The organism is Rhizobium sp. KNZ2-6A (assembly GCF_056755475.1).
Genome location: NZ_JBNDIC010000032.1, coordinates 1 through 55,854, shown reverse-complemented (window position 1 = coordinate 55,854; position 55,854 = coordinate 1). Strand labels below are relative to the sequence as shown.

Annotated in this window: 53 protein-coding genes and 16 pseudogenes (1 of these 69 only partly in view); 33 read left to right on the top strand and 36 right to left on the bottom strand. The window is 58.4% G+C overall.

Annotated elements, in window-relative coordinates; translation table 11 throughout:
- From ACPYOP_RS21225 to ACPYOP_RS21200, 6 genes and pseudogenes are all read left to right on the top strand, one after another.
- A protein-coding gene (locus ACPYOP_RS21225; RefSeq protein ID WP_481412287.1) for an ABC transporter permease crosses the window boundary here: on the top strand, window positions 1-122 show its final stretch. The gene continues 1,096 nt to the left of window position 1, outside the view; only the last 122 of its 1,218 coding nucleotides appear in the window; its start codon lies off the left edge, out of view; its stop codon occupies window positions 120-122.
- Window positions 119-1,276, top strand: a complete 1,158-nt coding sequence (locus tag ACPYOP_RS21220; RefSeq protein WP_481412286.1) for an ABC transporter permease — start codon at window positions 119-121, stop codon at window positions 1,274-1,276. The genes ACPYOP_RS21225 and ACPYOP_RS21220 overlap by 4 nt, the downstream gene beginning before the upstream one ends.
- 696 nt (window positions 1,277-1,972) lie before the next feature.
- Window positions 1,973-2,309: pseudogene (locus tag ACPYOP_RS21215) on the top strand (IS30 family transposase); the annotation flags it as partial.
- Window positions 2,310-2,749: 440 nt separating this feature from the next.
- Window positions 2,750-3,340 (top strand): hypothetical protein, encoded by a 591-nt coding sequence (locus tag ACPYOP_RS21210; protein ID WP_481412285.1) that lies wholly within the window; start codon window positions 2,750-2,752, stop codon window positions 3,338-3,340.
- Between the two features lie 33 nt (window positions 3,341-3,373).
- Window positions 3,374-3,844 carry a (2Fe-2S)-binding protein gene (locus ACPYOP_RS21205; RefSeq protein WP_481412284.1) on the top strand — a complete coding sequence of 157 codons (471 nt, stop codon included), beginning with the start codon at window positions 3,374-3,376 and terminating at the stop codon, window positions 3,842-3,844.
- Entirely contained in the window at window positions 3,841-5,991 is a 2,151-nt protein-coding gene (locus tag ACPYOP_RS21200; protein ID WP_481412283.1) for a xanthine dehydrogenase family protein molybdopterin-binding subunit, read from the top strand. The genes ACPYOP_RS21205 and ACPYOP_RS21200 overlap by 4 nt, the downstream gene beginning before the upstream one ends.
- Window positions 5,992-6,088: 97 nt before the next feature.
- Here ACPYOP_RS21200 and ACPYOP_RS21195 read toward each other — a convergent pair.
- The 5 genes and pseudogenes from ACPYOP_RS21195 to ACPYOP_RS21175 form a co-directional block, all read right to left on the bottom strand.
- A pseudogene (locus ACPYOP_RS21195) lies at window positions 6,089-6,969 on the bottom strand (DUF924 family protein).
- A 49-nt stretch (window positions 6,970-7,018) separates the two neighbouring features.
- Window positions 7,019-7,291: a hypothetical protein gene (locus ACPYOP_RS21190; RefSeq protein ID WP_481412282.1), complete on the bottom strand. Its 273-nt coding sequence runs from the start codon at window positions 7,289-7,291 to the stop codon at window positions 7,019-7,021.
- 85 nt (window positions 7,292-7,376) lie between these two features.
- Window positions 7,377-7,928, bottom strand: a pseudogene (locus ACPYOP_RS21185) (low temperature requirement protein A); the annotation flags it as partial.
- 200 nt (window positions 7,929-8,128) lie between these two features.
- Window positions 8,129-8,930 (bottom strand): annotated as a pseudogene (locus tag ACPYOP_RS21180) (aminotransferase class V-fold PLP-dependent enzyme).
- Window positions 8,881-9,312 (bottom strand): aminotransferase class V-fold PLP-dependent enzyme, encoded by a 432-nt coding sequence (locus tag ACPYOP_RS21175; protein ID WP_481412281.1) that lies wholly within the window; start codon window positions 9,310-9,312, stop codon window positions 8,881-8,883. The pseudogene ACPYOP_RS21180 and the gene ACPYOP_RS21175 overlap by 50 nt, the downstream one beginning before the upstream one ends.
- A gap of 149 nt (window positions 9,313-9,461) precedes the next feature.
- On the opposite strand from ACPYOP_RS21175, the gene ACPYOP_RS21170 reads away from it, so the two are divergent.
- The 5 genes from ACPYOP_RS21170 to ACPYOP_RS21150 all read left to right on the top strand — a co-directional run bounded on the left by ACPYOP_RS21170 (window position 9,462) and on the right by ACPYOP_RS21150 (window position 12,212).
- The gene (locus ACPYOP_RS21170; protein WP_481412280.1) at window positions 9,462-10,100 is read left to right on the top strand and encodes a glutathione S-transferase family protein; all 639 of its coding nucleotides are present in this window, start codon (window positions 9,462-9,464) and stop codon (window positions 10,098-10,100) included.
- Between the two features lie 407 nt (window positions 10,101-10,507).
- Window positions 10,508-10,849: a hypothetical protein gene (locus tag ACPYOP_RS21165; RefSeq protein ID WP_481412279.1), complete on the top strand. Its 342-nt coding sequence runs from the start codon at window positions 10,508-10,510 to the stop codon at window positions 10,847-10,849.
- Window positions 10,850-10,955: 106 nt separating this feature from the next.
- Window positions 10,956-11,531, top strand: a complete 576-nt coding sequence (locus ACPYOP_RS21160; RefSeq protein WP_481412278.1) for a recombinase family protein — start codon at window positions 10,956-10,958, stop codon at window positions 11,529-11,531.
- The gene (locus ACPYOP_RS21155; protein ID WP_481412277.1) at window positions 11,524-11,967 is read left to right on the top strand and encodes a hypothetical protein; all 444 of its coding nucleotides are present in this window, start codon (window positions 11,524-11,526) and stop codon (window positions 11,965-11,967) included. The genes ACPYOP_RS21160 and ACPYOP_RS21155 overlap by 8 nt, the downstream gene beginning before the upstream one ends.
- A gap of 20 nt (window positions 11,968-11,987) precedes the next feature.
- Complete coding sequence (locus ACPYOP_RS21150; RefSeq protein WP_481412276.1) at window positions 11,988-12,212, top strand: hypothetical protein; 225 nt, start codon at window positions 11,988-11,990, stop codon at window positions 12,210-12,212.
- Between the two features lie 58 nt (window positions 12,213-12,270).
- On the opposite strand, the pseudogene ACPYOP_RS21145 reads toward ACPYOP_RS21150, so the two are convergent.
- Window positions 12,271-12,773: pseudogene (locus ACPYOP_RS21145) on the bottom strand (Lrp/AsnC family transcriptional regulator).
- 119 nt (window positions 12,774-12,892) lie between these two features.
- On the opposite strand from ACPYOP_RS21145, the gene ACPYOP_RS21140 reads away from it, so the two are divergent.
- Window positions 12,893-13,336, top strand: coding sequence for a LysE family transporter (locus ACPYOP_RS21140; protein ID WP_481412275.1), 444 nt, complete (start codon window positions 12,893-12,895; stop codon window positions 13,334-13,336).
- A 22-nt stretch (window positions 13,337-13,358) separates the two neighbouring features.
- Window positions 13,359-14,135: a PhzF family phenazine biosynthesis protein gene (locus tag ACPYOP_RS21135; RefSeq protein WP_481412274.1), complete on the top strand. Its 777-nt coding sequence runs from the start codon at window positions 13,359-13,361 to the stop codon at window positions 14,133-14,135.
- Between the two features lie 52 nt (window positions 14,136-14,187).
- On the opposite strand, the gene ACPYOP_RS21130 is transcribed toward ACPYOP_RS21135, so the two are convergent.
- Both ACPYOP_RS21130 and ACPYOP_RS21125 read right to left on the bottom strand, forming a co-directional pair.
- Complete coding sequence (locus ACPYOP_RS21130) at window positions 14,188-14,460, bottom strand: YunG family protein (protein WP_481412273.1); 273 nt, start codon at window positions 14,458-14,460, stop codon at window positions 14,188-14,190.
- 424 nt (window positions 14,461-14,884) lie between these two features.
- Window positions 14,885-15,223 (bottom strand): recombinase family protein, encoded by a 339-nt coding sequence (locus ACPYOP_RS21125; RefSeq protein ID WP_481412272.1) that lies wholly within the window; start codon window positions 15,221-15,223, stop codon window positions 14,885-14,887.
- 128 nt (window positions 15,224-15,351) lie between these two features.
- Between ACPYOP_RS21125 and ACPYOP_RS21120 the strand changes: the two genes are divergently transcribed.
- Together ACPYOP_RS21120 and ACPYOP_RS21115 are read left to right on the top strand one after the other, a co-directional pair.
- The gene (locus ACPYOP_RS21120) at window positions 15,352-15,981 is read left to right on the top strand and encodes a DUF4158 domain-containing protein (RefSeq protein ID WP_481412271.1); all 630 of its coding nucleotides are present in this window, start codon (window positions 15,352-15,354) and stop codon (window positions 15,979-15,981) included.
- A 12-nt stretch (window positions 15,982-15,993) separates the two neighbouring features.
- Window positions 15,994-18,204 (top strand): annotated as a pseudogene (locus ACPYOP_RS21115) (Tn3 family transposase); the annotation flags it as partial.
- Window positions 18,205-18,338: 134 nt separating this feature from the next.
- Here ACPYOP_RS21115 and ACPYOP_RS21110 read toward each other — a convergent pair.
- From ACPYOP_RS21110 to ACPYOP_RS21095, 4 genes and pseudogenes are all read right to left on the bottom strand, one after another.
- Window positions 18,339-18,590 (bottom strand): annotated as a pseudogene (locus ACPYOP_RS21110) (low temperature requirement protein A); the annotation flags it as partial.
- An 8-nt stretch (window positions 18,591-18,598) separates the two neighbouring features.
- Window positions 18,599-18,865 carry a hypothetical protein gene (locus tag ACPYOP_RS21105; RefSeq protein ID WP_481412270.1) on the bottom strand — a complete coding sequence of 89 codons (267 nt, stop codon included), beginning with the start codon at window positions 18,863-18,865 and terminating at the stop codon, window positions 18,599-18,601.
- Window positions 18,866-18,878: 13 nt separating this feature from the next.
- Complete coding sequence (locus tag ACPYOP_RS21100) at window positions 18,879-20,255, bottom strand: aldehyde dehydrogenase family protein (protein ID WP_481412269.1); 1,377 nt, start codon at window positions 20,253-20,255, stop codon at window positions 18,879-18,881.
- Window positions 20,256-20,327: 72 nt separating this feature from the next.
- Window positions 20,328-21,101, bottom strand: coding sequence for an SDR family oxidoreductase (locus ACPYOP_RS21095; RefSeq protein WP_481412268.1), 774 nt, complete (start codon window positions 21,099-21,101; stop codon window positions 20,328-20,330).
- Between the two features lie 147 nt (window positions 21,102-21,248).
- Between ACPYOP_RS21095 and ACPYOP_RS21090 the strand changes: the two genes are divergently transcribed.
- Window positions 21,249-22,151, top strand: a complete 903-nt coding sequence (locus ACPYOP_RS21090; RefSeq protein ID WP_481412267.1) for a LysR family transcriptional regulator — start codon at window positions 21,249-21,251, stop codon at window positions 22,149-22,151.
- A gap of 114 nt (window positions 22,152-22,265) precedes the next feature.
- Here the strand turns inward: ACPYOP_RS21090 and ACPYOP_RS21085 are convergent.
- The 5 genes and pseudogenes from ACPYOP_RS21085 to traI all read right to left on the bottom strand — a co-directional run.
- Window positions 22,266-23,075: pseudogene (locus ACPYOP_RS21085) on the bottom strand (VirB4 family type IV secretion/conjugal transfer ATPase); the annotation flags it as partial.
- A gap of 9 nt (window positions 23,076-23,084) precedes the next feature.
- Entirely contained in the window at window positions 23,085-23,384 is a 300-nt protein-coding gene (locus ACPYOP_RS21080; protein WP_481412303.1) for a conjugal transfer protein TrbD, read from the bottom strand.
- Window positions 23,379-23,759 (bottom strand): annotated as a pseudogene (locus ACPYOP_RS21075) (TrbC/VirB2 family protein); the annotation flags it as partial. The gene ACPYOP_RS21080 and the pseudogene ACPYOP_RS21075, both read right to left, overlap by 6 nt.
- A pseudogene (gene trbB, locus ACPYOP_RS21070) lies at window positions 23,749-24,720 on the bottom strand (P-type conjugative transfer ATPase TrbB). The pseudogenes ACPYOP_RS21075 and trbB, both read right to left, overlap by 11 nt.
- A gap of 10 nt (window positions 24,721-24,730) precedes the next feature.
- A complete protein-coding gene (traI, locus tag ACPYOP_RS21065) occupies window positions 24,731-25,357 on the bottom strand; it encodes an acyl-homoserine-lactone synthase (protein WP_481412266.1) in 627 nt (208 codons plus the stop codon).
- Between the two features lie 696 nt (window positions 25,358-26,053).
- Between traI and repA the strand changes: the two genes are divergently transcribed.
- The 8 genes and pseudogenes from repA (at window position 26,054) to ACPYOP_RS21025 (ending at window position 31,929) form a co-directional block, all read left to right on the top strand.
- On the top strand, window positions 26,054-27,268 hold the full coding sequence (gene repA, locus ACPYOP_RS21060) for a plasmid partitioning protein RepA (protein WP_481412265.1): 1,215 nt from the start codon (window positions 26,054-26,056) through the stop codon (window positions 27,266-27,268).
- On the top strand, window positions 27,265-28,287 hold the full coding sequence (gene repB, locus ACPYOP_RS21055) for a plasmid partitioning protein RepB (RefSeq protein ID WP_481412264.1): 1,023 nt from the start codon (window positions 27,265-27,267) through the stop codon (window positions 28,285-28,287). The genes repA and repB overlap by 4 nt, the downstream gene beginning before the upstream one ends.
- Before the next feature lie 156 nt (window positions 28,288-28,443).
- Window positions 28,444-29,658, top strand: a complete 1,215-nt coding sequence (gene repC / locus ACPYOP_RS21050) for a plasmid replication protein RepC (RefSeq protein WP_481412263.1) — start codon at window positions 28,444-28,446, stop codon at window positions 29,656-29,658.
- Between the two features lie 94 nt (window positions 29,659-29,752).
- Window positions 29,753-29,947: a hypothetical protein gene (locus ACPYOP_RS21045; RefSeq protein WP_481412262.1), complete on the top strand. Its 195-nt coding sequence runs from the start codon at window positions 29,753-29,755 to the stop codon at window positions 29,945-29,947.
- 78 nt (window positions 29,948-30,025) lie between these two features.
- A pseudogene (locus tag ACPYOP_RS21040) lies at window positions 30,026-30,292 on the top strand (ArdC-like ssDNA-binding domain-containing protein); the annotation flags it as partial.
- 101 nt (window positions 30,293-30,393) lie between these two features.
- Window positions 30,394-30,600 (top strand): annotated as a pseudogene (locus tag ACPYOP_RS21035) (DUF1612 domain-containing protein); the annotation flags it as partial.
- A 157-nt stretch (window positions 30,601-30,757) separates the two neighbouring features.
- Window positions 30,758-31,060 (top strand): ArsR/SmtB family transcription factor, encoded by a 303-nt coding sequence (locus ACPYOP_RS21030; protein ID WP_481412261.1) that lies wholly within the window; start codon window positions 30,758-30,760, stop codon window positions 31,058-31,060.
- A gap of 521 nt (window positions 31,061-31,581) precedes the next feature.
- Entirely contained in the window at window positions 31,582-31,929 is a 348-nt protein-coding gene (locus ACPYOP_RS21025) for a DUF736 family protein (RefSeq protein ID WP_481412260.1), read from the top strand.
- Between the two features lie 42 nt (window positions 31,930-31,971).
- On the opposite strand, the gene ACPYOP_RS21020 is transcribed toward ACPYOP_RS21025, so the two are convergent.
- Window positions 31,972-32,502, bottom strand: a complete 531-nt coding sequence (locus ACPYOP_RS21020) for a recombinase family protein (protein ID WP_481412302.1) — start codon at window positions 32,500-32,502, stop codon at window positions 31,972-31,974.
- A gap of 684 nt (window positions 32,503-33,186) precedes the next feature.
- On the opposite strand from ACPYOP_RS21020, the gene ACPYOP_RS21015 reads away from it, so the two are divergent.
- Window positions 33,187-33,882: a DUF932 domain-containing protein gene (locus tag ACPYOP_RS21015; RefSeq protein WP_481412259.1), complete on the top strand. Its 696-nt coding sequence runs from the start codon at window positions 33,187-33,189 to the stop codon at window positions 33,880-33,882.
- Window positions 33,883-34,971: 1,089 nt separating this feature from the next.
- Here ACPYOP_RS21015 and ACPYOP_RS21010 read toward each other — a convergent pair.
- A complete protein-coding gene (locus ACPYOP_RS21010) occupies window positions 34,972-35,394 on the bottom strand; it encodes a DUF4168 domain-containing protein (RefSeq protein WP_481412258.1) in 423 nt (140 codons plus the stop codon).
- A 198-nt stretch (window positions 35,395-35,592) separates the two neighbouring features.
- On the opposite strand from ACPYOP_RS21010, the pseudogene ACPYOP_RS21005 reads away from it, so the two are divergent.
- A pseudogene (locus ACPYOP_RS21005) lies at window positions 35,593-35,897 on the top strand (site-specific integrase); the annotation flags it as partial.
- A 475-nt stretch (window positions 35,898-36,372) separates the two neighbouring features.
- A complete protein-coding gene (locus ACPYOP_RS21000; RefSeq protein WP_481412257.1) occupies window positions 36,373-37,539 on the top strand; it encodes an ATP-binding protein in 1,167 nt (388 codons plus the stop codon).
- 106 nt (window positions 37,540-37,645) lie between these two features.
- Here the strand turns inward: ACPYOP_RS21000 and ACPYOP_RS20995 are convergent, their stop codons facing one another.
- From ACPYOP_RS20995 to ACPYOP_RS20960, 8 genes are all read right to left on the bottom strand, one after another.
- A complete protein-coding gene (locus ACPYOP_RS20995; RefSeq protein ID WP_481412256.1) occupies window positions 37,646-38,620 on the bottom strand; it encodes a 3'-5' exonuclease in 975 nt (324 codons plus the stop codon).
- A gap of 215 nt (window positions 38,621-38,835) precedes the next feature.
- Window positions 38,836-39,042 (bottom strand): cold-shock protein, encoded by a 207-nt coding sequence (locus ACPYOP_RS20990; RefSeq protein ID WP_481412255.1) that lies wholly within the window; start codon window positions 39,040-39,042, stop codon window positions 38,836-38,838.
- A 119-nt stretch (window positions 39,043-39,161) separates the two neighbouring features.
- Window positions 39,162-39,419, bottom strand: a complete 258-nt coding sequence (locus ACPYOP_RS20985) for an OST-HTH/LOTUS domain-containing protein (RefSeq protein WP_481412254.1) — start codon at window positions 39,417-39,419, stop codon at window positions 39,162-39,164.
- Between the two features lie 528 nt (window positions 39,420-39,947).
- The gene (locus tag ACPYOP_RS20980) at window positions 39,948-41,123 is read right to left on the bottom strand and encodes a tyrosine-type recombinase/integrase (protein WP_481412253.1); all 1,176 of its coding nucleotides are present in this window, start codon (window positions 41,121-41,123) and stop codon (window positions 39,948-39,950) included.
- Window positions 41,120-41,524, bottom strand: a complete 405-nt coding sequence (locus ACPYOP_RS20975) for a type II toxin-antitoxin system VapC family toxin (protein ID WP_481412252.1) — start codon at window positions 41,522-41,524, stop codon at window positions 41,120-41,122. Before ACPYOP_RS20975 ends, ACPYOP_RS20980 begins: the two co-directional genes overlap by 4 nt.
- Complete coding sequence (locus tag ACPYOP_RS20970) at window positions 41,521-41,721, bottom strand: type II toxin-antitoxin system VapB family antitoxin (protein ID WP_481412251.1); 201 nt, start codon at window positions 41,719-41,721, stop codon at window positions 41,521-41,523. Before ACPYOP_RS20970 ends, ACPYOP_RS20975 begins: the two co-directional genes overlap by 4 nt.
- Window positions 41,722-41,729: 8 nt before the next feature.
- The gene (locus ACPYOP_RS20965; protein WP_481412250.1) at window positions 41,730-42,086 is read right to left on the bottom strand and encodes a hypothetical protein; all 357 of its coding nucleotides are present in this window, start codon (window positions 42,084-42,086) and stop codon (window positions 41,730-41,732) included.
- Between the two features lie 129 nt (window positions 42,087-42,215).
- Window positions 42,216-42,833, bottom strand: coding sequence for a LysE family translocator (locus ACPYOP_RS20960; RefSeq protein WP_481412249.1), 618 nt, complete (start codon window positions 42,831-42,833; stop codon window positions 42,216-42,218).
- Between the two features lie 82 nt (window positions 42,834-42,915).
- Between ACPYOP_RS20960 and ACPYOP_RS20955 the strand changes: the two are divergent.
- Window positions 42,916-44,039: pseudogene (locus ACPYOP_RS20955) on the top strand (IS1182 family transposase); the annotation flags it as partial.
- Here ACPYOP_RS20955 and ACPYOP_RS20950 read toward each other — a convergent pair.
- A complete protein-coding gene (locus ACPYOP_RS20950) occupies window positions 43,989-44,924 on the bottom strand; it encodes a recombinase family protein (RefSeq protein WP_481412248.1) in 936 nt (311 codons plus the stop codon). The pseudogene ACPYOP_RS20955 and the gene ACPYOP_RS20950 sit on opposite strands and share 51 nt — an antisense overlap.
- 1,193 nt (window positions 44,925-46,117) lie before the next feature.
- On the opposite strand from ACPYOP_RS20950, the gene ACPYOP_RS20945 reads away from it, so the two are divergent.
- From ACPYOP_RS20945 to ACPYOP_RS20930, 4 genes are all read left to right on the top strand, one after another.
- Entirely contained in the window at window positions 46,118-46,561 is a 444-nt protein-coding gene (locus ACPYOP_RS20945) for a helix-turn-helix domain-containing protein (RefSeq protein WP_481412247.1), read from the top strand.
- Between the two features lie 159 nt (window positions 46,562-46,720).
- The gene (locus ACPYOP_RS20940) at window positions 46,721-47,122 is read left to right on the top strand and encodes a hypothetical protein (RefSeq protein ID WP_481412246.1); all 402 of its coding nucleotides are present in this window, start codon (window positions 46,721-46,723) and stop codon (window positions 47,120-47,122) included.
- A gap of 97 nt (window positions 47,123-47,219) precedes the next feature.
- On the top strand, window positions 47,220-47,552 hold the full coding sequence (locus tag ACPYOP_RS20935) for a helix-turn-helix domain-containing protein (protein WP_481412245.1): 333 nt from the start codon (window positions 47,220-47,222) through the stop codon (window positions 47,550-47,552).
- 12 nt (window positions 47,553-47,564) lie between these two features.
- Window positions 47,565-47,900 (top strand): hypothetical protein, encoded by a 336-nt coding sequence (locus ACPYOP_RS20930; protein WP_481412244.1) that lies wholly within the window; start codon window positions 47,565-47,567, stop codon window positions 47,898-47,900.
- Window positions 47,901-47,939: 39 nt separating this feature from the next.
- On the opposite strand, the pseudogene ACPYOP_RS20925 reads toward ACPYOP_RS20930, so the two are convergent.
- Window positions 47,940-48,245 (bottom strand): annotated as a pseudogene (locus tag ACPYOP_RS20925) (transposase); the annotation flags it as partial.
- Here ACPYOP_RS20925 and ACPYOP_RS20920 point away from each other — a divergent pair.
- A pseudogene (locus tag ACPYOP_RS20920) lies at window positions 48,218-48,469 on the top strand (IS110 family RNA-guided transposase); the annotation flags it as partial. The pseudogenes ACPYOP_RS20925 and ACPYOP_RS20920 sit on opposite strands and share 28 nt — an antisense overlap.
- 271 nt (window positions 48,470-48,740) lie before the next feature.
- Here ACPYOP_RS20920 and ACPYOP_RS20915 read toward each other — a convergent pair.
- From ACPYOP_RS20915 to ACPYOP_RS20885, 7 genes are read right to left on the bottom strand one after another with little or no spacing between them, the layout of a single operon-like run.
- The gene (locus ACPYOP_RS20915) at window positions 48,741-49,646 is read right to left on the bottom strand and encodes an RDD family protein (RefSeq protein ID WP_481412243.1); all 906 of its coding nucleotides are present in this window, start codon (window positions 49,644-49,646) and stop codon (window positions 48,741-48,743) included.
- The gene (locus tag ACPYOP_RS20910) at window positions 49,643-50,722 is read right to left on the bottom strand and encodes a stage II sporulation protein M (RefSeq protein WP_481412242.1); all 1,080 of its coding nucleotides are present in this window, start codon (window positions 50,720-50,722) and stop codon (window positions 49,643-49,645) included. The genes ACPYOP_RS20915 and ACPYOP_RS20910 overlap by 4 nt, the downstream gene beginning before the upstream one ends.
- Window positions 50,719-52,038, bottom strand: a complete 1,320-nt coding sequence (locus ACPYOP_RS20905) for a DUF58 domain-containing protein (RefSeq protein WP_481412241.1) — start codon at window positions 52,036-52,038, stop codon at window positions 50,719-50,721. Before ACPYOP_RS20905 ends, ACPYOP_RS20910 begins: the two co-directional genes overlap by 4 nt.
- On the bottom strand, window positions 52,039-52,995 hold the full coding sequence (locus tag ACPYOP_RS20900; protein ID WP_481412240.1) for an AAA family ATPase: 957 nt from the start codon (window positions 52,993-52,995) through the stop codon (window positions 52,039-52,041). It abuts the gene before it with no gap.
- Entirely contained in the window at window positions 52,982-54,256 is a 1,275-nt protein-coding gene (locus tag ACPYOP_RS20895; RefSeq protein ID WP_481412239.1) for a DUF4350 domain-containing protein, read from the bottom strand. The genes ACPYOP_RS20900 and ACPYOP_RS20895 overlap by 14 nt, the downstream gene beginning before the upstream one ends.
- Complete coding sequence (locus ACPYOP_RS20890) at window positions 54,249-54,977, bottom strand: hypothetical protein (protein WP_481412238.1); 729 nt, start codon at window positions 54,975-54,977, stop codon at window positions 54,249-54,251. The genes ACPYOP_RS20895 and ACPYOP_RS20890 overlap by 8 nt, the downstream gene beginning before the upstream one ends.
- Before the next feature lie 4 nt (window positions 54,978-54,981).
- The gene (locus tag ACPYOP_RS20885) at window positions 54,982-55,431 is read right to left on the bottom strand and encodes a DUF805 domain-containing protein (protein ID WP_481412301.1); all 450 of its coding nucleotides are present in this window, start codon (window positions 55,429-55,431) and stop codon (window positions 54,982-54,984) included.
- Between the last annotated feature and the right edge of the window lie 423 nt (window positions 55,432-55,854).

The following is a 55,854-nucleotide window of genomic DNA, read 5'->3' as shown; positions in this document are numbered from 1 at the left end:
CCGTTTTGCTCTTCATGGTGCTTCTGCTTGCGGGCCTGACGGCATTGCGGCTGGAAGTGATCCGGGCACGGCGACAGCGCCAGATGGAGCAAACGATCGCAGGCGGGAGAGTCGCAGGATGAAGTCAGTTCTCACCATCTGCCGTATAGAGCTTGGCCGCATACTCACGCTGAAACCTGCCTTTTCGGTCCTGGTTGTTGCCAACATCATCTATGCCGCCTTCTATCCGCAGCCCTATCGCACGGAAGCCCTGCGCCATGTACCGATTGCCGTCGTTGATCTCGACGATACAGACAGCAGCCGCGAACTTGCGCGGCGGGTCGATGCATCGGCCGATATTGCTGTCGCCGCCGTGCTTCCGGATCAGGCGAGCGCCGAGCGCGAAGTCCATGCCCGCGATCTCTGCGGCATTCTTGTCATCCCCCAATATTTCGAGCGCGACCTGCTGCATAATCGACAGTCGCCTGTCGCGCTTTATGCCGATGCCAGCTATTTCCTGATCTATCAACGCATATTCGGCGGCGTCACCGCCGTAGCAAAAACCATGGGAGCAGAGGTCGAAACGGCAAGGCTAATTGCCGCCAAGGTTGATCCCAGAATTGCTGCCGCAGCCTCGGACCCCATGCCCTTGACAGCTATGCCGCTGTTCAATCCGCAAGGAGGATATGCGACCTATATACTGCCGGCCGCCTTCGTGCTCATCATGCAGCAGACGCTGCTTATCGGCGTCGGGCTGCTCGGCACCTACCGCAACGATGCACTCAGAACCGGGCCTGCATCTTCGATCGGATCGATTTCGGTCGTTGCCGGAAAGCTGCTTGCTTGTCTGATCCTTGAAGCCGCCGTCGTACCCTTCTACTTGATCGTGATCCCTTATCTTTATAATATTCCCCGCCTCGGCACGCCGCTTTCGATCTTCACTTTCGCGCTTCCCTTCGTGCTTTCCGTCAGCGCTCTGGGACTGGTTATCGCCAGCCTCTTCCGCAGCCCCCTGACGGTGCAGCTTGTGTCCGCGGCGCTTGGCATCCCCTTTCTCTTCCTCGCCGGCTTTTCATGGCCGACAGAGGCAATGCCGCCCTTCCTGCACGCCATTGCGATGGTTTTGCCGAGCACCTCGGCCATCAACGGAATCGTTGCCGTCTCCCAGCTCGGCGCTCCCCTCCCCTATGTTCGCCGCGCGTTTCTGACGCTGTGGATATTGGCGGCCGTCTATATCGTGATCGCCATTCTGCTCGAAAGTAGGAGCAGGCGGCGTTGGCCCCCTGACCAGAGTTAATGAAGCATTTGCCCTACCCTCCGCAACCCCAGCCAGCGCCGAGCAGGCCAAGGGCTGATCGCTTACAAGGAGATCAACATTGGGCGCCAGCAAATCGACGTGCATCCGAACTGTCAGGCCTGAAAAACTCACCTCAACGGAGCCGTGGACGTCTTCTCCCAAATGAAGCGGGCTGAAAAATAAACGAAGATCCTTTGTAACAGCTGCCTGCATTCCTACGAATCAGCAAACAGCAAGGTTGCAAATCTGATCCGATGCGGCGCTGACGGATTGTACGACGATCACAAAGGAACGCGCTCCATGTTTCAGTCAATTACTTGTCCAAACATCGGCCACGCTATCGTTCATCATTTCGGAGAGACGCAGCGGGAATTGGCAATGCATATGGATTTTTCCCAGATGCACCCCGGGATTGTGTCCGAAACAGTCTCGAGCGTTGCGATGCTTCCCCATGTCTTCGATGATTCCAAGTTTCGCGTTCACGTCGAAAGCATGGCGGTTCACCGCTCCGTTGGCGGGCGCGAAAGCCTTTGTTTGCCGCGATGCAGGCGCCGAATGCACTCTCAAACTTTGGGGACGCGTCGCGACAGAAAATCCATCGCGCCAATCAGGGCAACTGGGAACAATCGAGGTTAAAGCTGTAGTCTATGGTGAGATCGTCCAGGCCGTTGCCGACATCCAGAGCAATCGCGCGCCATCGCAGAAACGATCATGGATCTGCCCGCACATCTTCGTAGATCTTGACCTGGGATCAGGGTGCCGAGATGGCTCAGCATGCATAGCTTCGGATCGAAACTGGCCTCGATATCTACTTCTGCGACCCTCAAAGCCCTTGGCAGCGTGGAAGCAACGAAAGCACCAATGGCTTGCTGCGCCAGTACTTTCCGAAAGGCACGGGACTGATGAACTCAGCACTATCGCGCATGCTCTGAACACCGGGCCCCGCAAAACGCTGGGCTGGCGCGCACCTGCGGAGCCTCTCGACCAATTATCCAATCAGGATATAATCGAGCGTGTTGCGACGACCGGTTGAATCTGCCATCATCTCTCTCAGCGGACGCGGCCTCTTTCATGCCATCTCCTTCAAGACTGCCTAAAGAATCTCATGAATGATGCTGGATCACGAGGATTTCACTGTCTTTGGTTGATAAAGGCCACGTGCCCGCGGGAACAGTTTTTGTTCCAACCCCTGTGAAGCCGCAGTGCTACCGAATGGTAGCTGCCACAGTTGGTCGGCTCGCTCTAGTGTCACTGACCGGTCCGTTGCCCTTCTCCAACTCGAAGGCGATGGGTCTGCGTGGAGTGCGACATATCTTTCATGGAGGGAAAATGATCACGAGTCTGTCGCGAGCCTCCTACAGGCTTCAGCTATTTCCTGACCGTTCAAATAGCCGCTTGATGTGCATGCTTTGTGCCAGCTTAGCGCAGGATTTTGAACTGCTCTTGTCCCAAACCCCCTAGTAGGAGGCTTGCATGAATCGTACCGGGCTGGTCATTCTCAGCTCCGTTATCACGGTTAGCACTGTTCTCTTGAACGTGGTAGGTGGAGCGCAATCCAACAATAACACTCAGATTGTTTCGACCGATACGCAACTGTTCGAGCCGATTGCAAGCGTACTGATGGGGCCACGCTGCAGCAACTGTCATCAGATCAACTTTCCACGTCAGAAGGATACTGCGATCCGCCATATTCAGCACGTGCTGCGTGGATCGGACGGGCGCGGTGTTCCGTCATTGCAATGTTCGGCTTGTCATCAGGTCGCAAACTCCATTGACGGCAAGGTGCCAGGCGCTCCAAACTGGCATCTGGCGCCGATAAGTATGTCCTGGGAGGGACTGACCAAGGCTCAGATTTGCGAAGCGATCAAGGATCCCGCCCGAAACGGCGGCCGAGAGACGCTGGAAAAGATCATAGAGCATATGAGCTCCGATCCATTGGTACTTTGGGCCTGGAACCCAGGAGCGGAGCGGAGCACCCCGGCTATTTCGCACGGTCAATTTGTTAGCGATCTCCAAAAGTGGGTCGAGGCTAGAGGTCCCTGCCCAAAAGTACCAACTCCATAGCATTTTTTTAAACCAGCCACCCGCGAGGCAGCCATGACGTTTACTCTCAAGATCAACGGTACCGCTCATTATGTCGATGTTGACGGCGACACGTCACTGCTGTGGGTCCTGCGTGACTTGCTTGGATTAACAGGTACCAAGTTCGGCTGCGGTGCGGCGCTATGTGGTGCGTGCACCGTTCATGTCAATGGTGCAGCAATGCGATCCTGTGTCGCCACGGTGGACAGCCTCCCCGGGTCCGAGATTACCACCATTGAGTCAATCCACCAGACGCCACAGGGAAAAGCACTGCAGCGAGCCTGGCTCGATCTCGAGGTGGTACAATGTGGTTACTGTCAATCCGGGCAAATCATGCAGGCTGCGGCGCTCTTGGCAACGACGCCTGTTCCTGACGACAAGGATATTGATGCCGCAATGTCTGGCAATATTTGCCGTTGCGGTACTTATCAACGCATTCGTGCTGCAATCCACCTTGCTGCACAGGCCGGAAGGGGAGAGAGATGATGATATGTGAATTGTCTTTGCCGCGCATTGACCGACGCACTTTCCTCAGGGCAAGCGCGAGCGCGGGATTTCTGCTGGGCTTCCGGTTGCCCTTGGGAGGGCAGGAAGCTGCAGGGCCAGCCGGTTTTTCTCCAAATGCCTTTATCCGGATTGATCCTCAAGGGATGACTACCTTGGTGATGCCGATGGTCGAGATGGGGCAAGGTATTTACACGGGTCAGGCCATGCTGCTGGCTGAAGAATTGGAGATCGGGCTGGATCAGGTCAAGCTGGAACCAGCACCACCAGCCGAGAGCTATATCAATCCGATGATCCAAGAACAGATCACTGCAGGTTCGACATCGATCCGGGCCTGGGCGCCAATATTGCGTCAGGCTGGTGCAGCGACACGCACGATGCTGGTTGCGGCGGCGGCCCAGGAATGGGGCGTGGACGCGAGTGCCTGCCGGGCCGAACGTGGCATGGTGCATCATGCCGCTTCCGGGCGTAGTCTCGAATATGGTGTTCTCGCTGGCAAGGCTGCAACGAATACTGTGCCTTTGCCAGAAACCGTCAAACTAAAGGATCCGAAAGACTTCATCCTGATTGGCACGAAAGCCAAACGTATTGATACGCCAGATAAGATCAACGGCCGCGCTCAATTTGGCCTGGACGTCCAATTGCCAGGTCTGAAAATCGCTGCCGTTGCCATGTCTCCGGTCTCAGGAGGCAAGCCCAATGCGTTCAATGAAAAGGCGGCATTGGCGGTCAATGGAGTGCGGCAGGTGATCAAGCTCGACGACGCAATTGTGGTCATTGCTGATCACACGGGCGCTGCCCGTAAAGGCGTAATGGCGTTGGACGTTCAATGGGACGATGGGCCGAATGCTAAAATCGACAGTGCAACCCTTATTCAGGAGATTGTCGACGCGTCGCTGCAGTCGGGAGCTGTCGCACGCCATGAAGGCGATGTAGAGAAGGCTCTCGCCGGTGCAGCACATCGGATCGAAGCAGTTTACCACCAGCCGTTCCTCGCCCACGCGACGATGGAGCCGATGAATTGTACAGTCCATGTGAGGCAAGATGCCTGCGACGTCTGGATTGGCACCCAGGCACCAGGCCGTGTCCAGGCGGTGGCGGCTAAATTGACTGGTCTGCCGATCGCAGCGGTGACGGTACACGGTTACTATCTCGGCGGCGGCTTCGGCAGGCGCAGCGAGGTCGACTATGTTGCGCAGGCTGTTTCCATTGCGCGCCATGTTGACGGTCCTGTTAAATTGGTCTGGAGCCGGGAGGACGATATCCGACACGATATGTACCGCCCACACTATGTTGATCGGATCGAAGCTGGGCTGGATAGTACAGGCAAGCCCATCGCTTGGACACACCGGATAACAGGTTCATCGTTTCTCGCCCGTCTTGTCCCAACGCTTCTGGAGCAGACGAAAGGAGTAGATCCCGATGCGGTCGAAGGAGCAACGGAACTGCTTTACGCACCTGCTGCCATACGAGTCGAGTTTAAGCGCCACGAGTCGCCCGGTGTTTCAACAACCTGGTGGCGCGGAGTTGGCCCGGCACGCAATGCATTCGTAGTTGAAAGTTTTATCGATGAGCTAGCTGCCGCTGTACAGCAGGATCCTGTTGTGTATCGCAGGAGTCTAATAGCTCATGAGCCTCGAGCTCTAGCGGTACTCAATCTGGCTGCCGAGCGGGCTGGATGGGGGGGCGCAATGACGGCCGGTCGTGGACGCGGTGTTGCCGTCATGCCCAGTTGGGGTGGGTATATGGCCCAGATAGCAGAAGTGGAGGTTACTCCTGAAGGTGTGGTCCGCGTGTTGCGTGTAATTTGTGCGGTTGATTGCGGCCTGATTATTAATCCCGACACCGTCGTCGCCCAGGTTGAAGGCGGCATTGTTTTTGGCATTAGTGCTGCTCTTTACGGCGTTATCAATTTCAAGAACGGCAGTGTCGAACAGGGTAACTTTGACGATTATCCAGTTTTGCGGATGGATGAAATGCCGAGGATTGATGTACATTTGGTGCAAAGCATGGAAGTCTCCGGGGGTATTGGTGAAGCTGGAACCGCCTGCATTGTCCCTGCAATCACGAATGCGGTGTTCGCAGCCACAGGGAGGCCTATCCGAAATTTACCTATCAGAGTCAGCTAATATCAGCCTTTGCCTTGTCAAAAGCCCCTGGAGTGAACCCTTGGGGCTGGACCAGCGAGGCGCTTCAAACTAAGCCGCCTGTTGGGCAAGTTGGGTTTCAAATTCTGTTGGCGATCTGTAGCCAAGGACCGAGTGCAGCCGCTTGGCATTGTAGCCCTTCAATATGGCGATTTTGTTTTTGGCTGATGGTTGTACCGACTTCCGGAAAATCAGCTTTTGTCAGCACTCCCTTTGTAGCATCACCCACGCCGCCGCCTGCCGATCCTCCCTTGCTACCCGTGGGCGTTTCAGGTTTCCCCGGAGATTTTATGCCAACGGCAAACGGTCCGCCAGCTCCGGCGAAGATTCCGTTGAAGATGTCCCAGGGCAGCATGCCCTGATCGACTGGAGACAACTTGATTGACCCCGATGATGGTCGGGGCGTTCTGGTACAGGTTTCCGCCGATATCGACCTGATTGAGGTGCTCCTTGTTATAGATCTGCGAGGCGATGTGATGCGGCCGAGCATCGGATTGCGGTGCAGAAACCGCCCGAAACGGCAGATAATGTCGCGGTGATCTTGCGCATGGTCGAGCCAGGGCTGACCAAGTTGCCCGTTCAGGCGTACGGGTATCCCCTGATCAGCCATGCCTTCCGAATGCGCGAAAGGGAGGCAGAAGAACACGCGCATTTCCGGCTCGACATTGTCCATATGTCCTGCTCCGAGCGTCTGCCGGACATAGAGTCGGGCCAACGGATCGGTAGCGTACATGTGGCCGGTGACACGAAAGGCGTTGAGCGGAACTGGTGGGTCAGGATCAGGAGGGCGAGCGCGCCGTAGGAGGACGCCATCCAGCCGTCATGCTTCCGTGCGGCAACGTCTATATGCAGATCGAGGAAACGCTCGCGGAATGCATGATCGAAGCCGACATCCTTGTCGAACCAGCGCGCCGACGAAGCTGCCCAGAACGAGATGACGGCGCTCGCATCCGCTGGCATGGCTGGCGGACCTGCCGCGGTCGCATGAGTGCGCATGACACTCTCCATCTCAATGCGTCATCTGCCGATCGTCCCGGTCAGCGCGGCGTTTGCCTAGCAGACGTCCTTCCCAGAGGCTCACCGCCAGCATGACAATGGTGGTCAACCAGCCGACGGTGAGCAGGTCCACCTGGGATGAGAGCGGAATCAGCGCCGCCAGCACGACCACGCCGGTGATATGCGAGGCGGGCATGACGCCGTAGACCACCTTCTTGTAGATGGCGCTGCCAAGCAAGTAGATCGCCGGTCCGGTGGACAGGATCAGCGCATAGGAGGCCTTCACGGCGTCGTGCGGATGGGCGAGCACGCACGTTGCCGACAGCGGTGGCGATGATGCCGGCGACCAGGATAGCGTGGAGATAGTGGAAATATGCGCCGATGCGCCCCGGATCGTCGGAGCGCGTGATGGTCTGGGTCGCCTCCTCGCTCGACGTCCCGAAATACAGCCACCACATGGCGAGCGTGCTGAGGAAGGTGGCGAATAGCCCGGATAGAATGGCTCCGTCCCAGCTTTCTGCTCGGCCAAGTGTCGCGCCGGTGGCGAGCACGGTCTCGCCGAGCGCGACGATCACGAAGAGCTGGCAGCGTTCGGCGAGATGCCCGCCCTCGATGGTCCAATCGCTGGTTCGCGAGCGGCCGAGGCCGGGAAGCGCGAAGCCGAACATCGGCGAGATGTATTCGCACAGCACCGCGACCGCCCACAGCGGAGCGCGAGACCAGCCTTCCATGAAGGCGCCGGAGACCCAGAACACAGCCGCGATCATGAGCCAACCGAGCATGCGGCGGTAGTTGGCGGCGAGCGGATAGTCCTTGCCAAGTTCGAGGACGATATAGGCTGTTCGCCCTACCTGGATCGCGATATAGGCAAGCGCGAAGACGGGCCCCCTTTCACCAAAGGCCCCGGGAATGGCGGCGGCCATGACGAGGCAGGCCAGCATCACCGCGAAGAGCAGCGCGCGAATGCGCGGGGTCTCGGCCCCTGTGCATTATTCGGACACAGATTCACGGTAGGCTCAAATTTGAATGAGGCCAAAGCCGCCAGGCAGCTCCCGACCCTTAATGCAACCGTTTGCCTCGATCCCGCTGCCCTCGAAACCCGCCGTTCGTTTAGCCCCTGACTCTAGCGCGAAGATTGGGACATCTCGCCGATCGCATCAACGAAACGCCCGATCTCTTCGTCGGTATTGAAATAGTGTACCGAAGCTCGAACCAGTGAGGTCAATCCTCGTTGGCCTAGATCGAGCCGCGCATAAGGAAGAATCGAGACGGATACGTTGATGTGCTGTGCGCGCAGTCTGCCGGCGATCTCAGCAGCTTGAATTCCAGCCTTTTCGAACGTGACAATGCCACACTTGATCTGGCCGAGGTCATGAACACTCACGCCGTCGATAGAGACCAATTCAGAGCGAAGGGTGTCAGCGAGGACGGAGACGCGCTGCTCGATCGCCTTGAGGCCAATGGCGCGCGTAACGAACCGCCGCCATCAATCCAACGCGACCTGCTACATAGCTCTCGAAGTTCTCGAAGCGCTTGGCCCCGTGCGCAAGCTCGTAGCCGTTCGGCTTTGTCCACGTAGCCGACAAAAGGTCGATAAATGGTGGCTCGATCGTCTCGGCGATTTCCTTTCGAACATAAAGAAACCCGGTGCCTCGGGGGCCGCGCAGAAACTTTCGCCCGGTGCCTGAGAGAATGTCGCATCCGATTGCCTGCACGTCGACGTCCATTTGTCCAACGGATTGGCAGGCATCCAGAAGATACGTAACGCCATGCCGGCGTGCAATCTTGCCGATCTCCGCCGCTGGATTCACCAACCCGCCTTGCGTCGGCACATGGGTAATTGCGATCAGCTTCGTGTCCGAGGTGATCAGCTTTTCAAGCGCAGCAACATCCACCTGGCCAAACTGCGTCAGATGGCACGACATCTATGAAAATGCCTCCCCTTTTGGCCTGTTGCAGCAGAGCCAGATAGTTTGACGCATACTCCGAAGCGTGGGTAATGACGCGGTCACCCGGCTGCAGTGGCAGGCCATAAAAGGCCATCTCCCAGGCGCGCGTTGCATTCTCGACAAACGCAATCTCTTCAGGCTTGGCGTTCAGCAAGGCAGCGAATTCGGAGTAGAAGGCTTTCAGGTCGTCGCCCAAGCGCCGTTCAGCTTCATATCCGCCAAATGCATATTCCAGAGCAAGAGCACCGGAGAGTGCCTCAAAGACCGGCCTTGGCATTAGCGACGAGCCGGCATTGTTGAAGTGCAGAATGTCGTTGCAGGTAGGTGTATCCACCCGCACGCCATCAATGTCGATCATGAAAGTTCCCTCCGGTGGAGATTTGCCGGCGTTTCTTCGAAAAGGACAAGCTACCGTTTAACCGTGCCACCGCTTCCGCCGTCGTGGTAACAATGTTGAATTGTCGCGAGTTTCGGGAATTTCGCGACGGATCGGCCTTGGGAGATTGAATGAGCAAGCCGCAGTTGTTCGGCGCTGACTATAGCGTCTATGTGCGCATCTCACGTCTCGCTCTCCACGAGAAAGGTGTCGATTATGATCTGATCCCTGTCGACATCTTTGCGTCAGACGGTGCGGCACGGAGCTATCTTGAGAGGCAGCCGTTCGGAAAAATTCCAGCGTTCGAGCACGATGGTTTCCGCTTGTATGAGACTGGAGCAATTACCCGCTATGTTGATGAAGCTTTTCAGGGAGCATCGCTCCAACCTTCGGAACCGAAGCAGCGGGCTCGTGTGAATCAAATCATCAGCATTGCCGATGGCTATATTTACCCTCATCTCGTATGGGGAATGTATGTTGAACTCGTCTCGAAGGCAGCGAAGGGCGAACCGGCTGACGAAACCCGTGTAGCGACAGCCCGTGCGAAAGCCTCGGTATGTTTGGAATCGCTTTCGGACTTCTTGGGAGATGGCGCTTGGCTCGGCGGGGACCATCTCACGCTGGCCGATCTCCATGTCGCACCAATGCTCGATTATTTCCTGATGGTGCCCGAGGGGCAGGAGATGTTCTCCAAAAAGGAAAATCTTGCAGGATGGTGGCACCGCATAGGCAGTCGGGAAAGCATTTGGATCACGCGCCCCACCAAGTAGCGCACGCCATGTCGCAAAAATCCTGAAACATGTTACGTCACATATGTTTGTCGCAGGTGACGGGATTTTCGCGACAGGCTAGAAGTTTACTGTACCCTTTAGATAGGTGACGGCCGTTCCGACCCGATCGCCATCCAATTCGCATGAAAGCCGCCCGCCACGACGCGAGCATTGGAAGGCCGAAAGCCAATCCTTGCCGAGCTTTCGAGCCCAATAGGGGCCCAGTCGGCCCGAGGCTGCGATTTCGGCCAACTTGACGAACAAATGCAGAATATGAATGTTCTTCGTTGGCGATAGCGCCTTTGTGTTGCAAAACTCAGACGCAAAATCCAAACATTAATCGGGAATATTGCGACAATAGCGCTGAAATGACCTTGATGATAACGACAGCTATGGAGTTGCGCGGAATGCTTGAACGCCTGTTTCCCACGTTCAGCGCAGCACTCATCGATTCCTATTACATAGCCGGTGATGGCAGCTTCACACCGCACGGCATTTGCGCGGAGTTTAGCGACTTCTATCGTCAAAATTCAGTCGATTTAGCCTCGTCCGACAAAGCGGCCCTCTTTCGGACTATCGAAGGGATCGTTGCATCTGATACTGACGACCGTAACCCGCTGGCAAATGCGCTCTGCACTTGCTTCCTTGAAAACATTTCATGCACCGAGGCCGGTGAGGCTAGCCGGCAACTCATGGGGCCAGCCAGTCGCGCATATTTCGACGGTTGGCATATGTCGCCTAATTCCTGAATTTCGCGACACGGTGCGCGCCTCCCGAAATCGCAGCACAATTCTCGTTGCAAAAGTCGGTTGCAAAAGTATTGTTTTGCGAACGATTTATGCGACGGATTTGCTCATGCTGATCGGCTATGCCCGCGTCTCGACCGACGACCAGGATTTGAGCCAGCAGCGCGCCACGCTCGCGGGGGCTGCCTGCACGAAAATCTACGAAGAGAAGATCTCCGGAGCGAAGCGCGATCGGCCCGAATTGGTGCGCATGATCGACCATCTGCGCGAAGGGGATGTCGTGATGATCACCAGGCTCGACCGCCTGGCGCGGTCGACCAAGAACCTTCTCGACATCGCCGAACAGCTCAATGAGCGGAAGGCCGGGCTCCGCTCCCTCGCTGAGCCTTGGGCCGATACGACCTCGCCGGCGGGGCGCATGGTGCTGACAGTGTTCGCAGGCATCGCCGAATTCGAGCGCGCCCTCATACATCAGCGCACCAGTGCCGGTCGATCGTCGGCAAAACAGAAGGGCGTGCGCTTCGGTCGACCGCTGGCACTCAAGGGCGAGCAGATCGCTCTGGGCCACAAACTCCTCGATGAGGGGCAATCTGCGCGTCAGGTTGCCAAGGTCCTCGGTGTGCATCTGGCAACAATCTATAGGGTGCTGCGTCACTCCATAGGAGCGAACGAAGCCGATGTCTGATCATGTGAAACTCATGATCATGGTTCCTTGCATTTGGCTGGGAGTGACGACTTTTTTGAACCTACTATCCGGCTGGTATCAGCTGATGTGGCGATATCCAGATCGCGAAGAGAAGCCGTCTCTGCATCTGATAAGCAGATCGGGCGTCATGGGCACCTTTCTTGGAGGGGTGCACATGAATGGTATTCTGACGATCGATATTTGTCCTTCCGGAATACGAGTAGGCCTCGGCTTCTGGAGAATTTTCGGGCCATTCTGCCGACCCTTCTTCGTGCCATGGGAGCAAATCGGTTTCATGCGAAAGGAAGGTATCTTCCGCCCGCGTGTAAGACTGCGTTTTGGTAAACCAGAAACAGGCACGCTTACCATTTCTCAGCGCCTTGCCGGCAGGCTGGCACAATCATCGGCGGGGCGCTGGCCGATGTCGGCCTCGTGATTCCGCGAAACTCAGCATTAATGGACGAGAAAATGAAACGCGAGACCGCCGAAATCGTCAAGGTTCAGTGCCTGGCCGCCATACGAAGCCTGCACGATATTTTTTTATTATGCGGCGAGGTGGAGACTGTCGATATTAGGAAGGCGCTTGGAATTTTGATCGGCAGCATTGATCTCAACGTTCTCGACGTCGTTTACCGGCAATATCCTGACCTCGACGACCTAAAGGACAAGCGACCATCTTAGAACCGACGACGAAGTTGGAAGCCCCCGCTGCCGCCCTCGCTTACTTTCGCGGCAAAAGTCAGGATTTCCGCGACATATCCGCATTCGGAAGATGATCGAGAGGAAGCGGGGCTTGAGATTTCACGGTCTGAATCGCGAAATTGCTGCGAATGTCGCTGACCCCGGGCAGCTTGAGCAGGGTTTCAAGCAGAAAGCGCTCATAGGCCGCGAGATCGGGAACGACGACCTGCAACAAAAAGTCGGCCTCACCCGATACCAGATGGCAGGACACACCTCGGGCAACGCCTGCACGACCTCTCTGAAAGCCGCTGCCGGTTCGTCACGGTGACGCTCGACCTTGACCCCGACGAACACGGTCAGGCCAAGTCCGAGGCCACCGCGATCGAGGGTCGCGTGATAGCCACCGATCACGCCGGCCGTTTCAAGAATCCGCACCCGGCGCAGGCACGGCGACGGCGAAAGGCCGACTTCTTCCGCTAGTTGCACGTTGGTCAGACGGGCGTCTCGCTGCAAAGCAGCCAGTATGCGGCGGTCGATGGCGTCGAGCTTCAATCTTGGCATCCTTTCCGGTGTTCGAGGCTCTTTGTTGGCACGATACGCCAATTTCACCCGGAATCGAGGTAGAGTTCGCAAGGACATGCCGGTGCCCGCCACGCTACGGTCCAGTCAGGAAAAGAACCGTGGAGCGTGGGAGCATGGCCGATCTCTGGATTTTCGTCGGTGCGCTCGCTATCGCCTATCTGGTTCCGGGGCCGGACATGGTGCTGATCCTGCAAACCAGTGCGCTCCGGGGACGATCACATGCCCTTGCCGTCGCGGTCGGCCTTGCCCGCGCCGCCCATGTGTCTCTTGCAGCAATAGGGCTGGCAACGCTGCTGAGAACAGCACCGGCAGCCTTTGAAGTCGTGCGCCTGGTCGGCGCGGCCTATCTCATATGGATCGGCGTCGGCCTATTGCGGGCGCATTCGCTTTCACCCGAAGGGGCATCCATCCCGCCGAGCGACAGCGGCCGGCCCTGGGGGATTTCCATGCGCCGGGGACTGCTGACCAACCTGCTCAATCCCAAGGCGCTGGCGCTGATCGGATTCGGCGTGCGCCTGGCTCTGTCGCAACGGCCACAATAGGAGCAAAGAGAGGACAACGGACTTGCGCCAAATTCCATTCTATCAGGTCGATGCCTTCGCATCGCAGCCCTTTACCGGGAACCCTGCCGCCGTCCTCATCCTTGATGACTGGCTTACCGATCGCGACATGCTCGCGATCGCGGAGGAAAACAACATCGCCATCACCGCATTTGCACGGCCTGCTGGCCCTGATTGGGAACTGCGCTGGTTCACGCCAACCATGGAGACGAGTTTTTGCGGGCATGGGACACTGGCGGCCGCTCATGTGCTGGCGGCGGAAAGAGGCATCGGGGGCGACTTCCTGTTCGCCACGCGTGCGGGGCCGCTGCGGGTGAGCTGTCATCCAGACGGATACGCCCTCGATCTGCCAAGTCTCCCCCCGGAGTTGGTGTCGGACGCACCGACTATCATCATGGAGATCATCGGAGGTCCCGGCATCGCCGTTTTCCGCACAGCCCGGAGCTGGTTCGTGGAGCTTGCCGACGAACGGGCAGTACGTGATTTCGTGCCGGATCTGGTAAAGATCGCAAGGCTTCACCCCTTGAGCCTCGCCATTACCGCGCGGGGGAGCGAGCATGATTTCGTGTCCCGCCATTTCGCGCCGGGCGCGGGCGTGCCAGAAGATCCGGTGACGGGCTCCACCCATTCGACGCTCGCTCCCTATTGGGCTCGAAAGCTCGGCAAGGATTGGCTTTCGGCCTTCCAATGCTCGCGTCGTGGCGGGCGGCTTTCATGCGAATTGGATGGCGATCGGGTCGGAACGGCCGTCACCTATCTAAAGGGTACAGTAAACTTCTAGCCTGTCGCGAAAATCCCGTCACCTGCGACAAACATATGTGACGTAACATGTTTCAGGATTTCTGCGACGACCGATCGCGCAAAGTCCGGTATTGCCCGTAAGATATATCGGAAAATGCTTCATCCCGACCAGAAGGCAGATCGGCATAAGACACCGCCTCGGGAAACTGACCGGCGGAGAAATCATGGCGCTCATCATCTATGAGGTTGTAGAAGTGCCACGCTCCATTGACATCGGTTTTCACAATTTCACCGCCTATCCGTCCTCGTAGCTGTAATGACAGGGGACCGCTTTTGGATTGTGCAATCCAAAAACGGTCACACAAACAATGATGCGTTCTCCGGGAGTTATGCGACTATTGGCCTGCACGAACACCGCGATCTTCGAGATTTCGGAGGCAAGTGGCTAGATGGGTCGCTAGTTCACTGCTCCGGGATGATACATTATCTTGGGGGATACAGAACCTTAGATCGCTCAAGTACTTTGGATTGCAGCCGCTTTTGACCAATTTGCCGACAGCGTCGATTTCGGATCGGATATCCGTTACCGAGCGGAAGTCTAGTCTTCCTCGTTCCAATATATCGAGCTCAAGCTGAAGGAAGGAATTGCGGCAACGCTGCTCTGTCGTTGTCGCGGGTCTAACTAACAAGGACTCGTAGACTGGGTCGTTTGCGAAACCAGGCGCGGTAGAGGAAAACAGCAAAATAAGTAAAATACTCTTCAATTGCGTGCCTCGCACGCGAGATGATTCAGTTATTCTCATTTCGACCGTCAGCGTTCTCTATCGTGTCCCAACGAGCAATTTTGCCCCGTGCAAACCGCACCGTCGCCATCGCGATTCCGTTTTGGGCTTTATACAACGCCTGCACCAGCGCGGCACCCCACGACGACCATCGAATGTGAGTACGATGCTGCCGCCAGTCAATCATCTCGTGCAGCTTCGGCCGATCCCATCGCCCGCCGCTGGCGGATTCCTCGAACACGCGATTGCAACCCGCGACCTTGAGCGCGCGCAGCTGCGCAGCGTTCGACTGGTCGTCGCCCTTCGATACGCGGGCATAGCCGATGAGATAGGGTGCGGCGCTCAATTCGGTCCTTTCGCAAACGGCCGTCTGTGGAAGCCAAACGACCATGATGGCCGATTGCGGCTTTCCGCCTTTCACAATCCTCTTGCAAAGCTATACCGAAAGGCAAGTGGTTTTTGAAGGGATGACCCATGCCCGCACGGATTTCGATGACCGGTCCTCAGCGCGACGCCATGTTGGCGCTGCCCGACGACGAGGCGATGGTCGTTCGCTATCACAGCCTAGACGCTAGCGACCTCGATGCCATCAACGGCGCCCGCACGCCCGAGACTCGGCTTGGCTACGCATTACAGCTCTGCTGCCTGCGCTATCCCGGTCGCCACCTTCGGCGTGGTGAGATGCTTCCTGCTGTCATGCTCGATCATATCGCCGAGCAGATCGGTGTCGATGCCGAGGTTATCGCCGGCTTTGCCCGGCGAACGCCCACACGCTACGATCAGCTTCTTACGATCAAGGCGCGGTTCGGTTTCGTCGATCTCACCAAGCAAATGCGCGCAACGCTTAGCGCGTGGTTGGAACTGGAAGCTGTCGGCCTGATCGACGGACGTGTTCTGTTGGGCAGGTTCCTCGACGAGTTGCGCAACTGCAAGATCGTCATCCCCGGTATCAGCGTCGTCGAGCGCATGGCCGCCGAGGCGATGCACGTGGCCGAAAGTCGGATTATCGCCGATATCGACGATCGTCTCGACACCGCAACCCGCAGCCGACTGGACGCACTTATCGCCGAGAAAACGCATGACCGCCAAAGCCGAATCTCCTAGCTACGCGAACCAGTCCCGCGCGTCGCCTCAGCTTCGCTAATCGGCATTCTCGACAGGATCGCACTCGTTTACGGCACCGGCGCGCGCGCCGTCGTCATCGACAGACGATACGAACCCCGAATGGAGCAATTCGCGCGCGAAGGTGCACGCTACACCGCGCAGGCTTTCCAGCAGATGGGGCCCGGGCGACGACGTGTCATCCTCGTCGCGACGCTGCGCGAATTCGAGGCCACGCTGACCGACGCGGGAATTGGCATGTTCGGTTCTTTAATTGGACGGGCGCATTTACGCGCCCGCAAGCGGCTCGAACAAACGATCGCGGCTTCTGCCGACCAGGGTCGTGATCGGCTGATCCGCGTCGCTGAGGTGCTGGAGGTAGTCAGCAAGGCAGCGCGCGTCGGCGGCGATATCGCCGCAGCGGTCGCGGCGGTAGCCTCGCTGGACACTATCGATGCAGACGCCGCTCTCATTCGGCGAACGACGAGGCCGGGGAGAGACAACGCGATCAGCGAGATTGCGCCGGAATATCGGACTTTCAAGCGGGCGGCGCCGCGCTTTTTGGAGGCATTTGCGTTCGAGGGCCGTAAGAGCACCGCGCCGCTGCGTGCGGCGATGATGATCCTGGCTGAACTCGACGGTGATTGGCGAACACCGCTCCCTGACGGCGTGCCGCTCGGGCATATCGAGCGGCGCTGGCAGCGATACGTCGTCACAAACGGCAAGATCGACCGCACCTATTGGGAACTGGCGACCTATTCCGAGTTGGCTGGCGCACTTGCGGCGGGCGATATCTGGGTGCCAACTTCTCGACTGCACCGCTCGCTGGATACGCTGCTCTCACCGAGTGCGGACGCGGCCCCGTCGCAGATCCAGATTTCCGATCCCAATGCGTGGCTCGACGCGCGAGCGGCCGAACTCGACGCCTCGCTGCTTGGTGTATCGCGAGGTCTGCCCAACGGCGATCCTGCGCTGTTCACCGGCGACCGCCTGCGCTTTCCGAAAGAACCGAAGACCGATCTTGCCGAACGTGACGATGGCAGGCGGCTTGCCCTGAGCTGCTACGGTCTTGTGCCGACGACGCGCATCACTGATGTCTTGTCGCAGGTCGAGCGCTGGACCGGCTTCATCGGCCATTTTGGGCATGTCTCGACTGGGCTTCCCCCCGGTGACGAGCGGACCTTCCTCGCCGCGCTGATCGCGGGAGCCACGAACCTTGGCCTCTCCCGCATGGCCGAAGTCTGCGGCGTGGCATCGCGCCGCGCGCTCCTGCGCATGCAAACCTGGCACATGCGCGAAGACACATTCGGCGCTGCCCTCGGCTGTCTGACCGACGCCATACACGCCGAGCCGATGGCTTCATGGTTCGGGGAGGGCTGGCGCGCCTCCGCCGATGGCCAGGCTTATTATCTTGGCGGTGCCGGCGAGGCGGGCGGACTGGTCAACGCGCATTACGGTCGCGACCCGATCGTCAAAATCTACACCACCATCACTGACCGTTACGCACCGCTTCATCAAACCGTGATCGCGGGCACTGCCGGCGAAGCGATCCACGCGCTCGATGGCATCCTCGGTCACGAAAGCAGCGCCAATCTCTCTGCGCTTCACGTCGATGGCGGCGGCGTCTCCGATATCGTGTTCGCAGTCATGCACCTGCTCGGGCTCGAATTCGAGCCGCGCATTCCGCGCCTCTCCGATCGACGCCTTTACGCCTTCGAGGCTCCCAAGCGCTACGGTCGCCTCGCGCCGCTGTTTGGGCACAGGCTCAACCGCAATCTGATCGTCAATCACTGGCCCGACTTTCAGCGCGTTATCGCGGCGATGCGCGACAGGACCGTCACGCCATCGCTCATCCTGAAGAAGCTGTCCGCCTACCGGCAACAGAATGGCCTTGCCGCTGCACTCCGCGAGGTCGGTCGCATCGAGCGCACGCTGTTTACGCTGCGATGGTTCCAGGACCCAGCTCTCCGCCAGCTCGTCACTGGCGAACTCAACAAGGGTGAAGCACGCAACAGCCTGGCGCGCGCGGTTGCGTTTCACCGGCTTGGCCGCTTTCGAGATCGCGGCCTCGAAAATCAGCAGATGCGGGCAGCTGCCCTTAATCTCGTTACCGCTGCGATTATCCTGTTCAACTGCCGCTATCTCGACCGCGCAGTGGCCGAACTGCGAAAGCGCGGAATAACACTCAATCCCGCGCTCCTTTCCCAACTTTCCCCATTGGGCTAGGACCGGATCAACCTCACCGGAGATTATGTCTGGTCAGACGGCATCGAACTCGACGCCGATGGACTCATGCCGCTCCAACTGTCCGCCAGCCAGTGATCCTCACGCCGCTACCGTGAATCTGTGTCCCAATAATGCACAGGGGCGGTCTCGGGATCGAACCAGTTGGTGACCCAGCAGGTATATTGCCAGCCGAGCCAGACCGCGAACCACAGGATCAGCGTCTCGACGACGCCGGTCAGCGTCAGGTTGGTCAGAAGCTCGTGGCTGAGCTGGGTGACCGCGAACACATAGACGAGGTCGAAGAACAGCTCGGCGAAGCTGACTGTCGCATGATGGCCGTCGCGGCGGCGCAGCAGCGGATGATGGGCGGGAGCGTGGTCGGACATGGCGCTCCTCACCGCGCCAGCCGCAAGGCGGCGAGACCGGCGACCACCGCGGGCACGAGGAAAACGACGAGCAGGATCGGCAGTTCGTCGCGCACCGAATAGCCGGCCTTCGTCACGCCCACCCATATATTGACGAGTGAGACGATGAGCCAGGCCGGGATGAAGAGCTTGGCCGCCATGGCAAGATCGGGATCGACACCGCCCCAGAGCCTGCCGAACAGAAGAAACAGGCCGAGCAGGACGATGCCGCCGCCGATCACCATTGCCATGTGCATCGATCGATCCCCCTCAGGAAAACACGCTCAGGTTCTTCGCGATGTCCTTGCCCGCATAGGGCGGGAAGACATCCAGCTCGACATCGGGATTACCGATCAGCATGGCCTTGGTGTTGCTCAGCGCGTCGAAGCCAGCCTTACCGTAGTATTTGCCGATGCCGCTGTTGCCGACGCCACCGAAGGGCAGGCTGTCGATCCAGCAATGCAGGTTGGTCTGGTTGATACAGCCGCCGCCGAAGGAAAGGCTTGCCAGCACCTGGTCGATCGTCCCCTGGTCCTTGCTGAAGATATAGGCGGCAAGCGGCTTGGGCTTACGCTTGATGATGTCGATCGTCGCCTTGAGGTCGGAATAGACCAGCACCGGCAGGACGGGACCGAACACCTCCTGTTGCAGCGCCGGATCGCTCCAATCGGAAGGATAGAGAATGGTGGGTTCGACATAGCGCGCCGCGACATCGAAGCGCCCGCCGTGCACAATCTTTTCGGGCAGAATGTAGGAGGCGACCCGCTCCGCGTCATGCGTGCTGATCATCCGCGCGAAGTCCGGGCTCCGGCTCGGATCGTCGCCATACATATTCACGATCGAAGCCTTGAGCTTGGCGATGAAGGCGTCGGCGACGCTCTCATGCACGCAGACATAGCCCGGCGCGATGCACCATTGGCCTGAGATGGCGTTGTGGCCCCAGGCGATGCGGTCGGCGGCGATGTCGAGATTGGCGGTGGCATCGACGATTGTCGGGTTCTGTCCGCCGAGTTCGAGCAGGACCGGCGTCAGGTGCTCGGCAGCGGCGCGCATTACCACCTTGCCGACCGCCGAGGAGCCGGTGAAGAAGATGAAGTCGAACGGCAGCTCCAGCAGCGCCGAAATCTGTTCGCGCCCGCCGGTGACGATGCTGACGTTCTCCGGCGCGAAATAGCGCGGCACGAGATCGGCCAGCAGCGCTGCCGTGCGCGGCGTGGTGTTGGCCGGCTTGAGGATCACCGTGTTGCCGGCGGCGAGCGCGGCGATCGCCGGGTCGAGCAGCAGCAGGATCGGCGCGTTGAAGGGGCCGATCACCAGCGCGACGCCGTAGGGCTCCTTGTAGATGACGCCGCGATTGCCGGTTGCTTCGAGGCCGTGCGGAATCTTCATCGGCTCCGGCGCCATCAGCGTCTTCAGGTTCTCGCGATAATAGCGGATCACGCCCATCGGCACTGTGATCTCGAACAGTTGCTCGAAGGGAGGCTTGCCGAAATCCTCGTGAAGCGCCGCGCAGAGCGCATCCTTATTGTCGGTGAGCATCCGCTCCATGCGATCGAGCTGGTCGATGCGCCATTCATAGCTCTTGGTCGCATCGCTCAGGAAATGTTCGCGCTGGGCGTCGAGCTTGGACTGGAACGGATTGGTCATCGCGACCTCCCTTCAATTCCGACGGGAAGAGAAGCGCCCCGGCAATGGCAGGCCTGCCGAGGCGCCGCAGCTTCATTTCGTCGTATAGCCGCCATTGACGAGGATGGTCTGGCCGGTCATCCACCAGCCGTCCGAGACGAGGAAGCGGATATAGGGGACGATGTCCTCGATGTCGGTGAGGCCGGTCTTGGAGAACTTCGAAAGCGCCGCCGCCGACCGGTGATAGGCGATCGCATCTGTGCCTTCGGCCGGATAGAAGAAAGGTGTGTCCATCGGCCCCGGCCCGATCGCCGTCACCGAGATGCCGCGCTCACCGAATTCCTTCGAAGCGGCCCGCGTGAAGTGCTCGACCGGTGCCTTGGTGCCGGCATACGCGGCATAGAACGGCGTGAACGCGCCGAGCAGCGACGTGACGAGCGTGCAGATCTTGCCGTTGTCGTTGAGATGCCTGCCGGCCTCCTTGAGGAAGAAGAACGCCACCTTGGAATTGACGGCGGTCATCTCGTCATATTCGGCTTCCGAGATCTCGATGATCGGCTTCTTGAGCACCTTGCCGACGGTGTTGATGGCGATATCGGGCTTGCCGATGGCGGCAACCGCATCCGCAAACAACTTTTCCACCGCGCCAGCCGTCGTCAGGTTCGCCTGGAAGGCCACGGCCTCGGCTCCGGCCGCTTTTACCGCAGCAACCGTCGCGTCGGCCTCGACCTTGCTGGCTGCGCTGTTGTAGTGGATCGCGATCGCCTTTGCGCCATGTGCAGCAAGATCGCGGGCGAGCAGCCCCCCGAGGTTCTTCGCCCCGCCGGCGATGATGACGGTTTTTCCCTTGATGCTGTGATCGGTCATGAGGGCGGCCTCCTTTTGCTGGCTGCGCGACCTCATCGATGTCGGGGCCGCTTCCTGAAGACGACAATACCGTCTAGGATTGCACGATAAAGACGATCATTCTGACATCACTTGTCAGAAATTCAGTGCAATTGAGGCGTCGACCACTTGGACCGCATAGACCTGTTCCGCATCTTCTCCCGCGTCGTCGAATGCGCGAGCTTTACCCGTGCTGCCGATACGCTCGGCATTCCCCGATCGTCCGTCTCGGCGGCCGTTCAGGAACTGGAAGGCCGTGTCGGTGCGCGGCTGCTTCATCGCACCACGCGCAAAGTGTCGCCGACCCAGGACGGCGCGGCCTTCTATGAGCGATGCCAGCAGGTCATCGCCGACGTCGAGGATACGGAGAACCTGTTCCGGCAGACGGCCGCTCAGCCATCGGGCCGGTTGAAGATCGATGTCCCCGGTCGGATCGGGCGGCTCATCATTGCCCCGGCGCTACCCGAATTCCTCGACCGCTACCCGCAGATCGACATCGATCTCGGCGTGACCGACCGCGCCATCAACCTGATCGAGGACAGTGTCGACTGCGTGCTGCGCGTCGGACCCTTAAGCGATTCCGGCCTGATCGCGCGGCCCATCGGCAAGCTGCCGCTCATCAATGTTGCAAGCCCTGCCTATCTGAAGCGGAACGGAACACCACAATCGCCGGATGACCTGGGCGACCATTGGGCCGTCAACTATGCGTCACCTTCCAGCGGGCGGGTCGAGGATTGGGAGTGGGTCGAAGACGGCGCGGTGCGATCTCTGTCGCTGAGGGGCCGCGTCACGGTCAACAGCGCCGAAGCCTACATCGCCTGCTGCCTCGCAGGCCTGGGCCTGATCCAAATCCCCGCTTACGATGTGCGGCGTCATCTGGACGCCGGCGAACTCCTCGAAGTAATGCTCGATCACCGCGCTGAATCCATGCCGGTGACGCTGCTCTATCCGCACAGGCAGCATCTCTCACGTCGGCTGCAGGTGTTTGCGGAGTGGCTCGAAGCGCTGCTGGAGCGGCAACTCTTGGAATAGGCTGCCCGTTGCGTTAAGTGAAAGCCGATCAACGACGACAGCGTTACGAACCATTTCTCGCGGTTGTGGGGAATGACCGTTTCTCGACGGCGCGGTTCGGCCCGTCGACAGCGCTAGCGGCATAAGATCGAGCGCGTTGAGGATACCCGGCCAGCTTTCAGCCGGCAGACCGTCGATGGCAACGACACCGAGGAAGCGATTCTCGACGGTCGGCGCGAGGCCGTGGTGCAGCTCGGCCGTCACCAGCCAGTCGAGATACATGGGAATGGCGGGCAGTCGGATCGGATGGTTCTCGGCCGTGATGCAGAAGCGGATGAACTGGAAGAGCTCATCGTATTTCGCCATCCGATGGCCTCTCTGATCCTCCACTTCCTGCGTCACCATCCGCCGGATGGATATGACGTTCGCGAGGTATTGCTCGACCTCGCGGATCGAGGTTTCGAACATCTCCAACGCTTTGTCGGCGTGGGACGTCGAGCGCGTCTCCCCATCCGAATAGAGGTAACGCGTCAGGCAGGAGCGGCGTGATTCGGGCGGTCGGTAAGTCAGGACCAGCGCGTGCTGGCTCTCGAAATGGCCGCTTTCGCGTTCGAAATGCATGCGGCGCTCGGCGTCGATCGCCCGACTGACGGCATCGGGGAAAAAACAATCCCCGTCAGCCGGATAATTTGTTGTCGGAATGCGGATCGCTTCAACCTGGATCATCCAGCCGGATCCGAGCCGCGAGAGGATCGCATTGATCTGACGCGACACCTCATTTCGCTCAGCGTCGGTAGAGCTTTCCGAATCTGGCCCGGCGAAGTACCAGCCAGCCATCAGTGAACCGTCCTTGAGCAGGATAATGCCATTGGCGACGAGGCCCGCATAAGGGACGAGGTCGGCGAAGGACGGGCCGGTTTGGCGAAACGGAGCGAGAGAGACCATGCCCGCTCCTCAGTGCCGACGCCAGGGCGTCGACGTCGCCCGGTAACAGCTCTTGTACTTGATGTGGCGAACATAGACCTTGCGCATCAGCGGATCGGCCTTGGCCATCATTCGGAGTGCCGCGACCGCCACCAGCCAGATCGCCATGCCGAACAGTGCCGCATACCAGGTCAGTACCACGAAGATCAGGATCACCGCGGCAAGACCGGTGAGCAGAACGAGCTCGCGATCCGCTCCCATCAGGAGGTTCGGGCGCGAGAGTGCTCGATGAATCCTTGAGCGGACAAGATTGGAGCCGAGCTCACCCACGTGCCCCTCCCCTTCTGGCAGAGCCACGCTCGAAGGAACGGAGGCTTCTCCGATCGATGCGCCGGTGGAGCCGAACAGGGTGACGATCTGGGTCGCGCCCAGAAGCACGCCGCCGACAAGGGCGATATAGCAAAGCCGCCGCGCGAAGTCGTTGAGTTCGCCGCCGAAGATCAGCATGCCACCTGCGATGGCGACCGCAGCAAGCGCGATGAAACCTGCAATTGGTCCTGTGATCGATTGCTGGATCTGCTGCAGCGGGGATTCCCACGGCAGACCGCCGCCACCGGAAGACGCCATGGCGGGACCGACGAAGATCAGGCAGAAGGTCAGCGTCAGAGCGCCCGCGGCAAGAACGATATTGCAATCACGCGACATGGCGTTCCTCCTCGATCTGGGGATAGGTCTCGGTTTCGTATTGGGAGCCGGTGAAGCGTTCGACAAGGACGACGTCGCGCACACGGCGTCCCTTCGGCGTGCGTTCGATGGAGATCACCAGATCGACCGCTTCCCCAATGACTTCGCGCATGGGCTGCTGGCTAACCTCTGCCGTCAGTTGCTCGAGACGCCGCAGCGCCGACATCGCTGTGTTGGAATGGATTGTCGTGACCCCTCCGGGATGTCCCGTATTTCACGCCTTGAGCAAGGTCAGCGCCGCCCCGTCGCGCACTTCCCCGACAACGATGCGGTCCGGACGCAGGCGCATGGTGCTCTTCAGAAGTCGCGCCATATCGATGGTGTCACTCGTGTGGAGCGCCACGGAGTTTTCGGCCGTGCATTGGATTTCCGCTGTGTCCTCCAGGAGGACGATTCGGTCTTCCGGAGCATTTTTGACGATTTCGGCAATGACGGCATTGGCGAGCGTGGTCTTGCCGGACCCTGTGCCACCGGAAATGACAATGTTCAGTCGTGAGGAAATGGCGCTTCTGATGATGCCCGCTTGGTATTCGGTTATCACCTTTGAAGTAACGTAGTCGTCGAACGGAATAAGCTGGGACGCCCTGCGCCGAATGGTGAAGGTCGGCCGTCCGACGATTGGTGGAAGCAATCCCTCGAATCTATGCCCACCCATCGGCAGTTCGCCGGATATGATGGGCCGCTCTTCGTCGGCTTCCGATTGCAGTGCATGCGCCACGCTGCCAATAACGATCTCGGCCGTGGATGGAGACATTTCGCCAGCCGGTGTAATGCCGTGGCCCAAACGCTCGACAAACAGCTTGCCGTTAGGGTTGAGCATGATCTCGACCACGCTCGCATCGTCGAGCGCCACGCAGAGATGCTCGCCGAGTGCGTCTTGAAGCTTACGGACCAGTCGGGGATGGGAGCGTAGTTGGTTCACGGCACCCTCCTCACGCCGCATGCCGGCGGTTTGGCACGATCGTTGACCTATATCCGGCTGGACGAACCCGGTTGAAGCTCGCAGCATCCGCGGGAAGTGAGCCCGCGACCGCTATCGTATCGCCGATCGTGCATGGCTCCCCGAGGCGGCGCATCGACCAGCCGGCCCGGTTGAGGATTCGTTCGAACCGCAGATCGGTCGCCGTGACAATTTCGTCGTAACCATGTGCTCTCGACCATTCGATGATGCCGGCGAACATCGTAAGCGTGGCCTCGTGAAGAGCCCCTCCCCTGCCCTCTTTAAGCGACGTGTCGACGCAAAAGCGTGAACTCTCGATCATGCCGGGATGAACCCCGAGGCGACCCGACGCAAGTAGCTGCGGAAATGTCCGAGCCAACATGGTCGGACCGGTGGCGGGAAGAAGCCTTGCACATCCGACAACCTCTCCGGCATCTGTCACCGCGAGGATGTAGGTGATCGTGGGCAGAGCGTCGTATTCGTCGGTCTCGCGACCATTCAGGACGCTGACGCTCCAGCCGAGCCGATTTGCGAAGACCCGGGCTCGTAGCCGATGCTGTTCGTCAATCAGCGTGCTGCCTGTGTCAAACGAAGTATCGCCGAGTGCATGCACCATCATTGTGAAGACCCCCGTTGTTGATAGACAGCTGGAGATCAGCACAGAAAACCTGATGGATGGAGTGTAGAATTCTACAGTGGTTGAGTCGAGGCGACAGGAAATGCGTCATGTTTTGCGACCTGAGTTCATTGGAGGATGGCTGGTTACCCCCGTTGGCGGCAGTCTGTCGAACCTGTCGGACTACGAACCGTTGGCAACTTCGACCCCGAGCCCAACAGACCGGAAGAAACCTCGGAGCGAGGCCTATGATGGACACGAAGCAGGCGGCTCACTGATATTTGCAGTGGCAGGTCAAAAGGTCGCCGGAACTTGCATGAGTATCTCCGTTGCTGTTTGCCGGCACGAACACAGGACGACAGGAATGGAGCAATCCCAGAAGTCTCATGTCACACTGAGTGAGTCGCTGTGCAATTGATCCCCGCTTTCGCGACCGCAGGCTCTTTACCCAGAAGTCGGGGCGGTGGAATTATAGGATTCACAGTAAAACATAGCATGAACAGGTTGCGTCGATACGCTTGCTAACCGCGCGATATTGAATAGAAAATCGGTTTGGGTTGAAGTTTTTGCTCTTGCGGCGTTAACCTCTCGTTAACCTAAAAACCCTTGCCGAAAGTTCAGAATCGGGGCTTATTGCCAGTGGCGGAACTTTACCAGTTTCGCGAAAAATATCGCCACTAGCAATGAATGGGTTTTGAGATGGCGAAGACCGCCGCAAAAGCAGCAGCTATGATTGAAGGATTGACCGCCTTGATGGAGCGCCATGCCGACGCCCTGTCAAGCCAACTTCAAGCACATCATCTCAAGGTCTTCCCACCAACGTCGGAGAAGGGAATCCGAACGTTTGGTCCCTCTGAGGCGTCCAAGCTCCTTGGCGTCGGCGAGTCCTATTTGCGACAGATTGCTTCGGAAATGCCAGAGCTGAAGGTGAGCGTCAGCCCGGGTGGCCGACGGAATTTCTCAATTGATGATATTCATGCGATCCGCAAGCATATGGACCAGATCGGCCGCGGAAGTCGCCGTTACCTGCCGCATCGGCGCGACGGCGAGCAGCTGCAAGTGATCTCGGTCATGAACTTCAAGGGCGGATCCGGCAAGACCACCACGGCCGCGCATCTGGCGCAGTATCTCGCGATGCGTGGGTATCGTATTCTCGCCATCGATCTTGATCCCCAGGCAAGCCTTTCGGCACTGTTTGGCAGCCAACCGGAAACGGATGTTGGCCCGAACGAAACGCTATACGGCGCCATCAGATACGATGAAGAGCAGGTCCCGATCGAGCAAGTTGTCCGAGGAACCTATATTCCCGACCTGCACCTCATTCCCGGTAACCTCGAACTGATGGAGTTTGAGCACGACACCCCCCGCGCGTTGATGAAGCGCAAGGAAGGCGACACGCTCTTTTATGGCCGCATCAGCCAAGTGATCGAAGACATTGCAAACAATTACGATGTCGTCGTGATCGATTGCCCTCCCCAGCTCGGCTACCTCACACTTTCGGCACTGACCGCCGCCACGTCAATTCTGGTCACGGTCCATCCGCAGATGCTCGATGTGATGTCGATGAACCAGTTCCTGGCGATGACGTCGAATCTGCTCCGCGAAATCGAGAACGCCGGTGCTGAGTTCAAGTTCAACTGGATGCGCTACCTCATCACGCGTTTTGAACCGAGCGATGGGCCCCAGAACCAGATGGTCGGCTATTTGCGGTCGATATTCGGCGAGAATGTCCTCAATTTCCCGATGCTGAAAACCACGGCGGTATCGGATGCCGGTCTGACAAACCAGACCCTTTTTGAGGTTGAGCGCGGGCAGTTCACGCGCTCGACATATGATCGCGCCTTGGAGGCAATGAATGCCGTCAATGACGAGATAGAGACCTTGATTAAAGCAGCATGGGGTAGAACCACATGAGCCGAAAACATATTCTTGGCGTCTCCGCAGACGTCCCTGACACGTCATCCGTTGATAGCAGGGCGGCCAAGAGCCGCTCCATGCCACTTCTTGGGGTGGCGCGGAAGGAGCGCGACCCAGCAACGAAGCTGACAGCAAACATCGGTAACGCCCTGCGTGAGCAAACTGATCGTCTCGGTCGAGCCGAGGAGATTGAGCGGCGCCTCGCCGAAGGTCATTCCGTTATAGAACTGGACGCCTCGGTGATCGAGCCGTCGTTCATTCGGGATCGCATGCAGGGTAATATCGACGGCCTGCTCTCCTCGATTCGAGAGCAAGGTCAGCAGGTTCCGATCCTTGTTCGACCTCATCCGGAGCTCTCCGGCCGATATCAGGTTGCTTTTGGCCACCGTCGACTGCGCGCCGTCTCAGAGTTGGGTCTCCCGGTCAAAGCCGTGGTCCGCCAATTGACGGACGAGCAACTCGTTGTCGCACAAGGACAAGAAAACAACGAGCGCGAAGATCTTACCTTCATCGAGAAGGCGCGTTTCGCGTATCATCTGAATAAGCAGTTTCCGCGCGAGATTGTCATCGCTGCGATGTCAATCGACAAGAGCAATCTGTCGAAGATGCTTTTGCTTGTCGACGGCCTCCCCTCAGCACTGATCGACGCCATTGGCGCTGCTCCGGGTGTTGGTCGGTCGAGCTGGCAGCAACTTGCAGAGCTGCTCGAGAAAGCGGCATCAGCGGCGGATGTGGTGGAATATGCGATGTCGAAGGATGTCCAAGCGCTGACATCGGCGGATCGGTTCAAAGCAATAATTGCCAAGCTCAAGCCCAGTCGGATTGCGCGAGGGCTTCCAGCGGTCATGTCCACTCCAGATGGCACCAGAATTGCCCAGGTGACGCAGAGCAAGGCAAAACTCGAAATCACGATCGATCGGAAGGCAGCGCCTGATTTTGCGGCTTTTGTGCTGGAGCAAGTGCCGGCGCTATATCAAGCATACTACGCAGCGAACCAACGGAAACAGGGAGAGTAACCGCAAAAGAAAAGAGCCTCCTCAACGTCGCCGTCGCGGAAGCCCTTCTGTCTCTGTAGCAAGAACAGAATCGCATTTCCTCGAATCCTCGTCAAGAGTTCTTTGGCACCGTTTTGGTGAGCGGGTTTCTTTTGCCTACTGAAGAGGTGAAAGACGATGCAAACGGGAAGTGTGACGACGCCATTCGGGCGGCGGCCGGTGACGCTTGCGCTCGTGCGGCGCCAGATGGCGTTGGCCGACATCAAGCGGGGAAAGACAGCGGACAAATGGAAGGTCTTCAGGGACGTTTCCGCTGCAATGGATGTGCTCGGCATCCAGTCCAATAGTCTCGCCGTACTCGACGCGCTATTGAGCTTTTATCCGGACAATGAATTGCGCCAGGATGCCAGGTTGATCGTCTTCCCGTCTAACGCCCAGCTTGCCCTTCGAGCGCATGGAATGGCCGGAGCAACGTTGCGTCGCCATATCGCGACCCTGGTCGAGGCTGGATTGATCGTTCGGAAGGACAGCGCCAATGGCAAGCGTTATGCCCGCAAAGACGGCGCCGGCGAGATCGAGAGTGCCTTCGGCTTCGACCTCTCTCCCCTCCTTGCCCGTTCGGAAGAGCTGGCCGTGATGGCGCAGCAAGTGATGGCCGACCGTGCGACGTTTCGCAAGACGAAGGAAAGCTTGACAATCTGCAGGCGCGACGTTCGCAAGCTGATTACCGCAGCAATGGATGAAGGCGCTGATGGCGACTGGCAGGCGATCGAAGGGATGTATATCGCGCTCGTCGGCCGGATCCCCCGCGCCCCGACACTCTCCGACGTCGCTACAATCCTCGAAGAAATGCAGATGCTGCAGGAGGAAGTGATCAACCGATTGAGTATTCTGGGAAATCCAGAAAATAAGAGCACCAATGATGATCATAGCGAGCGGCACATACAAAATTCAAAACCCGAATCCCTAAATGAACTTGAACCTAGCTCTGAAACAGAGCCGGGCGCAAAACTGGGGAACAAGCGTCCACCGATGAGTGAGACGATCAAGGCGTTTCCGCTGGGAATGGTGCTAAAGGCGTGCCCGGCGATTGCCGACTATGGACCGGGAGGCGCAATCGGAAGCTGGCGCGAGCTAATGTCGGCTGCGGTGGTAGTTCGATCTATGCTGGGGGTCAGTGCGTCGGCCTATCAGGATGCCTGTGAGACCATGGGGCCGGAGAATGCGGCCGCGGCGATCGCGTGCATCCTGGAGCGTGCAAACCTCATCAACTCGCCAGGCGGCTATTTGCGGGCTCTGACTCGGCGAACCGAGCGCGGAGAATTCTCTCTTGGCCCCATGATTGTAGCGTTGTTAAAGGCGAACGGATTAACGGCATTCAAGGCCGGGTAGATTTTGCATACCGACGGCAGCACCGCAAAAGCGAAATTGCCGCGATCAAAGTGATAATTGGCGGATTATAGGTTGAAAAACATGGTCAAGAAGTGTGGCACGCTCCGGATGCCGAGCGCATGCGGTCGGCCTGGTCCGTTTCGACATCGGACGAGAAGCGGTCGCCGTCGAGGACGGATGCAACACCCAGTTCGTCGAGCCCGGCCTCGGCCACAAGGCGTTGGAGTGTATCTCGGTCGAACAGGTTGGGGTGCTCGGAAAAGCAGCCCCGGTGGAAAAGCTCGACTAGGGCCTCCTGCTTGAGGTCGTTTGCGGGAGGGGGCGATATCTCCGTTTTTTGCCGTCAACCAACGGAATGGAGACGGCCATGCAGAGCATCAAGGACACCTACCAACGCATCACCGATACCATCGCCGAGCAGCTTGAAGCCGGCACCAAGCCGTGGATACGCCCCTGGCGCGGCAACGTACGCAGCTCACTTATCCCGCGCCGCGCGACCGGCGAAGCCTATCGCGGCATCAACGTCCTGATGCTGTGGATCTCCGGCCAGATGTTCGGCTACGAGGAAAACACCTGGATGACTTATCGGCAGGCGCAGGATCTAGGCGCACAAGTCCGAAAGGGCGAGAAAGGCATCGCTGCTCGCAGCGATGCCGAGCCGGTCGCCGACGGTCCGGTCGGAGGAGGGTAGGGGGAAGGCAGCGAAGACGATGATACTCGGCTCGACTCGACGACGAGTTCGCCGCCATCGATGCGGTGCTCACCCGATCAGACGCGGCGATCGAACAGGCAAAGACGCCCGGCCCGGCGCGGGCCAAGGATCCGCTGGTCTATGATCTCGACTGGGACGAGGACGCGCGGCTCGACGAATGGCGGGCGGTCTTGCGGCAGGCCGAGAATCTGCCGGTGGTGCTGCAGGCCATCGATTCGATAAGGAGCTATCGCAGATTCGAGGGCGGAAGCAGCCGCGCCGTGCCAGCAGCTCCCAACTGATAGTTGTCGTAGCCGTTCGCGGCGCGCCAGTATCATTCTCCAACTGGTCGTAGCCGGGATCATGCATCCGGCTGGACCAGCATCATATCAGCAAGGAGAAGCCGCGATGCCTGACCTTATTCCCGATGAACTCGAAAGACATGCGATGGTGCTTCGCGCCATGGCAAACCCGAAGCGGCTGCAAGTGTTGTCGCTGCTCGTCGTGAGGGAATGGAGCGTCGGCGAACTGGAAAGAACGGTCGGGATCAGTCAATCGGCCCTGTCCCAGCACCTCGGCAAGCTGCGCGCCACGAGATTGGTCGTAACACGCAAGGAGGCGCGAACCGTTTACTATTCCTGCGTCTCCGACCAGGTTCGCTGGGTTCTTTCGGCCCTGTACTTCCGCCCGAAAAAAGGGGCTCGCGCATGAGTTGGACGGTAGCCAAAATGTCATAGGGCGGCGATCGCCAAATGCATTCCCCCTGTCTCTTCCAGATGCCGCCAAGCGCGACGCTCCACCATGCATGGTCTGGACCAGCAACCGGCTGCCAGTTTCTCTGTCCCAAGGCGTCGATGTTTTCGATCCTCTTTGCCAATCCGGCATGCAACACTCATTCGCGGATAGAACCAATGTCGCCGGTCAAGGCGTTTCGTCACATGCGGACAAGACGAGATGAAGCGTCTCCCGTCTCTCTTTTGTTTGCATTGCCTCAAAGATGGATCACTACGGCCGGCCGGTCAGCCTGCAACCGCCTGCGCCGACGATTTTCCCCTGGGCTCAGCGCAAGCTTGTCCCCATTCCTCGCGCATCAAAATCGCCGTCTTCGGCGGCGCTCCGTTCCACTCCGCCCCTTCGGGTGCAGTCTTCGCGACAAACGCCTCGCGTCTGCGCTGACCTTTCTCCGGCCGTGTTTCGTGCCCATCGGCAACGCAAACAAAGGAGACACTGCAATGACCGATCTCGTCAACTTCATCCGCTTCAACGAAGACAATAGCCTTTCCGGCAACATCGCTTCCATCGCCTACGACCTCGATATCACCGGCGAGGTATTCGAAAGCAACAACGCCAAGGCTCCCGTCTATCGCCTCTTCGCCAAGAGCCCACGCGGCAAGCGCGTCGGGATCGGCGGCATCTGGAAAAAGCAGAACCAGAACGGCGGCGATTACTTCACGCTGGCCGTCAACACCGGATACGGCAAGCTCAACGCCAATCTCGGGCGCTATCCCGGTCAGGACGACGATGATCTGATGGCCGTCATCCCCTGGGCGCGACACGAAACACTAGAGGAAGGGAGGTAAGAAAGGAGTGTGAGTCCAATTCCTCATTGTTCAGTCGGGGCGTCAGATTAAAAGCGACCCGACAGTGAACCTGTTGTACGACCAACAGTAGTCTAGGAAAGCAGGCAATTTTGGCAACGAGATTGTTTGAAGCCTTTCCGACAAAGTACCCTCCGTTTGGATGCGCCGTCTTGTGAGAGATGGCGCAGATACCTTCAGTCGCAAGAGGGTTAAGGGGCCAGGCTGGCGCTTGCCGCGACGGGATCGTTCGAGAATCTGTGCCCGTTCATACTCGGCGATCATGCCCTGGAATTGCAGCATCAACTGATCTTCCGGCGTGCCGGAATGTGGTGCCTTCAGGAATATCGTCTCGACGCCATGGCGGGCGAACTCCTCCGTCAACAGGACTTGATAAGCATATTTGCGGCTCAGCCGATCCGGCGAGTGGATCAGGATGGCCTGAAGGTGGCCCTCGGCGGCGAGATCACGCAGCCGCTCCAGACCTGGCCGCGCCAGGCTGGCGCCGCTGAAGCCCTCGTCCTCGATCACCCATTCATCGGGTACGCTGTATCCTTGCTCCTGCGCGAACTCGATCAGCGCAGCTGTGTCACCAGAACCTGCACAGCCGTGGATTATCGGTAGTGAAGCCGGCTCCTGTCAAAAGGGGCTTCGAGAAAACTTGAGCCGTATGCGGGGAAACTCGCACGTACGGTTCTGAGGGGAGGATGCGGTGGTAACACTGCGTCCTTACCCGCTTCCGCTGATGCCAGGAACGATTCCGCCCGTAAGGTCGCGTTCGCAGCACCATGACGCCGGCCCGCGACAAATGCTCGCGCATTTGCGCTGATACCGGCGAAACCTCTTCCTCTGTCGGGAAAAGAAGGCTCCGCCCTCTCTTCCCAGCAAGCGCTAAAGCCCGTGTCCCCATCCTTCGGCCCAATGGCCTGCAGGACGATCGCGCCGTCGGCGCACTCGCCACTCCGGCCGGCCGTGAACGGCCGCCCTCCGGGTGGGCGATACCCCTCGGTTTTTGCCCTTGCCCCCTTCTCTCCCGCTGTTCCGCACGAGCTCGGGAAGCAGGAGCGGGGTGCTCCCGCTTCGCGAGACCAAATAGGAGAGAAGACATGACTGTTTATACCGAGACCGCCCGTTTCGACACCGGCCGCGCAATGACCGAAACCGAGATGCGCAAGCTCGCGCCCTCGATTTTCGCAACATCGGCCCACGAAAGCCGTTCCGAACGCTTCAGGCCCATTCCGACCAGTCCTACGTGGGCTGATGGCCGAGGGATTTGTGCCGGTTGGCGCGAAGCAATCCGCCAGCCGAACCGAAGGAAGGGCCGATTTCACCAAGCATCTTATCCGTCTGCGCCGTGTCGACGACGGAAAAGTCTATCATGTCGGCGATACCGTCTGCGAAATCCTCCTGAAGAACGCCAACGATGGCACCAGTGCGTACGAGCTTCTGGCTGGGTTCTTTCGTATCCGCTGCATGAACTCGCTTGTAATCCAGACCGGAACCATCGATGCGATCAAAGTCCGTCACTCCGGTGACGTCGGCGCCAAGGTCATCGAGGGAACCTACCGAGTGTTGAGCGAGGCGGAACGCAGCCTGACAGCCCCGCAGGACTGGGCGACGCATACGCTCAGCCGTGACGAAAAGCAGGTTCTTGCCGAGGCGGTGCATGTCTTGAGGTTCGGAGATGCCGACGGAGAGGCGACAACCCCGATCAAGCCGGAGCAGTTCTTGGTCCCCCGTCGCCATGACGATCGCGCCAACGATCTCTGGACGGTATGGAATGTTTCGCAGGAAAACGCGATCCGAGGCGGCTTGCGTGGCATTGGCCGTGACGATCTCGGCCGAGCTCGCCGCGTCAGGTCCCGCGCCGTCAATGGTATTGACCAGGATATCAAGCTCAACAAGGCGCTGTGGATCCTCGGAGAAAAGATGGCGGAGCTGAAGGCGGTAAAATAATCACGGCTCCGATGGTTTGAACGCATCGCGCTGCCAGTAGCGGCGCGGACAATGGCGTCATGAACCTGCTGCTTCTGTAACGCCACTGATGCCTTTATTGGACAATCAATCATTGAAGAATCGGCTCAGCTTGTCGATAAGGAGCTATCGCAGATTCGAGGGCGGAAGCAGCCGCGCCGTGCCAGCCGGCGCTATCGGGCAGGATTGGCCAGCCCGACCGTGGCAACGGCCTTGCCCTCGAACTGGAGGATAACGCATGTGGCATTGGCCATTTAGCGTGTCTCTTACGATTAAGAAGACCCGGACGAGCTGGCTACTCACGATCCGGGTCTCATTGATCACGTAAGAAAACGTGGGGTGGGCGAAAGCTCGCCCCACACTCCAGTATATATACGCTCTCTCCGCATTTTCCAAGCCTCCCCTAATTGCGCGCGCCCCTCCAGCCCCGCACCGCGTCGAGCGTCGCGGACCAGGCGTGAGAGAAGCCCAAGCCCCTCCCCAGAGCCGCTATAGCGCATCAAGTCCGACCATCATTCATTCGTCGCACCGCTCGCACCGGCGCCACTAGCAACCAGGGCCAGGATAGATAAGACGAAGCTGAATAAAAAAGGATCCGGAGGGAAAGCCGGATCCTTTACTTTGATCGGAGGTCAACCGATCGATGGAAGAAGCCCCACGGATTGGAACGCCGGGCTTCTCCATACCCGGCGCGAGGCCGGGTACGCGTGATCTTCATGATTTGGTGGAGAAAGGTGCGCTCACGCGCTCGGGTGAGCGTCGGCACGCACGCTATGCGCTGAACCTGTGGGAGATTAATGGGACGGAATAACCACTATAGTTGGGATGCTGGGATAATGTCGTGCGAGTCCTCAGCTGATCAGATGCCGGCAGACCTTAAACGCGCTTGCCAATCCCATAGTGATAGGCGCGTGGCTCGCGAAGTCTGACGGCCAATTCACGTTCACGGTCTGTAATCGTTTCGCCTTTCGACTGTTGTGATGAAGCTATCCCGGATCTGTACCGCGCCAAGATTGGGCACTCGGCGCGGCCGCGGTGGGTGATCAATTTGCCTGGCGATCGTGGTGTCGATTACTGCTGTGCAGGCGCGGATTTCTGAAGCTTGTCCTGAAGCTTCTTAACGAGCGCCGGATCCCTATTTGCAGCCGCTAAAATCGCGTTGTATTCGTCTACTGACATGCCGGGAGAGGTCTGAACAGCCTGTACCATCTGTTTGCTAGCCTCGGTCCTTAGCTGTTGCTTCGCGGTCGGATCCGATGTTGCTCCGATCTTGGCCGAGTATTCCTGCTTGATTTTGTCCACCTGGAGATATGCGACCGTAAAAGCCTCGATTTTTTGATCGCTCACGATCGCAGCCGTACCATTGCTATCTGGTTGTCCTTGGGTCGATTGCTTCTGCCACGTTGCTTGCTGTGCGGACGCAGGACTGTTGAGAAACATCAAGCTCAAGATTGCAGCGGTCAACGATGCGGCAGGGATATAACGAGTGATCATCTTAATTCCTCTCTTGTGGAGTGGGGGAACACCTCTTGATGGCGTAGCGTGAACGGCGGCATATCGCATTGATTTTGCCTGTCGGTTGGGGTTGAAAAACGATCCGGCGACAATGTGGCTGTTATACGTTTTCTATGGGGCAATAGCGCGGCGACCTGTTGACGGCCAGGCGGCGATATTCCGCGTCTAATCGGAGCCCGAGCTTCGAAGCGGTCCCCCTGCCTGACCAGTTGCCTTGGTCGCACCAGGACGACGACGGTCGATAACGACGCACAGGTCGCGCTGATCGGCCGATCTCGTCCTCAAAACGCGTGTCAAACAGGCCGGACTAGGTCGGATCTAGTTTTCGGCGCATGGGCTGCGGTCCCGCTGTCTCACAGACGCCAACAACCGTTGGCATTCCACTGCCCGAAACCAGGCAGCACTCTCTACACAAAACGGCGACGCAGGCGGCAAGCTATCATAACAATGCCGAACGAAAGAACCGCCGCCCGGCTCGGGTACCTACCCATTCGGGCGGTCTATACGCGATGCTGGGGATTGTATCGTTAGGGTGTTCACTGCCCGGTGGACTTTACTTCGCCAGGCGTCCACGCCCCCAAGAAAAAGACGCCTGGCAGCCCTCCTCGGATCACATAAGCCAAGATCCCAGCACCCTGCCCTGATAACTAGCGTCCACGCACTCCTGCTGCCGTCGAAATGCCTGCTAGGCATGACGACCCGTGATATCGACAAAGTGCTGAAACAACATCGGGCATGCCTTGACTTTCTCCAGACCGCATCGGCCTTAGGTTGGGAGCCGATCGCAATCTTGCCGAACCCATCCGCGGCACTCAGGAATTTGGCCGCTTGATTACTCGCTATACCAACGTCATTTCAGAGCCGCTCGCGTCGTCATCAAGCCCAGTCGTCGTCAAATGGCTCGATCTTTGATAGTTAAACCTTGTAATTATGGAATTCTACTCCATAAATGCAAGGATGATTAAACGCCGAATTACCGCTGAACTGAACGAGCTGATCGACACAAGCCCTGCCGTTGCGCTGATTGGCCCGCGCCAAGTTGGCAAGACGACACTGGCGCTCGGCATAGCGGACCACCGTCCGTCGATCTACCTTGATCTGGAATCTGATGCCGACCGGGCCAAGCTCGCCGAACCGGAGCTGTATCTCAGTCAGCATAGCGACAAGCTGGTGATCTTGGATGAAGTTCATCGCCTGCCCAATCTTTTCCAGAATCTGCGTGGTCTTATCGATCGTCGCCGACGAGATGGAAGGAAAGCCGGGCATTTCCTGCTCCTCGGCTCAGCATCCATTAACCTGTTGAAACAGTCGGGGGAAACGCTGGCAGGCCGCATCGCCTATCTGGAAATGGGTCCCATCGATGGCTTGGAAGTGCCCGCCGACGATTTGAACACCTTATGGCTGCGGGGTGGGTTTCCCGATAGTTTTCTCGCTGCGAATGACCGTGTAAGCCAACGGTGGCGGCAGGACTTGATCCGGACCTATCTGGAACGGGACATTCCCTTGCTTGGCCCGCGTATTCCAGCAGAAACCCTACGGCGCTTCTGGACCATGCTGGCCCATCATCAATCCGGACTCTTGAACGCAGCTGAATTCGCGCGCGCGCTGGGCGTCGACGGCAAGACGGTTGCGTCCTATCTCGATCTCCTGGTTGATCTGCTGCTTGTGCGGCGCCTTCAGCCTTGGCATGCGAACGTTGGCAAACGCCTGGTCAAGTCACCACGGGTTTACGTTCGTGACAGCGGCATCACGCATACCCTGCTCGGACTGACCACCCAGGAGGACCTGCTCGGTCACCCGGTGGCTGGCGCAAGCTGGGAAGGATTCGTGATCGAGACGTTGATAGAAGCAGCACCGGCCGGAACCCAGAGCAACTTCTATCGGACGTCGGCGGGCGCGGAAATCGACCTCCTTCTCACCCCACCAGGCGGTCGTCCTTGGGCTATCGAAATCAAGCGCAGCCTGACACCGAAGCTCGAGAAAGGCTTCTATCTTGCCTGCGAGGATATCGATCCGGCGCGGCGCATTGTCGTCTATCCCGGACAAGAGGTTTTCCCGCTGCAGAACGGTATCGAAGCAATGCCCCTCGCCTCGTTAGGAAAAAACCTGCTTGATCTCGTTTAGGAGAAATGGCTTTTGTAGAGAGCCATGACATCAGTCATTACGACGTCCGCGCCACCCGTTGATGCACCGAAATAGATGCGTGATGCGCTTGGGTTCGGGAACCTGATTATGCCTTGAAGCGATCGAAAGCGGTCAGATGTTGGATGGGTGGGTCGGCCTCCTCCCAGCGGTAGATCTCCGAGCGTAGGTAATGCAGTTCGTCACGCAACGCGTCCTCGTCGATTTCGATCCACCAGGACTTCGGCCGGCCATCGCTGCCATCGGACCAGCGATATCCCCTGCCCTTCAGATGATCCTTCATCTCGAACGGACTATGCTCGGCAAAAATACGCGCCCGTGACTGCCCGCTGGTGCGGACCAACTCCGCGAATGGCCTCCCCTCGTCTCCGGCACTGCGATCGAGAACTTCAAGCAGCGCAAAGCAGTCATCGACGGCGCGGTGACCCTCGTGGAAGTACCCCGCCTGCCCGATCAAATATCCAAGCTTGGTGCCCTCAAAACCGCGGGCGCTCCAGTCAACTTCGGAAACCGAGCAGGCCCAGGCCTTAGCAGCAAAAACATTTGAAAATGCTTCACAGAACGGCCGATCGAAGCCGGCATTATGCGCTATTACCAGATCCGCCGGCGCAACCATCCCGCGGACCTGCCGCATGTCGATCATCTGACCTTCGACCATCTCATCGGTAATGCCGGTGAGCCGGGTAATTTCGGGAGGGATTGGCGTGCCTGGTTGTTGCAATCCACCATAGACGCCGATGACATCGCCGATATGGCCAAAATCATCGAATGTGAAGGCAACCAGGCCGATCTCGATGATCTCATCATTGCGATGATTGAGACCGGTCGTCTCTGTATCGAGGATCACGCAAACCCGCTGGAACTCCGGACGCCTGCTGACCGCAATTTTCCTTGGTACGAGCTTGCGAAGAATGCGATACTGGCCGCCAGCCTCGAGTTTGCGCACCATCTCTTCGTCCGTGAGAGAGGCAGGCGATGGCCGGCTCTTCCGGGGAGGCGCTTCACGGAGTTGCGATCGTGCCTCGACCGTCGGCCTCGCAAACATGTCTAGTTGAGGGTCCATGTGAGCTTTCGATGCTTGATGATCAGGCTTTAGAATAGAAAACAGTCAAACGCCGGGCAACACACAATGCAGCTTTTGCACCGTTGCAGGTAGATGCTCCTATCATATAGAGCCGCTGTGCGGCCAAGGCAGCGCGCAGGGAAGGGCAGGTGCCTCAAACGCAAAAGGCCGGATCAAACCCGGCCTTCCGAAACACTACCGCATCCGCAATTGGCTTATCCCTGCAGGTTGTCCGCCGACATCTTGCCGGATTTGCGATCCTTCACCAGTTCATAGGTGATCTTCCGCCCATCGTTCAGACCGCGCATACCGGCGCGCTCCACAGCCGAAATGTGGACGAAAACATCGGTGCTGCCGTCTTCGGGCTGAATGAACCCAAACCCCTTGGTCGCATTGAACCACTTCACGGTACCGGTCGCCATAGTCTCCTCCTTGTTCTCGCGTCCCGCCGAATTCACCCCGGCAAACTATCCTCTTGATTGCCATGGTACAGATAGACGGTTCTGGCTATCTCGAAAAGCTGGAATTCCGGTTGCGTTACCTAGCCGATGTTTAATGGTCGCTGGCCATGCCAACTATGATTGTTTCTTACCCGATCGCTTGCCGCGAATTCTGATTGGGCCACCCCCCCCTGCTGAACCTCGAACTGATTGTTTTTCCGCACGAGATCGCTCAGTTTTGGGAATCCGAAGGTGCGTGGATCGAAGTCCGGCGCCAAGTTTGAGAGCTGCTTGCCGACCATGGCCAGGTTGACCCAGCCATCGTCCGCATCCTCGTGCGATAACACCTTCTTAATCAAGGGAACCGCCGCACTCGGGGGCTGCAGCGGCTTGTAGCCTCCTCGCTGTCCTTCTAAATCCATCGGGATGTTGTTGCCCGTGGAGGATCTCGGGTGATCTGCTTGCGCCGATCATCCCGCACCCACTTAAAAATCACGAATCGTAAAAAGCACGGTTTTTCAATAGGTTGATCCAGTGGTCAGCTGACCACTCGAATCTTGATCGACGATCGTGTGTCCCTGAGCGGCTGCAAATCGCCGGCTGAATTCCTGGCCGCGCTGAATAACGCTTGAGCATCCTTCCCGCTTGGGAAGGCTGGTCGGGAAGCCCGGGCGAGCGTTGGGTGATCGTGCCCTGCAGGTGGACGACATTCCCAAAACGTGTTCCCGAATGGATCTTCTCGAAACAGCCGTTTTGGCATGGAGATGCGGGACTGCTGCGGACGGCCTCAAGCGGCCGGTTTCAGGATCGCACGCCAATCATCTGCGGAGGCATGAATGCTGTGGATAATGATGAACACGGCGCGTTGGGCCGCGCGGCATCGCGTGCTAAATGGCCCGTCGCGCCGCGCGTCCGTTCTTCCGTTCGGCATTGTTGTAATAGCTCGCCGCTTGCGTCACCGACCTGTGCAGGGACTGCTGCAGCGCCTCGGGAAGAGGGACGCCGCGATTGGCCGCTTCGGTCAGATATCCTGATCGGAGCTCGTGCGCCGAGAACATCTCGGGGTCCAGGCCGGGCTGCTTGACGCGTGCCTTGAGGATGAAGTTGACCGATTGCGGTGTCAGCGCCCGCCGATCGATATTGCCCCATTGGTCGATGCGCCGGAAGAGCGGTCCGGTTTCGATCCTGGCTTCGGTCAGCCAATGCTTCAAAGCGATCACCGGCCGGCCGATCAACACGACATGTTCGTCATCATCGACCGTCGTCGTCTTGGTGCGGCCGAGGCTGATCGTCAGGCAGGGCAGGGGAGGGGAGCTTGCGTCGGCCGGATCGGCATGTACCGGTTCCTCGTCGATTAGATCCTCGACCCGCAAACTCGCCACTTCCGATTGCCTGCGGCCGCCGGAGGCGAAGGCGAGGAGCGATAGCGCCCGATCGCGGCGATCGACCAAACGTTCACCGGCGCAGGTTGCCAGCAGTTTCGCCAGGATGTCGCCGGTGACCGCCTTTTTACTCTTGCGGCGACGTTGCCGCGGCGCGGCGCGCACGGCCAGCCGCAACGCGGTCTTGAGTGTCGGCGCTGAAAACGCGCCAGCAAAACCGCGCCAACGCGTCAGGATCGACCAGGAGGTGAGGCGCCGGCGCACCGTATCGGGCGTGTGCGGGCCGTCGGCGCGCAGCAGCCCCTCGACGCGCAATCCCGCCTCGACCTCGGCCGGCATGCCGTGGTTTGGATCCTCGACCCGTTCCACCGGATCCCAGAGGTGATGCGCGACGAATTTCAGCAGCAGCGCCTCGGGCGCCGGCCAGGGGAGGGGAGCGCCAATGGAAAGCCGACACCAGGTCTCGAGGTAGCCAAGATCGGAGGCAAGCGCCCTGAGCGTATTGTCGCCCATGCCTTGGTTTGCCAGATGCTTGAGTGTAGCGACATCGTCGTCAGTTAGCAGCGTTGCCAGCTGGTCGCGGCGGTCGAAGGGAAGGATCGCGTCGAGCGCATCGAGTTCTTCGGCACGACGCTGCACTGGATCGGCAGGGACGGGTTGGGTGACGGCTTTGCGTGTCATTGGCTTGCCGACGCCGGGTGGTATTTCACATCGGTCCTGCCGAAATCCTGGCCCTTGAACAGGAGCGGGGCCTTGGCGACCGCGGCAACGGCGTAGGAAAAGCAGTCGCCCATATTGAGTGCGGCTGGATGGCGACCTTTACCGAAGCGGTCGAACGCTCGTTCCGCTTCGCGATAATGCTTATCGTCGAAAGTAATCGCGGTTACGTTTGGAAGCCGGACAAACTGATCAACGATGTCCGAAGCGTTTGGAAATCCTCTTCCTGTCAGCACCATTCGAGCTTCAAGCAGAGTGGGCCAACCGATTGCCAGTGCCTCCCGACCCACCAATGATATGAACCGTTCGGCCTCCGGCTCACCTAAGGCCATCGCCAGAATGACCGACGTATCGACAGCGATCATCGTGGCAAACCATATTCGTCGTAGAAATCGTCATGCGCAGATGTCGTGCCGGGCGGCACAGCACGCCGGCCCTCGGCCATCAAGTCCGATAGGACATCGATCGGCGCCCGGGCAGACTGTTGGCGCAGTTCCAGATCGTAGCGCTCGAGTGCCTGCTCGACGAGCTTGTTGATTGGCTGCCCGGTGCGGCGCGCCATCGCATGGGCTAGGTCTCTCGCTTTTGTGCTGCGGACGGAGAGTTGTGTTTCGGACATCGGCTTTCCTCTATCGAGATCCCGCCAAATATAGCGATGCCGGCCCGAGATGGCAAGAAAAGCCACAGCAGATGGCTCGCTATCGATACTTGATACACTTCATCCGAACGGCGCGGCACCGGATCGGTGGAGAGGGCACGGGTTTGGGCTCTAACATAGGCGGCTTGCGGGCTGTGATTTGCCACGACTTCACCAGTGTCGATCGGGTTTGGTGCAGCGAAATCGTTTTCGTTGTAATGATAGCTGTATTGGTCTTCCAAGATCAGCGGAATCTTCTGAATTTGCTGGAATGCACCAACACTGGACATTGCAGCTGCCGCAAAACGCCCTATTCTGCGACATCGCAAAAGTCAGGCAGACTGTCCGAAAACTTTCACCGGGCTTCAGAAGTTTAGGGCCATCCAGGTTTTAGGATAGTCTGCAGGAGTTCCGCGACACTATCCGGCTCGCTTAACGCTCGCCAATCCAGCGGCCGCCGCAAGGTAAAACGAGCCGGTGAGTCTATTCCGAACCACCCCGCGTGTCGTGAGAAGCCAACGAAGACGATCGGCAAGCAGCGCCCAACAACAATCCAGAGCAGACGCGATCAGTAGGAATGAAAGAGAGAGGATCAGGAGCTGTGGACCAATATCGGCAGATGGAGAAACAAACTGAGGGAAAAACGCTCCGTAGAACAACAAGGTTTTTGGGTTGGAGGACGACACTAGAAAACCACGGAGAAATGTAGATCTCGCCGAACGAGGTTCCGGTTTGAGTTTCGTGAGGTCGATACCAGGCGCACGCCACGCCTGAATACCGAGATACACCAGATAGGCAACCCCAGCCCAACGAACCCACTCAAAAAGCTCTCCAGCCAACCCAAGGAGCCCCGCCATTCCAAGGATCGTCAGGACCAATTGAGGAATCATTGCCGCGCTCGTGCCCGCGACCGAAATCAAACCAAATTTTCGCCCATAGGCGATCGAGTTTGCGGTGATAAGGGCTACATTCGGACCCGGTAGAATAACAAGAGCGACAGTCGCAGCGACAAAAGCTAAATACAGATCAAATGACATATTCTATCCCTTCGCTGATTGCAAAAGTCCCGAAAACGTCCTGCATGATTCCGTAGAGTAGTGGTTCATGGTAGATTTTGCCATGGCACATCTTTCAGGAACAGATCGCACGCAATTGCTGCTTCTGCCGGAAGCGGTGGACGATTATGTCGGCCCGGACAACCCGGTCCGCTTCATTGAGGCCCTCGTGGGTGGCCTCGATCTTCAGTTCGTCGGCTTCATGCGGGTGGCCGCGAAGGAGACCGGCCGTCCGGGTTATGATCCGGCCGATATTTTGAAGCTCTACGTCTACGGCTACATCAACCGGGTGCGATCCAGCCGGCGGCTGGAGGCTGAGGCCCATCGCAATATCGAGGTGATCTGGCTGCTGCGGCACCTGAAGCCAGACTTCCGCACCATCGCTGATTTCCGCCGTGTGAACCGGTCGGCCTTCAAACAGGTATTCCGGGAATTCGTCATCATTTGCCGGCAGCTCGACCTGTTCGGTCGGGAACTGCTGGCGGTCGATGGCACGCGCATCAAGGCGGTGAACAACAAGGATCGCAACTTCACGCGGGCAGCGTTGACCAAGTTCATCAACGAAGCCGACGAGAAAATGGCCGACTACATGAAGCGGCTCGATGAAGGCGATGCGCAAGAGGAGAAAGGCGGCGGCAACGGCGGCGGTTCCGACCGCAGTGACGGCAAACTCGCGGAAAAGATTGCGGCGATCAAAGGCAAGCGTGACCTTCACAAGGCGCTCTTGGATGAACTGGACAAGACCGGCAAAGACCAGATCTCGCTGACCGATCCGGATGCCCCGGCTATGGCACGCATGACCAAGGTCGGCGTCGGTTACAACATCCAGCTCGCCGTGGATGTGAAGCACAAGCTGATCGCCGAGCAGGATGTCTACAACCAGGTACTGGACATAGGGCTTCTTGCGCCGACGGTCGAGCGGCGATGGACACGCTCGGCGTTGACAGGATCGAGGCGGTGGCAGACCGGGGCTACTTCAAGATCGAGGATATCGAAGCCTGCGAGAAGGCCGGCATCACCGCCTATGTTCCCAAGCCGATCCGCGGGCCGGCCGTGGCCGAGGGTTTCTTCGCCAAGGAGCAATTCCGCTACGATCCGGACAAAGATATTTACATTTGCCCCGCAGACCAGGTGCTCTCACCTCGCCACTTTGGCAAGTCGCGCGACAATGTGAAGATCGACTACGTCATCCAGCAGGTGACGAACAGAGGAAGGCTGCCATTTGCGTCCACCGCGCGCCGGCCGTTCTCCCATCTGATCAAGCTGGCTGGCAATGTGGCGCAGCGACAGGCCGGGATCGGCAATGGCGATCGCCGCGACGAGCTTCATGAGGTGATCTTCTGGCGCACGGCGCGGAGAGCGAACCAATAGCTCGGGATCCGCCAGCTTTTCGCGGACCATGCGATGCACGGCGCGACGGAGCCTCTCCACTGTCCAGTCATGGCCTCGGCGATTGAGGACCCGCACGACATTGTCCCAGCTGTGCTTCGGGCGAAGTTGCCGGACGGTCGGGAGCCAGGTTTGCGCGGAGGAGATCAGCTCGTCGAGATAGAGTTTTTGCCGGGCCTTCGAGACCGCCTTGATCGCTTCTGGTCGTCTCTCCCGAAGGCCTGGATTGCCGGGCAGCTTGCCGCGGGCTTTTGCCGCCTTGATGCCGGCCTTGGTTCGCTCGGCGATCAGCGCTCGTTCGAGCTGCGCGACGGCACCAAGGACCTGCAGGGAAAACATGCCCTGTGACGTGGACGTGTCGATCGGATCGCGCAGCGAGCGGAAATGCACGCCGCGCTCTTCGAGATCTTCGATCACTTGCAGAAGGTGGCTCACAGACCGGGCAAGGCGATCCAGCCGGACGACGACTAGTACGTCGCCGGCGGTGAGATCCCCAAGTAGTCTTGTCAGAACTGGTCGCGCCCGCGATGCCCCTGAGCCATGCTCCCGAAATATCCGCTCGCAGCCGGCGGCACACAGCTCGTCCATCTGGGCGCCATGGACCTGATCTTCGGTCGAGACGCGGCCGTAGCCTATAAGATGTTTTGGGACCGGCGATGGATTGGCGACTTGCCGTTTTGCCATGGTTTTCTCGCGCGCTTTTCGGGTGCTTTGTACAAATAAGGAATTCATGAGAAAATGATCCTTTGCAAGCGTGTTTTAATGTTAAAATTGAGGACCACACAGCGCGATCTTGGGCAATTGCTATGCCTCTTACCCATCGCGATTGCTAAACGCCCTCAGCGGGCTTTCTCGGTGGAAATCGCGTAAGCTGCGTAGGCTTAAAGAAGGTTGGGAGGCGTCCCATTTCGTGATAGCTCTCCTGATACCATGACTGCGATCGCGGATCAGGAAGTTCCGTTACAGGGCCGCCCAATAGGCCCAATAGGAATTTGAGAACAACGCTTTGAGCTTGTCGCTATAAGCTTGAAAGAAAAGAGAAAAATTATGTTGCGGAAGTATATAGATAATTCACTTCCCTAAGCCGTGCGCCTGTACGGCATCCCTCTTCGGCGCTCGCGCGTACGTCACGACTGCCGGATGCGTTAGGCGGAATTTGTTCTTGCTCTAAAGTGAAAATCGCATCGCGCCCGGCACGCCGCGAATGGTTGGAGAGCGCTTTGACGGGGTGCCAAATAGAATGACATACGCGCTGTCTCCGGACGTTATCGTGCTGGTGAGGCCGAGATTGATGTTAAGGTAGGGAAGCCCGTGACTGCCACTTCAGAGACGGAGTAATCCACCTTTCGGAGACCAACGCCGGATCCAGCCGGGCACCGTCGGATGCGGATCTGATATGCATCCCGCCGGCTGGATCATCGATCACGGAAAAATCGACACGTTACACCCAGACGACAGACGCGTTGGTTCAGCCGGCCCTTACTGCTCGAGTACCTGACTTATGACACGCGAAGCGCCCTTGACCTTTGGATGTGAGTCTAACAGGCAACAGCCTTCGGACATTTTGCGGTCTAGCCAATTCGGCGCTGGATCTTCTTGATTCGCTCAGGGCCATCTTTTCCCGGCTGAAAAGTGATGTCGCCGGCAAGGCCGACGTCATAATGCTGCGTGAGCAGCCCCTACGATGTGATCCCTTATCGGAATCACCGGAGACGGACTTACCCGGCTCTGTGCGGAGCATAGGGCGAAGTCGTGCGGTGACGTGTCCAATAATGCGGAGCCGAGGGCGCGGCAAGCAAGGCACACTTGAGGGCGGGATTTTGACAGTCGAGCCGTGCGACCTTGGCTATCATGCCCTTTTCGCTTCGGAGTTGGGTATGAACAGCGACCTGGCCATATCAATGAAATCAGGGCGTCGAAAGACAGCACAGGTAGAACCCGCGATCCAACGGGTCGACATCCATGTTGGCCAGCAGATTCGGATTCTGCGAATGCAGATTCGCTTGTCTCAGACAGAGCTCGGTAAGGGCATCGGCCTCTGCTACCAACAGATCCAAAAGTATGAAACCGGCAAGAAACGTGTCAGCGCCTCGATGCTGTATGAGATGGCAAGATTCTTTGCCGTGCCGGCGGCGCATTTCTTCGAGGGCCTGCCTGAAAGCACCATCGGTTCTTCGAACGAGGCGAGGTGTCAGGTCGACGCCCACATCGCCTATATCTCGACGACGGGAGGGCGGGATCTGATAGGGGGAATGTTGCGGCTTCCGCCTCATGTCCGAAAGCGCGTTGTCTCCCTTGTTGGCGCCTTCTCCGAGGAGTAGGCAAGGAAACAAGAAACGGGAACACGCGCCATCGACAGGCGAGCAGCTTCTCGATCTTCAACGTGACGGGCTTGGAGCAGTGAACTTAAGGCAAGCATCTGGTTGACTCAGACGCCCAACATCATAGGATTGCGAATAGATTTTTTGTGGAGGCAGAACATGGGCAATCAGGTTGTCAGGGATTATCTTTTCCACATGTTGCCAGCAGTACTCATCCCGATGGGCCTTTATTTTTTTGGCGACAACATAACAGTGGTCAGTCTCCTCAAAATTGGCTTGTTATTCCCACTCTTCATGCTGGCGATAAAGGGGTTGACAGTCTATTTCCCTGCAGAAAACCTGCGAAAACGGTCTTTGGGACGGGTGGCTGAACACGCAATTTTGCAAGGACTGGTTTTCGCAGCGTTTATGGTGCTGTTTGGCGGATTACTGCAGCTGGACCTGCAATCAACTCTGCTGTCAGTCCTAAAACAATTTGCAATAGCCGCGCTCGTCATGAGCTCTTTTAATTATTTTACGGCAATACAGGCTCAGAAAAAACTTCGCTCAACTGAATCCTAACTTCCCGGTAGAGCGTAAGCTTCCGCCCCTGCCGCGAACGACCCCAATAAGGTCCGCACCTGCGGAGACGCTGTCTTGACTGGGACGACGGATCGAAATGACTGCAAGCAGTCTCTTGCTATCTTTCTTCTTACAGAAAGAAATGACAGCTAGGACGTTGCAGTGCTTCGCCCCTGGCACCCAGAATGGGGCGGTCAATGTCTTTCGCGGTCCACGCTTCTCTTCGGGATCTGCGCATGGCCCTCACACCATAGGATCAGAAGAACAAGGTGGCTCAATCTGTAGGGAGCTTTCAGAATGTCAGCAAAAGGAGTTACGCCGCATCTATGACACCGGGGAATATTCGATCAGTGATATTGCGGAAGTGTTTTCGATATCGCGGCCAACCGTCTATCGGGCTCTTCTCCGCCAACAGCCGTGCCCGGCGTAGATGCAGCGTAAGGTGAAGCCGCCATTCCACGCCTTTCTTCGGGATTCGGCAACGAGTGTGTTCCTCGTCATGACAACGCTTGCTGCCGTGGTGTTCAGTGGGGTTTGGTACTTGTCACCGTTGGCGGTGGGTTTCTCAAAATGGCCTTCTGATCCGGAAAGACGCGATCTGGCCCTAATCCTCTTTGCGGTTTCTCATAAAGTCGGCATACCGACGATACTGATCTCGCAAGTGTTTGCCATCGTTATGGGAGCCAAGGGTTATTGGCGCACGGCGCTGATCGTGCCAGCGGTGTCTCTCACAGTTTTTTCCCTCTGTGTAGGGACGGTGATTGCGCTATTGAATTGAACGCTATTCGCAGCCTGAGCGCACCTGTGTTGGTTTCCACGCAGAACTGAGCCGGTGGTCGCCCTTCTTCGGAAGGCCCGTATCGTCGACCACCAGAAATGCATCTGGAGCTCCGACTATTCTGTCAGCCTGCACGGCCAATTCCGCCTCAAGCGGACCGGCGTCCCAAATCCCATCCGAGATGAAATGATGCAGGCGGTCGTAGCTATCAGGTGCCAGGCGCTCCGCCATGGGCTCGATACTCTTGCGATCGCCAGCTCCGATGAGCCCCGAAATGTAGATCGGGCACATCTGCCGACGCTTCTTGTGGTCAAGCTTCTCAACTTGGCCGCGTGTCGAAGGCAGGACAGGCTGACATACGCAGGCTTTTGATCATCGGCGCAATGTCGTATGTAAGAGTGCCAAACCGTAAACCGGCGGCACCAGATTCATGGCTTGCTCGAATGCTGACGCGCAAGCCGAAAATGCTCGTGGTTGTCGCGCTGGCAAACAAGATGGAGCGGAGAATCTGGGCCATGCTGACGAAACAGGAAGCTTACCGGGAACAAGCGTTGTCAGCAGCGGCATGATCCATGCGCGCTGAATACGCTGATGCTGGTGAAAGAGGTGCGAGAAGTCGATGACCTGAATGGGCGCATGATCGAACCGATCTGGATCCGGAAAACCAGTTAGGACTATGAGCTTTACAGCTCGGAAAGTAGACTTGGACCTGATCCGCACATCACCATACCGGCCAGCGGTCTTTCGAAACGCCGCAATTAAAGGCCTGACAAACCGCACTCGATCACACATTCAGATGGACAAAAACTTCTTGCATGACGGGCGGCAACCACAGAAGTGTTAGCGCGTTGGCCCGATGCTTCCCGGATCTTTTCTGTCACCGTGGAACTTGTTTTCGCGGCGCGTCCCGAAGAGCCTCAGCGTTTCCAGATGCTCACGCTGAGCACGGTAGAAGGCGCTCAGGAAAAGCTGCTCCTGGCCCGGCTTTATCGGATCGCCGTAACGAATCTTCCTGACGATCGTTCGCACGATCTCGATGGTTTCATCATTACTGGGGCTCTTCGTCGGATCGCGAAGCACGTCTTCCAACGTCTGCAGTTCATATTTGCCATAGACATCGAGATGTTCCGGCAGGAACTCGAATCCTGCCTGCGACGACAGGGCGGAAGGGCTGGATACCGCAAGATCGGCAAGCAATACGGAGCGTGGATTATCAACCACGAGGGTTCCCGCGATGATGTCGCCGAGCCTCTGCCGCCGGCGATTTGCCAAGGGGACAATTATGATGATGACAAACCACAGGATCGTAAAGCCGGACTCCAGCATGTGCATGGACCCGATGGAAAATATCAGCGTCAAGGGCGTGAAAATCTCCACCTCCTTCATCAGGTTGCGGGCGGTGACCTGATGCGGGCTGAGGCGGCGGCCATTTATATTGACCACGCGGATGCCGGTTATCCTCTTTCCAAGCGTGCGGCCATTCCAGATGAGCTCGGAAAGGATATAGTGGGGCGTGCGAAACAGAAACGCCAGCAGGATGACGAGCATTATCTCAGCTTGGGATGACAGGAAGCCGCTGAAAATGATCACGACGGCGCAAACAAACACGACGATGAAAGTAAACAGCAGGTCGAGACATTGCGCGCCAAGCCGCGCCCCGAGCGAGGCGACCGCCAGATGGATCGGAACGCCTTCGGGCGGGATGAACTGTTCGACGCGCTTGTCGCCTTGAAGTTCCTGGCTCATCGTGCGAGCTCACCTAAGGGTTTGCGTTCGCGACCCGAAAACAGCAGCCAGACCATCCAGAAAAGGCCCATTCCCCAACCGATCGTCAGGCGCAGCGTCGGATCCTGTATGAGCTGCCGGAGAAATCCCTCGACGAAGGCTGCAACGACAAGCATAAGCGCGGCCAGGATGGCGAGCTTGATGGCATCGTGCGCCTGGTGCCGCAAAGCCTCCCGGCGGCTTCTTGCGCCCGGCAGAAGCACGGCCAAACCCAGCCTCGCGCCGCCGGCACAGGCGATGGAAATGGCCGCAAGTTCGGTAACCCCGTGTATCGAGAGCCAGGCAAACACATCGTATCCGAGCCCCTTTTGATAGAACATCGCAAAGAACGCTCCCAAAATCAGCCCGTTGTAGAAAGTCAGCGCGAAACTCGGCACCGAAACGAAGATGCCGAGCGCGAAAATCAGGATGACGATCGTGGTGTTGTGCGAAAAGAGGAAGGTCGAGAAAGAGGCTAGCTTGTCGCTGTCGTGCCGCTCATCGCCATAGAGCGTGGACCGAAGGTACTCGGTAGATGCGTCGGGCGTGCGTTGATCCGCCATTTCAGGTGGCACGAAGGTGTAGAACCAGCTTGGGTCGTTCGCACAAAGCCTGTATCCGGCCGCAGCCCCCAAAATAAGCGCCAAGAAGCCGATGAATAGAGGCAGTGCCGATCGGCGTACCGCCTGCGGGATTCCGCGGATCAACAGGCGAGCAGTCAGACCGCCGAGGCTCTCCTGCGGCGCATAGACCACCAGATAGGCGCGGGCGCACAGGCTTTCGAGATAGGCAATCAATGCGCGGTCGAGAGAAATATCGCGCGCCACGCTCAGCGAATTCATCGCCTGCCTGTATCCCGCGGCGAGATCGCGAATCTCGTCGTAGCTCAGGGCCGATGCGCCGCCTTTCTCCGCCCGCGTGACCAACCGGTCAAGCTGACGCCAGTGACTTTCCCGCTCCATCCGAAACCGCGCCGAGCGCAGCATGTCGGTCTGCACCGCCGCCGTGTCCGGCTTCGCACCCATGTCGATCCTGTCATCGATGCCGATATCAGTCATATCATCTCGCGGGATTTGATTTCGATATAGCGGGCAACGAGGTCCGAGGTAAGGGTCTCCGGCGTACTGTCGAGGCAGAGCACGCCGAGACGCGCCAATTTCTCCAGCACGGTGCGCCTTTCCTGCAGGATCTGGCGCGCCGCGACCGAACGGGCGACGGTCTCGAGCGTCATCTCCTCGGGCTCGGCGAACTTCGTGATCGCAGGATCACGGAGCGCGACGTAGACGATGAAATGGTGCCGCGCGAGGACCTGAATATTCTCGATCATCAGCTCCGCCGTGATGCTGTCGACGAAGTCGGAGAATATCACGATCAGCGAACGTCGTTTCAGCCGACCGGACAGATGCATCAGCCCGAGCGTATGGTTGGTTTCCTGGGTTTCATAGCGCAGCTTCGCGCAGACGGTCTGCAGCCGCGGAAAGGCGGAGCGCCCGGGTAAGGCGGGCACGAACAGACGCGGGCGGCTGTCGAAGCCGTAAAAGCCGACTAGATCTCCGGCCAGCCCGGCTGCCCAGCACATCGCAAGAGCCGCATTGATGGCGCGATCGAGCTTGGGAAGCCCCGCGAGCTGTTCGGCCATCAGCCTGCCGGAATCAACGCATAAAATGATCTGATGGTTTCGCTCGGCCCGCATTTCGCGCACGACGAGATTGCGCATGCGGGCGGAACGCTTCCAATCCATGCTGCGCGGGTCCATGCCCGTTGCGAATTCGCGCAGCTGATGGAACTCCGATCCTTCGCCGCGCAGCCGCAGATCTTTCTGACCTGCCTCGAGCGGCAGTATCTGCGTCTTGATCGCCCCCGACAGAACGGGCGATATATCCGGCAGCACGGTGATGTCTCGTTTGACCGGCACGCGCACGATGATCTCGAGCAGCTTCAATCGAGACGGCCACTTGAGCCAGAGATTGTTCACCGCATATTGTCCGCGCCGTGTCAAATGAAGGCTCATGGAGGCCTTGATGTATCCGCCGCCGTCCCCCGCCGAAGCGCGCGACAGCTTGCCGTCGCTGGCGACGAGTTCGGGCGCGAGATCGAGGCGCGTCTCGATCTCGGCAGGCAGCGCCCCTCTTCGCGGCGATATGTCGATCGAAAATTTCGCGGGGTGGCCGACGAAACCCTGCGGCGGCAGGTCGAATTCGATGTTCATCAGGCTGGAAAGCACCGACAGCATGAGATCGCAGACCGTTATCGCGGCGAGCGCCACCCATAGGCACAAAAGCACGAAACTCGCATCCGGCCACCACACGCTGGCAACGACCGTTACCGCAGTCAAAAGGAGTACCAGGGCGATCAGGTAGGATGATGGCCGCATTTACCGGGGTGCATCCACGCGGTTCTTGATGTTGCGAAGCACGTGGTCCGCCGTACGGCCGTCGATTTCCGCCGCCGGGGAAAGAACGATACGGTGGCGCAGGGTCGGCACGAGCAAGGCCTGCACATCGTCGGGCAGGCCGTAGTCCCGGCTCTCGAAAGCGGCCCGCACGCGAACCGCCGATGCAAGAGCGTCGGCTGCACGTGTCGAGGCGCCGTGAAGAATATCAGGATCGGAGCGCGTGGCGCGCACGAGATCGACCACATAGGTCAGGATGGTGCTGTCAAGATGGATGCCGTCGATCAGCCTGCGTCCGTCGGCGAGAATGGCGCTCGAAACAAGCGGCTGGATGCCGGCATTGCGCACGTCCGTGTTGAGCGCCTGGCCCGCATGTTTCGCCAGAATGGCGATTTCTGTATTGCGGTCCGGAAAATCGACGACGAGTTTGAAGAGGAAGCGGTCGAGCTGCGCCTCGGGCAAGGGATACGTGCCCTGCTGCTCGATGGGGTTCTGCGTGGCAAGCACGAAGAAATCCGGCCCCAGGGAATAGTCAGTGCCGTCGATGGTTACGATCCGTTCGTTCATGGCCTGCAGCAGAGCCGATTGCGTCTTCGGCGGTGCGCGATTGATCTCGTCGGCGAGCAGGATGTCCGTGAAGACCGGACCTTTGGTCAAATGGAATTGATTGGTCTGGAAATTGAAGAGATTAATGCCCAGCACGTCGCCCGGCATCAGGTCGGGCGTGAATTGAATACGCCGGTATTCGAGATCCATCACGGCGGAGACCGAGCGGGCGAGCAAGGTTTTGGCGGTGCCGGGAGGGCCTTCGACCAGGCAGTGGCCGCGCGCAAAAATCGAGATCAGGACGAGATCGATCAGCGCATCCTGGCCTTGTACCGCCTTTGAAATTTCGCCACGAACCGTGGCGACGAGATTGCGAAATTCACCTAGATCCAAACTCAATGCTCCCCAGTAATTTCCTGAATGTTTCGAGATTGCGATGCAGATCCGAGCGCGTCATGACATCGCCGCGTTCGACAAGCGCCTTGGCTGTCGATTGCAGAGCTTCAGCCGATGCCTGATCCCGAAGGGCCAGTCGCCGAAACATCCGGTCGATGCCGGCCCGGTTTGCTGATCCCGGCCCGAAGAGCAACGCAGCCTTGTCGGCAAGCAGATGTTGCACGAATTGGGCAGCCATCCGCCCGTCATTGCCCGATAGACGCAACAAGCGCGCCGTGGCTTCGATTGCTGCTGTCTTCGAAATTTCGATATTGCCTGTAGCCTCGCTCAGAGCCGGGCCGAAGCGATAGGCTCCGCGCCAGAAGCATAGGGCAGCAACAAGCAGGATCGCTCCCCAGATGACCGACAACGGATAGGCAAAGAAGCGCGCCAGATCGCTCGTGGAACGCTCATAGGTACGCCCCTCGTCCACGGGCTTCTCGCTGTCGAGCAGTTTGCCGCTGGTGTCTAGATAGACCGGCTTCGTTACGTCCGTACCGCGCAACTCCATGATCAAGGAGAGGGCGAAGGCGGCGTTGTCGCCGAGCGCCAGCCCATGATTGTTCATGAGATCCGGATCAGACAGAACATAGACGAGGTAATCGTCCTCGCATTGTAGGACTAGCGCGCCGGCATTGATGCCGGCAATCTCCTCGCATTGATCCGGGATGGTGGAGCGGTCGAAGACCTGGGCGCGATACAGTTTGATCTTTTGTGTTTGCCCCGGCTCCAGGGTTTGCGGTACTTCCTCGAACTCGGGGCCAAGCCGCTTGACATACAGATTTGAAAGGTCGGCTCTGTTCAGTTCGCTGTTGATGTCGGGAAAAGGCACCAGCGCCGATTCGCGCGCGACCTCATCGTCCAGCACGCTGCCACGCCATTTCGGCAAGATGATCATCGTCGGAAGCTCGTAGAGCCTTGCTTCGTAGATCCAGGGCGCCAGATTTCCCGCTTCTTTTTTCCCGCCTTCCTGTGTCGTGGCCGCGTCCGTCTGGACGATCGGCAAGGGCACGATGCGCAAGGAGAATTCGGAACTTGCCCGCGTCGTATGCGCATCGGCTCGAACGACCGGAATTCCCTTGGCCTGCAGCCACACCTGCAGTCCCTTGCTGCCGAGGGGCGAGCGATCATAGTCGGTTTCTCGCGACAAGCCGAAAACCGCCAGCATGGCAAGGCCAAGCAATAACACCAGAAACAGGATCGGGCCAAATTTACGCATTGCGCAATTTACCGCCCGAAAGAAGGCCGCGTGCCGTTGCCAGAAGGGCGGCGAAATGACCCTCCGCCAGAACACGGCCACCGTAGTGGACGAGTTCGGTCTCGGTCAGCAGATTTTCCAGATGATCACGATCGGGCATGTTTTCGGGCAGGCGCGCAAGGACCGCTCGTTCTGTGTCCGAGCGAAAAAGGCGGGTTCCCGTCACATCCGCTGCATGGAGAAGGCAATGCCTGAGCAACAGGACGAGCGCCTGTTTTCGATCCGCCATGGCGGCGATCCTTTGGAGGAAATCGCTTGGGCGCTCCTCGGTATCGCCGATGGAGGTTCGCCAGCTTTCCGGCGCTTCTCCCTGACGCTGCTTGAGTTCGCGGGGCGCTTGCGACAGCAATATGCCGCCGTTTCCGAAGCGCATCCACAGGCCGATCGCAGCAACGAGAGCGACGAGCACGACAACAACAGAGAGGGGGCCGGACATGATCGGCTCCTGAGGGATATAGAGCGGCCCTCTTTGCGATGCCGTCGTGCTCGAAGCCGGTTTGGCGGCGTCAGATGAGTCGCTGTAGGTCAGTTTGCAATGCAAACCGTTCAGCAAACATTGCGCGGCATATTCCTCACCGGCGCGGCCGGCGAGTTGTACATTATCTTGGGCCTGCGCCGGCTGAAACTGAGCCGTGGCGGCCAGAAACAAGGCCGCCACTAGCCCGAGGCTGCGGATAGCCATGGCATCAGGCAAACACCGCCGCTCTCGCCTCCGGGCGAAGGGGATCCGCTCCGAACTTGTTTGGCCCCTCGGTGCCGGGCAGGACGTTGATGACGAAAATCGCGATCCCGGTAATGAAGCCGACATAAGGAATGAAACCCAAAACAGCCAGCCCAAGATACCACCAGCCGGATATATTGCGATCATGGAAGCGACGGACCTGAAGCGAGATCATCGGCAACAGCAGAGCAAACCCGATTATCCCACCGATAATCATGACAAGAATTGTCAGCGCGGGAGGTCCATTCTGGTTATCTGAAAGAAATCCGGCCAAAAAGCCGCCGATCAATCCATACACCAGGAACAGCAATGTGACGAAGAGCTGAAACCACCAGAATTCCGAACGAGCGGCTCTGCCGGAAAATGTAACATATTTTTGTTTCAGAACCGTCCGAACAGCCTCACTGAATCCCATTTTAGGTCCCGTTTCATTTGTGTGGTAGGGGCGTGCCATGAATTGCATACCCCACAAGACTATCAAAAACCAAGAGTATCCATGCGAGTAATAGCTACAGTTTGATCGCCATAATTGCAACAGCGAGATCTCGCCGCTTTGGACACTAACAATGGCTCTGTGGCCCCGCGCATTCCCCTTGATATTACCATTCAATACCAATCAGCCGTTGCGTCGACGCAATGGTTGCATAATTCGATTGCTGCGCTGCACTCGATCAAGCGTTGGCCGGCTGCATTATGCGTTTGCGATAGCTGAATTAGCTTACCATCATCTAGCGATATAGCGCATCTCGTATGCGCCGATAACTGCCATATCATAGTATCGGGACACCGAGCCACGCTGTTATTGGGTGTCTGACTGCCAGTGATAGCGTGTCGCGCG

Coding starts and splice junctions, on each gene's coding strand:
- ACPYOP_RS21220 (WP_481412286.1), top strand. CDS start 119: ATGAAGTCAGTTCTCACCATCTGCCGTATAGAGCTTGGCCGCATACTC.
- ACPYOP_RS21210 (WP_481412285.1), top strand. CDS start 2,750: ATGAATCGTACCGGGCTGGTCATTCTCAGCTCCGTTATCACGGTTAGC.
- ACPYOP_RS21205 (WP_481412284.1), top strand. CDS start 3,374: ATGACGTTTACTCTCAAGATCAACGGTACCGCTCATTATGTCGATGTT.
- ACPYOP_RS21200 (WP_481412283.1), top strand. CDS start 3,841: ATGATGATATGTGAATTGTCTTTGCCGCGCATTGACCGACGCACTTTC.
- ACPYOP_RS21175 (WP_481412281.1), bottom strand. CDS start 9,312: ATGATCGACATTGATGGCGTGCGGGTGGATACACCTACCTGCAACGAC.
- ACPYOP_RS21170 (WP_481412280.1), top strand. CDS start 9,462: ATGAGCAAGCCGCAGTTGTTCGGCGCTGACTATAGCGTCTATGTGCGC.
- ACPYOP_RS21165 (WP_481412279.1), top strand. CDS start 10,508: ATGCTTGAACGCCTGTTTCCCACGTTCAGCGCAGCACTCATCGATTCC.
- ACPYOP_RS21160 (WP_481412278.1), top strand. CDS start 10,956: ATGCTGATCGGCTATGCCCGCGTCTCGACCGACGACCAGGATTTGAGC.
- ACPYOP_RS21155 (WP_481412277.1), top strand. CDS start 11,524: ATGTCTGATCATGTGAAACTCATGATCATGGTTCCTTGCATTTGGCTG.
- ACPYOP_RS21150 (WP_481412276.1), top strand. CDS start 11,988: ATGGACGAGAAAATGAAACGCGAGACCGCCGAAATCGTCAAGGTTCAG.
- ACPYOP_RS21120 (WP_481412271.1), top strand. CDS start 15,352: ATGCCCGCACGGATTTCGATGACCGGTCCTCAGCGCGACGCCATGTTG.
- ACPYOP_RS21105 (WP_481412270.1), bottom strand. CDS start 18,865: ATGCACATGGCAATGGTGATCGGCGGCGGCATCGTCCTGCTCGGCCTG.
- ACPYOP_RS21100 (WP_481412269.1), bottom strand. CDS start 20,255: ATGACCAATCCGTTCCAGTCCAAGCTCGACGCCCAGCGCGAACATTTC.
- ACPYOP_RS21095 (WP_481412268.1), bottom strand. CDS start 21,101: ATGACCGATCACAGCATCAAGGGAAAAACCGTCATCATCGCCGGCGGG.
- traI (WP_481412266.1), bottom strand. CDS start 25,357: ATGATGGTGCATGCACTCGGCGATACTTCGTTTGACACAGGCAGCACG.
- repA (WP_481412265.1), top strand. CDS start 26,054: ATGGCGAAGACCGCCGCAAAAGCAGCAGCTATGATTGAAGGATTGACC.
- repB (WP_481412264.1), top strand. CDS start 27,265: ATGAGCCGAAAACATATTCTTGGCGTCTCCGCAGACGTCCCTGACACG.
- repC (WP_481412263.1), top strand. CDS start 28,444: ATGCAAACGGGAAGTGTGACGACGCCATTCGGGCGGCGGCCGGTGACG.
- ACPYOP_RS21030 (WP_481412261.1), top strand. CDS start 30,758: ATGCCTGACCTTATTCCCGATGAACTCGAAAGACATGCGATGGTGCTT.
- ACPYOP_RS21025 (WP_481412260.1), top strand. CDS start 31,582: ATGACCGATCTCGTCAACTTCATCCGCTTCAACGAAGACAATAGCCTT.
- ACPYOP_RS21015 (WP_481412259.1), top strand. CDS start 33,187: ATGGCCGAGGGATTTGTGCCGGTTGGCGCGAAGCAATCCGCCAGCCGA.
- ACPYOP_RS21010 (WP_481412258.1), bottom strand. CDS start 35,394: ATGATCACTCGTTATATCCCTGCCGCATCGTTGACCGCTGCAATCTTG.
- ACPYOP_RS21000 (WP_481412257.1), top strand. CDS start 36,373: ATGATTAAACGCCGAATTACCGCTGAACTGAACGAGCTGATCGACACA.
- ACPYOP_RS20995 (WP_481412256.1), bottom strand. CDS start 38,620: ATGGACCCTCAACTAGACATGTTTGCGAGGCCGACGGTCGAGGCACGA.
- ACPYOP_RS20990 (WP_481412255.1), bottom strand. CDS start 39,042: ATGGCGACCGGTACCGTGAAGTGGTTCAATGCGACCAAGGGGTTTGGG.
- ACPYOP_RS20980 (WP_481412253.1), bottom strand. CDS start 41,123: ATGACACGCAAAGCCGTCACCCAACCCGTCCCTGCCGATCCAGTGCAG.
- ACPYOP_RS20975 (WP_481412252.1), bottom strand. CDS start 41,524: ATGATCGCTGTCGATACGTCGGTCATTCTGGCGATGGCCTTAGGTGAG.
- ACPYOP_RS20970 (WP_481412251.1), bottom strand. CDS start 41,721: ATGGCGCGCCGCACCGGGCAGCCAATCAACAAGCTCGTCGAGCAGGCA.
- ACPYOP_RS20965 (WP_481412250.1), bottom strand. CDS start 42,086: ATGTCCAGTGTTGGTGCATTCCAGCAAATTCAGAAGATTCCGCTGATC.
- ACPYOP_RS20960 (WP_481412249.1), bottom strand. CDS start 42,833: ATGTCATTTGATCTGTATTTAGCTTTTGTCGCTGCGACTGTCGCTCTT.
- ACPYOP_RS20950 (WP_481412248.1), bottom strand. CDS start 44,924: ATGGCAAAACGGCAAGTCGCCAATCCATCGCCGGTCCCAAAACATCTT.
- ACPYOP_RS20945 (WP_481412247.1), top strand. CDS start 46,118: ATGAACAGCGACCTGGCCATATCAATGAAATCAGGGCGTCGAAAGACA.
- ACPYOP_RS20940 (WP_481412246.1), top strand. CDS start 46,721: ATGGGCAATCAGGTTGTCAGGGATTATCTTTTCCACATGTTGCCAGCA.
- ACPYOP_RS20935 (WP_481412245.1), top strand. CDS start 47,220: ATGACTGCAAGCAGTCTCTTGCTATCTTTCTTCTTACAGAAAGAAATG.
- ACPYOP_RS20915 (WP_481412243.1), bottom strand. CDS start 49,646: ATGAGCCAGGAACTTCAAGGCGACAAGCGCGTCGAACAGTTCATCCCG.
- ACPYOP_RS20910 (WP_481412242.1), bottom strand. CDS start 50,722: ATGACTGATATCGGCATCGATGACAGGATCGACATGGGTGCGAAGCCG.
- ACPYOP_RS20905 (WP_481412241.1), bottom strand. CDS start 52,038: ATGCGGCCATCATCCTACCTGATCGCCCTGGTACTCCTTTTGACTGCG.
- ACPYOP_RS20895 (WP_481412239.1), bottom strand. CDS start 54,256: ATGCGTAAATTTGGCCCGATCCTGTTTCTGGTGTTATTGCTTGGCCTT.
- ACPYOP_RS20890 (WP_481412238.1), bottom strand. CDS start 54,977: ATGGCTATCCGCAGCCTCGGGCTAGTGGCGGCCTTGTTTCTGGCCGCC.
- ACPYOP_RS20885 (WP_481412301.1), bottom strand. CDS start 55,431: ATGGGATTCAGTGAGGCTGTTCGGACGGTTCTGAAACAAAAATATGTT.